The 57494-nt window shown below is 69.8% G+C and carries 52 protein-coding genes, 1 tRNA gene, 1 pseudogene and 1 riboswitch (2 of these 55 running past the window's edge); of the genes and pseudogenes, 31 read left to right on the forward strand and 23 right to left on the reverse strand.

Going from position 1 to position 57494, the window contains the following annotated elements:
• Positions 1-128, reverse strand: partial view of a hypothetical protein gene (locus tag AMS65_RS17175; RefSeq protein WP_053385386.1) — the start only. The gene continues 142 nt to the left of window position 1, outside the view; only the first 128 of its 270 coding nucleotides appear in the window; its start codon is at positions 126-128; its stop codon lies off the left edge, out of view.
• A 94-nt stretch (positions 129-222) separates the two neighbouring features.
• On the reverse strand, positions 223-1452 hold the full coding sequence (locus AMS65_RS17180; RefSeq protein ID WP_053385387.1) for an exonuclease domain-containing protein: 1230 nt from the start codon (positions 1450-1452) through the stop codon (positions 223-225).
• A gap of 237 nt (positions 1453-1689) precedes the next feature.
• On the opposite strand from AMS65_RS17180, the gene AMS65_RS17185 reads away from it, so the two are divergent.
• The 5 genes from AMS65_RS17185 to AMS65_RS17210 all read left to right on the forward strand — a co-directional run bounded on the left by AMS65_RS17185 (position 1690) and on the right by AMS65_RS17210 (position 11519).
• Entirely contained in the window at positions 1690-8220 is a 6531-nt protein-coding gene (locus tag AMS65_RS17185) for a DUF3320 domain-containing protein (protein WP_075201067.1), read from the forward strand.
• Between the two features lie 176 nt (positions 8221-8396).
• On the forward strand, positions 8397-8825 hold the full coding sequence (locus AMS65_RS17190) for a DUF1761 domain-containing protein (RefSeq protein WP_053385388.1): 429 nt from the start codon (positions 8397-8399) through the stop codon (positions 8823-8825).
• A gap of 413 nt (positions 8826-9238) precedes the next feature.
• Entirely contained in the window at positions 9239-10060 is an 822-nt protein-coding gene (locus AMS65_RS20185; RefSeq protein ID WP_206542011.1) for an HTH domain-containing protein, read from the forward strand.
• 33 nt (positions 10061-10093) lie between these two features.
• On the forward strand, positions 10094-10939 hold the full coding sequence (locus tag AMS65_RS17205; RefSeq protein WP_053385390.1) for an SDR family NAD(P)-dependent oxidoreductase: 846 nt from the start codon (positions 10094-10096) through the stop codon (positions 10937-10939).
• A 124-nt stretch (positions 10940-11063) separates the two neighbouring features.
• On the forward strand, positions 11064-11519 hold the full coding sequence (locus AMS65_RS17210; RefSeq protein WP_053385391.1) for a DUF1801 domain-containing protein: 456 nt from the start codon (positions 11064-11066) through the stop codon (positions 11517-11519).
• 130 nt (positions 11520-11649) lie between these two features.
• Here AMS65_RS17210 and AMS65_RS17215 read toward each other — a convergent pair whose 3' ends face one another.
• The 5 genes from AMS65_RS17215 to glsA all read right to left on the reverse strand — a co-directional run bounded on the left by AMS65_RS17215 (position 11650) and on the right by glsA (position 17342).
• Entirely contained in the window at positions 11650-13281 is a 1632-nt protein-coding gene (locus AMS65_RS17215) for an alpha/beta hydrolase (protein ID WP_162231786.1), read from the reverse strand.
• Between the two features lie 115 nt (positions 13282-13396).
• Positions 13397-14068 (reverse strand): M15 family metallopeptidase, encoded by a 672-nt coding sequence (locus AMS65_RS17220; protein WP_053385393.1) that lies wholly within the window; start codon positions 14066-14068, stop codon positions 13397-13399.
• 83 nt (positions 14069-14151) lie between these two features.
• The gene (locus AMS65_RS17225) at positions 14152-14529 is read right to left on the reverse strand and encodes an META domain-containing protein (protein WP_053385394.1); all 378 of its coding nucleotides are present in this window, start codon (positions 14527-14529) and stop codon (positions 14152-14154) included.
• 109 nt (positions 14530-14638) lie between these two features.
• Positions 14639-16282, reverse strand: a complete 1644-nt coding sequence (locus AMS65_RS17230; protein ID WP_053385395.1) for an MFS transporter — start codon at positions 16280-16282, stop codon at positions 14639-14641.
• A complete protein-coding gene (gene glsA, locus AMS65_RS17235) occupies positions 16275-17342 on the reverse strand; it encodes a glutaminase A (protein ID WP_053385396.1) in 1068 nt (355 codons plus the stop codon). Before glsA ends, AMS65_RS17230 begins: the two co-directional genes overlap by 8 nt.
• Positions 17343-17526: 184 nt before the next feature.
• On the opposite strand from glsA, the gene AMS65_RS17240 reads away from it, so the two are divergent.
• From AMS65_RS17240 to AMS65_RS17250, 3 genes are read left to right on the forward strand one after another with little or no spacing between them, the layout of a single operon-like run.
• Complete coding sequence (locus tag AMS65_RS17240) at positions 17527-18234, forward strand: response regulator transcription factor (RefSeq protein ID WP_053385452.1); 708 nt, start codon at positions 17527-17529, stop codon at positions 18232-18234.
• 10 nt (positions 18235-18244) lie between these two features.
• Entirely contained in the window at positions 18245-19387 is a 1143-nt protein-coding gene (locus tag AMS65_RS17245) for a sensor histidine kinase (protein ID WP_449405308.1), read from the forward strand.
• Complete coding sequence (locus tag AMS65_RS17250; RefSeq protein ID WP_083451810.1) at positions 19387-19980, forward strand: VanZ family protein; 594 nt, start codon at positions 19387-19389, stop codon at positions 19978-19980. Before AMS65_RS17245 ends, AMS65_RS17250 begins: the two co-directional genes overlap by 1 nt.
• Positions 19981-20023: 43 nt before the next feature.
• Here the strand turns inward: AMS65_RS17250 and AMS65_RS17255 are convergent, their stop codons facing one another.
• The 3 genes from AMS65_RS17255 to AMS65_RS17265 all read right to left on the reverse strand — a co-directional run bounded on the left by AMS65_RS17255 (position 20024) and on the right by AMS65_RS17265 (position 23467).
• The gene (locus AMS65_RS17255) at positions 20024-20704 is read right to left on the reverse strand and encodes an esterase/lipase family protein (protein WP_053385397.1); all 681 of its coding nucleotides are present in this window, start codon (positions 20702-20704) and stop codon (positions 20024-20026) included.
• A 65-nt stretch (positions 20705-20769) separates the two neighbouring features.
• Entirely contained in the window at positions 20770-22500 is a 1731-nt protein-coding gene (locus AMS65_RS17260) for an NAD-dependent epimerase/dehydratase family protein (RefSeq protein ID WP_053385398.1), read from the reverse strand.
• A gap of 61 nt (positions 22501-22561) precedes the next feature.
• Positions 22562-23467 (reverse strand): SDR family oxidoreductase, encoded by a 906-nt coding sequence (locus AMS65_RS17265; protein WP_053385399.1) that lies wholly within the window; start codon positions 23465-23467, stop codon positions 22562-22564.
• Positions 23468-23673: 206 nt separating this feature from the next.
• Here AMS65_RS17265 and AMS65_RS17270 point away from each other — a divergent pair, with 206 nt between their 5' ends.
• Positions 23674-24732 carry an aromatic acid exporter family protein gene (locus AMS65_RS17270; RefSeq protein WP_053385400.1) on the forward strand — a complete coding sequence of 353 codons (1059 nt, stop codon included), beginning with the start codon at positions 23674-23676 and terminating at the stop codon, positions 24730-24732.
• 133 nt (positions 24733-24865) lie between these two features.
• On the forward strand, positions 24866-25351 hold the full coding sequence (locus tag AMS65_RS17275; protein ID WP_053385401.1) for a YciE/YciF ferroxidase family protein: 486 nt from the start codon (positions 24866-24868) through the stop codon (positions 25349-25351).
• An 88-nt stretch (positions 25352-25439) separates the two neighbouring features.
• On the opposite strand, the gene AMS65_RS17280 is transcribed toward AMS65_RS17275, so the two are convergent.
• Genes AMS65_RS17280 through AMS65_RS17290 form a run of 3 tightly spaced genes read right to left on the reverse strand, consistent with a single transcriptional unit; the run spans position 25440 to position 28551 of the window.
• Positions 25440-26630 carry an FAD-dependent oxidoreductase gene (locus AMS65_RS17280; protein ID WP_053385402.1) on the reverse strand — a complete coding sequence of 397 codons (1191 nt, stop codon included), beginning with the start codon at positions 26628-26630 and terminating at the stop codon, positions 25440-25442.
• Positions 26627-27382, reverse strand: a complete 756-nt coding sequence (locus AMS65_RS17285) for a methyltransferase domain-containing protein (protein WP_241489499.1) — start codon at positions 27380-27382, stop codon at positions 26627-26629. Before AMS65_RS17285 ends, AMS65_RS17280 begins: the two co-directional genes overlap by 4 nt.
• Positions 27383-27384: 2 nt before the next feature.
• Positions 27385-28551: a type III polyketide synthase gene (locus AMS65_RS17290; protein ID WP_053385403.1), complete on the reverse strand. Its 1167-nt coding sequence runs from the start codon at positions 28549-28551 to the stop codon at positions 27385-27387.
• A 359-nt stretch (positions 28552-28910) separates the two neighbouring features.
• On the opposite strand from AMS65_RS17290, the gene AMS65_RS17295 reads away from it, so the two are divergent.
• Both AMS65_RS17295 and AMS65_RS17300 read left to right on the forward strand, forming a co-directional pair.
• A complete protein-coding gene (locus AMS65_RS17295; RefSeq protein ID WP_053385404.1) occupies positions 28911-29327 on the forward strand; it encodes a DUF4383 domain-containing protein in 417 nt (138 codons plus the stop codon).
• A gap of 13 nt (positions 29328-29340) precedes the next feature.
• Positions 29341-29886 (forward strand): hypothetical protein, encoded by a 546-nt coding sequence (locus tag AMS65_RS17300; RefSeq protein WP_053385405.1) that lies wholly within the window; start codon positions 29341-29343, stop codon positions 29884-29886.
• 22 nt (positions 29887-29908) lie between these two features.
• Here AMS65_RS17300 and AMS65_RS17305 read toward each other — a convergent pair whose 3' ends face one another.
• The 5 genes from AMS65_RS17305 to AMS65_RS17320 all read right to left on the reverse strand — a co-directional run bounded on the left by AMS65_RS17305 (position 29909) and on the right by AMS65_RS17320 (position 34523).
• The gene (locus AMS65_RS17305; protein WP_053385406.1) at positions 29909-30271 is read right to left on the reverse strand and encodes an iron chaperone; all 363 of its coding nucleotides are present in this window, start codon (positions 30269-30271) and stop codon (positions 29909-29911) included.
• A 34-nt stretch (positions 30272-30305) separates the two neighbouring features.
• The gene (locus AMS65_RS17310; RefSeq protein WP_053385407.1) at positions 30306-31766 is read right to left on the reverse strand and encodes a CoA transferase; all 1461 of its coding nucleotides are present in this window, start codon (positions 31764-31766) and stop codon (positions 30306-30308) included.
• A gap of 209 nt (positions 31767-31975) precedes the next feature.
• Positions 31976-32116 carry a hypothetical protein gene (locus AMS65_RS19600; RefSeq protein ID WP_157502410.1) on the reverse strand — a complete coding sequence of 47 codons (141 nt, stop codon included), beginning with the start codon at positions 32114-32116 and terminating at the stop codon, positions 31976-31978.
• A 305-nt stretch (positions 32117-32421) separates the two neighbouring features.
• Complete coding sequence (locus tag AMS65_RS17315; RefSeq protein ID WP_075201068.1) at positions 32422-33732, reverse strand: NtaA/DmoA family FMN-dependent monooxygenase; 1311 nt, start codon at positions 33730-33732, stop codon at positions 32422-32424.
• Positions 33733-33767: 35 nt separating this feature from the next.
• Positions 33768-34523 carry a Ykof family thiamine-binding protein gene (locus AMS65_RS17320; protein WP_241489500.1) on the reverse strand — a complete coding sequence of 252 codons (756 nt, stop codon included), beginning with the start codon at positions 34521-34523 and terminating at the stop codon, positions 33768-33770.
• A gap of 52 nt (positions 34524-34575) precedes the next feature.
• Positions 34576-34685, forward strand: a riboswitch (TPP riboswitch).
• A gap of 30 nt (positions 34686-34715) precedes the next feature.
• On the opposite strand from AMS65_RS17320, the gene AMS65_RS17325 reads away from it, so the two are divergent.
• The 3 genes from AMS65_RS17325 to AMS65_RS17335 are packed head-to-tail and all read left to right on the forward strand — an operon-like array spanning position 34716 to position 37437.
• On the forward strand, positions 34716-35834 hold the full coding sequence (locus AMS65_RS17325) for an ABC transporter substrate-binding protein (protein ID WP_083451812.1): 1119 nt from the start codon (positions 34716-34718) through the stop codon (positions 35832-35834).
• On the forward strand, positions 35831-36640 hold the full coding sequence (locus AMS65_RS17330; RefSeq protein WP_241489501.1) for an ABC transporter permease: 810 nt from the start codon (positions 35831-35833) through the stop codon (positions 36638-36640). The genes AMS65_RS17325 and AMS65_RS17330 overlap by 4 nt, the downstream gene beginning before the upstream one ends.
• On the forward strand, positions 36637-37437 hold the full coding sequence (locus tag AMS65_RS17335; RefSeq protein WP_053385408.1) for an ABC transporter ATP-binding protein: 801 nt from the start codon (positions 36637-36639) through the stop codon (positions 37435-37437). Before AMS65_RS17330 ends, AMS65_RS17335 begins: the two co-directional genes overlap by 4 nt.
• 25 nt (positions 37438-37462) lie before the next feature.
• Here AMS65_RS17335 and AMS65_RS17340 read toward each other — a convergent pair whose 3' ends face one another.
• Positions 37463-37951, reverse strand: a complete 489-nt coding sequence (locus AMS65_RS17340) for a YbaK/EbsC family protein (protein WP_053385409.1) — start codon at positions 37949-37951, stop codon at positions 37463-37465.
• Positions 37952-38030: 79 nt separating this feature from the next.
• Positions 38031-39128, reverse strand: coding sequence for a hypothetical protein (locus tag AMS65_RS17345; RefSeq protein WP_053385410.1), 1098 nt, complete (start codon positions 39126-39128; stop codon positions 38031-38033).
• Positions 39129-39383: 255 nt separating this feature from the next.
• Between AMS65_RS17345 and AMS65_RS17350 the strand changes: the two genes are divergently transcribed.
• Positions 39384-39590 carry a hypothetical protein gene (locus AMS65_RS17350; RefSeq protein ID WP_053385411.1) on the forward strand — a complete coding sequence of 69 codons (207 nt, stop codon included), beginning with the start codon at positions 39384-39386 and terminating at the stop codon, positions 39588-39590.
• Between the two features lie 87 nt (positions 39591-39677).
• A complete protein-coding gene (locus tag AMS65_RS17355) occupies positions 39678-40700 on the forward strand; it encodes a YihY/virulence factor BrkB family protein (protein ID WP_053385458.1) in 1023 nt (340 codons plus the stop codon).
• A gap of 12 nt (positions 40701-40712) precedes the next feature.
• Here the strand turns inward: AMS65_RS17355 and AMS65_RS20420 are convergent, their stop codons facing one another.
• Positions 40713-40850, reverse strand: a complete 138-nt coding sequence (locus tag AMS65_RS20420) for a YdeI/OmpD-associated family protein (RefSeq protein ID WP_241489503.1) — start codon at positions 40848-40850, stop codon at positions 40713-40715.
• 137 nt (positions 40851-40987) lie between these two features.
• A pseudogene (locus tag AMS65_RS20425) lies at positions 40988-41161 on the reverse strand (DUF1905 domain-containing protein); the annotation flags it as partial.
• A 110-nt stretch (positions 41162-41271) separates the two neighbouring features.
• Here AMS65_RS20425 and AMS65_RS17365 point away from each other — a divergent pair.
• Both AMS65_RS17365 and AMS65_RS17370 read left to right on the forward strand, forming a co-directional pair.
• Complete coding sequence (locus AMS65_RS17365; protein ID WP_083451813.1) at positions 41272-41973, forward strand: SOS response-associated peptidase family protein; 702 nt, start codon at positions 41272-41274, stop codon at positions 41971-41973.
• A 231-nt stretch (positions 41974-42204) separates the two neighbouring features.
• Positions 42205-43644 carry a dipeptidase gene (locus AMS65_RS17370; protein ID WP_053385413.1) on the forward strand — a complete coding sequence of 480 codons (1440 nt, stop codon included), beginning with the start codon at positions 42205-42207 and terminating at the stop codon, positions 43642-43644.
• A 76-nt stretch (positions 43645-43720) separates the two neighbouring features.
• On the opposite strand, the gene mscL is transcribed toward AMS65_RS17370, so the two are convergent.
• On the reverse strand, positions 43721-44155 hold the full coding sequence (mscL, locus tag AMS65_RS17375; protein ID WP_053385414.1) for a large conductance mechanosensitive channel protein MscL: 435 nt from the start codon (positions 44153-44155) through the stop codon (positions 43721-43723).
• A gap of 233 nt (positions 44156-44388) precedes the next feature.
• On the opposite strand from mscL, the gene guaB1 reads away from it, so the two are divergent.
• The 12 genes from guaB1 to AMS65_RS17435 form a co-directional block, all read left to right on the forward strand.
• Entirely contained in the window at positions 44389-45912 is a 1524-nt protein-coding gene (gene guaB1, locus AMS65_RS17380) for a GMP reductase (RefSeq protein WP_053385415.1), read from the forward strand.
• A gap of 214 nt (positions 45913-46126) precedes the next feature.
• A complete protein-coding gene (gene thrC / locus AMS65_RS17385) occupies positions 46127-47557 on the forward strand; it encodes a threonine synthase (RefSeq protein ID WP_053385416.1) in 1431 nt (476 codons plus the stop codon).
• 119 nt (positions 47558-47676) lie between these two features.
• Positions 47677-48885, forward strand: a complete 1209-nt coding sequence (locus AMS65_RS17390) for an AI-2E family transporter (RefSeq protein ID WP_053385417.1) — start codon at positions 47677-47679, stop codon at positions 48883-48885.
• A gap of 107 nt (positions 48886-48992) precedes the next feature.
• A complete protein-coding gene (locus AMS65_RS17395) occupies positions 48993-49403 on the forward strand; it encodes a phage holin family protein (protein ID WP_053385418.1) in 411 nt (136 codons plus the stop codon).
• Between the two features lie 17 nt (positions 49404-49420).
• Entirely contained in the window at positions 49421-50125 is a 705-nt protein-coding gene (locus AMS65_RS17400; protein ID WP_157502414.1) for an ABC transporter ATP-binding protein, read from the forward strand.
• Positions 50126-50156: 31 nt separating this feature from the next.
• On the forward strand, positions 50157-51764 hold the full coding sequence (locus AMS65_RS17405) for a hypothetical protein (RefSeq protein ID WP_053385419.1): 1608 nt from the start codon (positions 50157-50159) through the stop codon (positions 51762-51764).
• Positions 51765-51918: 154 nt separating this feature from the next.
• A tRNA-Glu gene (locus tag AMS65_RS17410) sits at positions 51919-51991 on the forward strand.
• Between the two features lie 225 nt (positions 51992-52216).
• Positions 52217-53281 carry a 3-isopropylmalate dehydrogenase gene (locus AMS65_RS17415; RefSeq protein ID WP_053385420.1) on the forward strand — a complete coding sequence of 355 codons (1065 nt, stop codon included), beginning with the start codon at positions 52217-52219 and terminating at the stop codon, positions 53279-53281.
• A 49-nt stretch (positions 53282-53330) separates the two neighbouring features.
• Entirely contained in the window at positions 53331-54434 is a 1104-nt protein-coding gene (locus AMS65_RS17420) for a branched-chain amino acid aminotransferase (RefSeq protein WP_053385421.1), read from the forward strand.
• The gene (locus AMS65_RS17425; RefSeq protein WP_053385422.1) at positions 54431-55219 is read left to right on the forward strand and encodes a fumarylacetoacetate hydrolase family protein; all 789 of its coding nucleotides are present in this window, start codon (positions 54431-54433) and stop codon (positions 55217-55219) included. The genes AMS65_RS17420 and AMS65_RS17425 overlap by 4 nt, the downstream gene beginning before the upstream one ends.
• A 122-nt stretch (positions 55220-55341) precedes the next feature.
• Entirely contained in the window at positions 55342-56433 is a 1092-nt protein-coding gene (locus tag AMS65_RS17430) for a carboxylate-amine ligase (protein WP_053385423.1), read from the forward strand.
• Positions 56434-56549: 116 nt separating this feature from the next.
• Positions 56550-57494: the 5' portion of a sigma-54-dependent transcriptional regulator family protein gene (locus AMS65_RS17435; protein ID WP_053385424.1), read on the forward strand. The gene runs 396 nt beyond the window's last position; only the first 945 of its 1341 coding nucleotides appear in the window; it begins with the start codon at positions 56550-56552; its stop codon lies beyond the right edge, outside the window.

The raw sequence follows: 57494 nt of genomic DNA on the forward strand, positions 1-57494 counted from the left end.
AGCTCGGGGAATCGCCACCAGTGCGGATCCTCGGCCACGACGGTGACCGCACACCCGCCGAGTAGGAAGCGCGTCGAGGACTCCTCGGGCAACTGCTCCGGGGAGACGAGTTCGATCAGCTCATCCATACATCCACGGTAAGCGTGACCACCTTGGTACGACTACCCCCTGGACAAAGCGGGCTTCGGACGCAAGGAGGGGAGCAGCGTGATGCCGTTGGGATCAGAGCGCCATTGGCCTATCGATCCGCACATATTCTTCAAAGTACTTTTCGAAAGCGCGCTCGTTGATCACGGGGACTCCGTAGTCTCGTGCCTTGGCGGCCTTTCCGCTGAGCGAGTCAGGGTCAGCAGCAACGACTACACGAGTGGATTTCGTCACGCCTCCTGCGGTGAGGCCGGCCGATATGATCTCGGAGATCCACTGTTCTCTCGGCTTTGCGAGAGTTCCGGTGAAAACCACTCTGTCGCCCGCTTGCAGCAGCGCTGTCTGCGTTTGACCACGAGCCTCTCGGTTGGCGTCCAAAGCCGAAGCGACATCGCTCGCGTCGAGCCCCATATGCGTGGCCGCGGTGCAGAGATCCGTGAGTTCCGCATCCGTGAGAACCCCATCCGACCACGCTTCTGCGGCAAGGCGCCCGAGATGCTCTCGGTGGAGCGCGAGCACGCGGTCACCTGAGAGTCCCGAGTATTGGGCGATGCTCACCAGAGAGCGCCCCTCAGTCGCGGAGATATGGAAATCCAGCAAAGCGTTGCTGAGGGCGTCGAGGTACGAAGCCTCATCTTCCGATCCTCCTGGAATCCAAGCATCGGCGAGCACGTCGGCCATCCACGAATGCGGAGGGGGCTGCTCAGATGACCGCCTGGTTGCCGTGCGCGGCGTCTGAGATTTCCTCGCCGATGGCCAGCCGAAGGATCTCGTCGCCAGGAGATCATCGTGCCAGTCCGGCAGAGACCTTCCAAACGTCATCAGTTGCGCGAGGAGCTGACCCGTTGCTTCTGCATCGGCCAGCGCAGTGTGAGCTTCGGTGAGAGGGATCCCGAGCGCCTCGCAACAGTGCTCAAGCTTGGCCTGGCCGAGCAGACGCCCCGCCCACTTCATCGAACACAGCGCACGCGGGCGGTCGTCGAGGCCGTACCCGCAACGGAGAAGCTCATGGTGGAGAAAACGCATATCGAAAGTTGCATTGTGGGCGACAACCGCGCGTCCTGAGACGAGGCGAAGCAAGTGGTCGCTGATTTCAGAGAACTCCGGGGCATCGATGAGTTCGCCTGCGGTGATGCCGTGTACGTGACTTGCGCCGACATCTCGCTTCGGGTTCACGAGGGTCGTCCAGGCGTCCTCGCGCTGCCCGCTGTCATCAAGGAGGACGATTCCGACCTCGACGACCCGGTCTCCTCGCTCGGGCACGAAACCGGTCGTCTCGAAATCGATTACCGCGAATCCTGACATGTCTTTCTGATCCCTCACTACGAGCAGGTGCTGCGCTTTCTCTCGCTCACTTTACCGAAGGGTTTCCCATATCCAAGCCACAGCATAGAAACCAGTTGACTCGGAATGGCCTGATTGCAGAATGGGCGGATGAGAGCTGGTTACGCGGCCGCTGTGAATGTCCGACCCGTTGGATACACTCGCTCCTATGCGTATGGACCCGCATAGCGGCGTCATTAACGGGAACGGGGTAGTTGCATGGTGGACACTCGCGTATTGGTCGGCCGAGGGCTCGATGCTGCGGCCGAGGGGTTGGGGCCGCTAGTCCAGGAGCGGTTCTCCGAGCTCCTCCCCGGTGTTCACAACTGGACGGCGGTGCTGCAGGAGAAGGACCAGCAGAACGGTCGTGGCTTCGAGAGCTACAACCCAGCGGATGTTCTTCTGCTGTTGCGTGCGATCACGGAGCGATTCGGTACCCTCGGGTACCCGTTCCAGGACCTGATCAACCGTCAGGCTTCCAACTGCGCGAGCGAACTCCGTACCGTGCGGAACCGGTGGGCGCATGGTGAAGCGTTCTCGGCAGCAGAAACGTACCGAGCGCTGGACACGGTAGAGCTCCTGCTCTCAGCAGTCGGCGCGACGGATCAACAGGCGCGAGTCGCTAGCTGGAAGATTGAGGCGCTCGCCGCGATGCAGCCCTTCGCCGAGGCACGTGATTCAGCTGAATCAGTTGAGCCCGGTAGATCATCTGCGTCAACTCCGGGGGCCAGCGCTCCTCCCGGAGCGCCGCAGATCCCGGCCGAGGCCTACGGCGATGCCGTAGGGGATCTGCCAGGCGCAGAGGCAGGAGCGGTCCCGGCAGCAGCATCCGAGCCAAACGCCGGCTTTGAAGTGACCGCCGTGGACGTGCTGAGCTATGCGTTGGCGCACAGTCGGGTCGCTATTGTGAGCGAGATCACCGTCACCTACTCCGGACCAGAGATTCGCGGCGCATCCGTCGAGATCGAAGCGCTCAGCCCCGTCGGCGCCCTGAGCGATCCGAAGGTGCTGCTGATCGATCTCGACGGGGAAGGTGCGACCGTTCTGAAGGATGTCACCTTCGCTCTTGATCCGGCTCGCACGCTTGCCTTGGACACTCAGCACGAGGGTAATCTGCGCCTTACTCTGAGGGACTCGAACGATCGGGTGATCGCAGAGCACCTGCATCCGGTGCGGATTCTCGCTTCGAACCAGTGGATCGCGAGGCCTTTGCAACTCGGGCTTGAGCTCATCGCTTCCTTTGTGCAGCCGAATGCCTCGGAGACTGCGAAACTGGTCGGTGAAGCTGCCGAGTTGCTCGGCGCGGCGACCGGGAGCGCGGCCCTCGACGGGTATCAGTCTGGCAGTCCCGACCGCGTGGACGCTATGGCCAGAGCGGCTTATCAGGCAATGCAAGCGCGAGATGTCAGATACGCGGAGCCGCCGGCGAGCTGGGGACTCACCGGCCAGAAAGTGCGCACGCCCGAAGAAGTGCTCAGCGGACGACTTGGCACCTGCCTCGATACCGCCGTCACGTTAGCCGCGGTGCTCGAAGAGATCGGAATCAATAGCACCCTGTGGTTCGTGCCAGGCCACGTGTTCCTCGGGTACTGGAGACACGAGAGTTCGCTCGATACTCCTGCTGAGATCGATGCCTCGGAGGCGATCAACTACGTCGGTCTGGGGAGCTTGCGGCTGATCGAGACGACTTCGATCCCGCTTGGAGAGGCTTTCGAAGCGGCTACGCGGCGGCCGCTGGTGGAACACCTGCCTCAAGGGACGGCCCATTTCGACGGAGTCACGGACATCCAGCAGGCGAGACGCGCTGGTATCCTCCCGCTTCCGAGCCGGTCTTTCGACGAGGCTGAAGGGCTTGTGGTCAGGGAGTATCGTGTTGCTACAGGCGCTCCCGCGCTCGAGTACGTGCCTCAGGTCGCGCAGACCGGTGAAAGTGAGCTACGGCAGCTTCCGAGCAGGGTCACGCAGTGGAAGAACACGCTTCTCGACCTCAGCCTGCGCAACCGGTTGATCAACTATTCGGATCGAGCGGGGTACTCACTCGGCGTGCCGCAACCGAAGCTCGCTGCATTCGAGGACCTGATCAATTCGGGATCATCTGTGACGCTCACCCCGGCCGATCGTATTTCGGAGATCGATCGTTCGCGCGGTATCCGATCCGGTTTGAACCTGCCGGAGGCGGCGTTGTCCGAGATGCTCAGCGCCCGAAAGCAAGTATTCATCGGCTTGAACGAAGAGGCATATTCGATCAGGCTCCGAGCACTTGCCTACAAGGCGCGAACGATTGTCGAAGAGACTGGCGCCAACAATCTGTATTTGGCGCTTGGAATGCTGCGATGGGAGTCAGGGGACCGCGAGCTGCGTTCCCCGCTGGTCCTGATCCCAGTATCGCTTGTAAGTTCTGCGAGGGGGCAGACCTTCCGCATCAGTCTTGACGAGGCTGGAGAATCGACTCCCAACTACTGTCTGCTCGAGAAACTACGGGTCTCTTTCGGACTCGAGATTCCCGGGCTCGCGAACCCGGTTCGAGACGATTCGGGCATCGACCTGGCTGCGGCATTCGCAGCCACACGGAGAGCTCTTGCCGAGGCAAAACTCCCGTTCGTCGTCGAGGACTCCGTTGAGCTGGCGATCCTGCAGTTCGCGAAGTTCCGTCTGTGGAAGGATCTCGACGAAAACTGGGACACTTTCACCGCCAACCCGCTCATCGAGCACCTGGTGCACTCGCCGACGGCTGCCTTCGCCGACTCGGTCGCGGTTCCCGAACATGTAGATCTCGATGCTGTTGTGTCGGAGCTTCCGACACCCGCCGACTCCTCTCAAGCGGAAGCCGTGATTGAAGCCGCTGGAGGACGAACCTTCGTCCTCGAAGGCCCACCTGGTACCGGCAAATCGCAGACCATCACTAATCTGCTCGCTCACTCGATCGCGCAGGGAAAGCGAGTGCTCTTCGTCGCGGAGAAACGGGCGGCGCTCGACGTCGTGAAGCAGAGATTGGATGCCGTGGGGCTCAGCCAGCTCAGTTTGGACCTGCACGACAAGGGCGCGCGCCCGGCTGCTGTTCGGACACAGCTCTCCGCGGCGCTCGATGCCACGTTCAAAGCTGATGACGCACACCTGCTCGCGCATCGGGAGGCCAACCAGGCGAGCACTGCCTCTCTCCGGAGGTATGCTGAACGACTGCACGAACCAAACGCCTTCGGGCTGTCGTTCTACGGTGCTCGAGACCGTCTGCTTGCATCCGACAATGACACCCCGGCGTTGCCGATCCCTGTGTCCTTCGTGCGCGGAGCGGACCCCGAAGCAGCAGAGAAGATCCGTTCGGTGCTGCGAAAACTGCCCGAATCAGCCGATTTGACCAGGCCCGCGGCGGTCCATTCCTGGGGGTTCGTCACCTGCTCGGGAAGCCAGGGCACCGCCGAGGAGATCCATATCGCCGCGCGTGAATTCGATCGAGCACTCGGCGGTCTCGTCAATGCTGGGATTGATCCAGGGGTGCTCGGTCTCGCCGATGTTCCAGAGCAGATCGAGGCCTGGGCAGATCTCTGCCGAGCGCCGCGCTTTCCGCTGGACGAGGTAGAGGCATTGCGTTTGCAGATCGGCTCGGGAGAGTTCGCGGATCTGCGTCATATCCTTGCTCAGATCGCCCAACAGATGCCCGCTTGGACGCGATCTGTGGGCATTGAATGTCTTACCGGAGACGTGCAGGGGATTCATGCTCGAGCGCTGGCCGCCGATGGGTCGGGCTTCTTCGGCAGAAAGAAGCGGCAACGGGCAGTGCTCCAGGAGTTCGGTCCAGCCCTGCGCGTAGACGCGCGCAGCATGCCGCCGAAAGAGGTCTCGCAGCTCACCTTCGAAGTTACACAAACTGCGCACTTGATCGACGACCTCGTCGTGAGGTTGAAGGCTTTGCCCGTTCAGTTGGTGCACGACGGATGGAGCCCTTTCGCCGGCTCGGGAGTTCAGCCGGTGATCTCGAATCTTGACTGGTTGGGCTGGCTTGTCCCTGCTCTGACGCAGAACGAGACAGCATCGGAACGGCTACGAGCCGAACTGCGCAAGACCTATGCTGAGTTGCCTGTTGATCCGACGCTGGCCGATGCGCTGGCCGCCTACGCTGCAACGTGGCGCGCACTCGACGCCCTGCTGGGATCGGCTCCGACTGGCGTGAATGGTGCTCTCGCCGTGTGGAGCAAGGAGAACGGCCTGGTCGAAACCTGGACCAGCACCCGTGAGCGACGACATCTTGACGTCGACGCACCGGTCTCTCTGCAGCGTTGGATCGATTTCCTGCAGCAGCTCGAGCCCCTTCGTCAGCTGGGCCTGCCGGAAGCTTACGATGCATTGAAATCTGGCAAGATTCCCGCTGAGACCGCCACTCTTGCATTCGACAAGGGTCTGGCGTCGGCGACGCTGACTGAACGTGAGGAATCCCAAGGTCTCGCGATCTTTGACGCAGCTTCGCACAACCGAACCATCACGAGGTTCACCGAGAGCACCACCGCCATACGGAGCGAACTTCCCCGATGGATTCCCCAACAGGTTGTAGGCCAACGACGAGTCGATCCCCACTACGAGGGCGGAGCGATGGGGGAACTCAAGCGTCAACTCGGCCGCAAGCGTGGAGGGATGAGCGTGCGCGCCCTCTTCGAACGCTTCGAATCGATTATCTTGCAGATTACTCCCTGCGTGCTCATGAGTCCTGAATCGGTGGCTCGATTCTTCCCTGCCAGATCGGACATGTTCGATATCGTCGTTTTTGACGAGGCATCGCAGATCCGGGTTGCCGATGCTGTGGGTGCAATGGGGAGAGGTCGCTCCGTGGTCGTCGTCGGCGATAGCAAACAGATGCCGCCGACCAGTTTCGCGGAAGCCCAGCTCAACGATGATTCGGAGCAGCTCGGGGATGGTGAAGCCGTCTTCGATGAGGAATCGATCCTGACCGAGTGCGTTCAAGCGCGAGTGCCCCAGAAATGGCTGTCTTGGCACTACCGCAGCCAGGACGAGACGCTCATCTCCTTCAGCAACCACACCTACTACGACAGCCGACTGTCTTCATTTCCCGCTCCGCTGGGGGCCACTCACTCGGCAGACCACGGGATCTCTCTTGTGCGCGTGGACGGGCACTTCAACCGCAGCGGGAAAGGCAAACTGCTTCGGACGAACCAGATCGAGGCTCAAGCGATTGTCGGAGAGGTCGTGCGTCGCTTCGAGCAGAGCACTGACGGAGCCCCTTCTCTGGGCATTGTCACCTTTAACGCGCAGCAGCGAGCGCTTATCGAAACCATGCTCAGAGAGCACCCCGATGAACGGCTTGCGGCGGCGCTCGATGAGCGTGACGGTCTGTTCGTCAAAAACCTCGAGAATGTGCAAGGCGATGAGCGAGACACCATTCTCTTCTCGGTGGCCTTCAGTGCCAACGACCGGGGAGTGGTACCGTTGAACTTCGGGCCGCTGACTCGAGCGGGAGGTGAACGGCGACTGAACGTGGCTATCACGCGAGCCCGGAGACAGGTCGTGCTGTATGCGAGTTTCGACCCCGGAGATCTGCGCACCGAGAACACCGTCTCCATCGGAATCAAGCATCTGAAAGCCTATATGGAGCTTGCCTCGCAGGGAGTGAAAGCTTCGAGTCTCGGATCCGCGGTCCAGTCGGTAGCAGACCGCAACCGAGATGAGATCGCTGCTGAATTGCGTATGCGCGGCTTCGCAGTACAGACCGATCTCGGCTTGTCGGATTTCCGAGTGGACATCAGCGTTGCCGCAGCTGACGACCCAGAGAACCCGTTGTTGGCGGTGCTGCTCGACGGAGAGTCGTGGAGGTCCCGTCGCACCGTCGCCGATCGTGATGGCTTGCCTGTCGAGGTGCTCGAGAGCCTGATGCGCTGGCCTGCCGTTGAGCGAGTGTGGCTGCCGGAGTGGTTGCAGAATCGCGAAGCGACGCTTGACAGGTTGGCCGAGGCCGTAGCGAGGGCCGCCGAACCCCGCACTTCATCTGCTCCTGACCGGGTGGGATCACTCGGTCCGGCGCGGTCGAAATCGCAGCCGGATGAACCTGGGGTAGCTGAGATCGGCAGTATCGCGAGCGACCCTCAGCGGGCCGACGCATCGCACCAATCCGCTGAAGCCATTAGATCTACGCGTCCGCAGACCGCTTCGGTAGAAGCACCAGCAGCGAAGGTGACGCATGAGCGCCTTGGGTCCTTTGTCCCGTGGAGCAGCGCATATGCGGGAACGCTCGATGTGCTGGATCAGCTCCCCAGAGCGGATGCTGTTGTGGATGTCCAAGAGGTGATTCGCGCTATTGTCGAGGCAGAAGGCCCCATTCATCGGCAGCGATTGGCCAAACTCGTCGGAGAAGCGTTCGGGCTTTCTCGTGTGGCGAGCGGTCGAATCTCGAGCATTCTGGCCTGTGTGCCCGACAATCTCGTGCGCAGTGAAGACGGTGATTTCATCTGGCCGGAACAGACGGACCCCGTCAGCTACATGACCGCTCGCCAAACCAGCGGTGAGGATCGGCGGGACGTCGAAGCGGTGCCGATCGAGGAGCTCGCCAACGCCATCGCGATTGTTGCGGAACTCTCTGGCGGAGCGACTCACGAAGCTGTTCAACGTGAGGCGCTCGCTTTCTTCGGAGGTAAACGAGTAACCGCCGGCATATCGAAGCGCTTGGAAACTGCGTTGCGCTTCGCCGATGAAACGAAGCGTGTACAGCACCGTGACGGACTGTGGAGAGTCGGAAGCCGCAGCTGAGCGTGAAGAGGACGTCAACCCGCGGGACTGTTCCCGAGCGGTGGGAAGCATGAATCGAATGAACGAGTGCGAACTTACGAGTTGCGAGTTGCAGTGATCTCACCCGCGCAGGAGCCCGGCTACCATGAGAATCACCAGCCTCAACGCCGAGGCGGGCACGCCGAAAGGAGTCAGTCATGATCCCCGAGATCAACTACTGGGCGGTGATCGTCGCGACCATCTCCACGATGGTGGTCGGCTCGATCTGGTACACCCCGAAAGTATTCGGCGACACCTGGGCGCGGCTCGCGAAGGTCGACCTGAGCGGTGACGCGAAGTCGGCGGTCGGACCTATCATCGTCACGGTGATCGTCAGCTTCATCACCGCGTGGGTATTCGCCGGTGCGACCTGGATCGCCTTCGAGTTCTACGGCGGCGCCTTCCTCGTCTCCGCCCTGCTGACCGGCGTGGTGCTCTGGGCCGGATTCACCGCCGCCCGCTTCATCACGCATGACGCGTTCGAGCGGCGCCCCTCCAGCCTCACCGTCATGAACATCGCCCACGAGCTCGTGACCGTGCTCGTGATGGCGCTGATCCTCGGCCTCTGGCCGCCCGTGGGCGTCTGAACATGGCGCCGACACCTCAGAGCAACACCGTCATCCCCGGCTCCGTCGTGCTCATCACCGGGGCTGCTCGCTGGTCACGTGAAGGTGAGGCCATAGGTGCCGAGCTGGTGTAGCTCGTTGTTTTGCTCAGCAAGAGTTGGAGAAAAGTCAGTGCTCTTAGGTTTGACGTCCCGGCAGGAGATAGTTGAGATCCGGGTAGAGGATTGCATCTTAGAGTCTGTCAAGGACCGGATCGACAGTGTCCTCGCGGTGAAACCGTTGCACCGCGTCGTCTCGCTATCGGTGACTTCGACGCAGGAGTACAGCACTGCGGCACTGGTGTTGATACTGCTCGAGTTTCTCGACGACGCGGGTGAAGATCACCTCAGCTCATCAACACCGCGGACGGCCCATGTAACCCCGAGGAGTGGAGGATGACGCTGCACGACGCAATCCTGGCGCTACTCCGGGAGACCGGCCGAGCGATGACCGCAACCGAGATCGCCCGTTCGCTCAACGAAGGCGGAACCTACCGTAAGCGCGACGGTACTCCGATCGCTTCTTCGCAGATCAGTGTGCGAGTCAAGAACTATCCTCATCTCTTCGAAAAGGAGGGCGCGCAGATCTGGGGCAAGCGCATCGGGTCATCGCGCGACAACACTCTGGGGTCAGGTGCCGCGCCGAACACACCTCCTCCCGCAACACGAGCGCCGCTTCCGCCCGCGGAATCTGAGGTCTTACCGCTGACCCTGTCAGCAATCGACTGGAGCAGCATCGATTCGCTGGAAGGAGCAGGTTTCCTCGGATTCGAATCTATAGATGCATTGATGAGATCGAGCGAGGCCATCCCAAATGTGTGTGGTGTTTACATACTGGTTCGCGCCGCGACCAGCGGGCCTGCGTTCGTTGAGACCGGAACCGGTGGCCATTTCAAGGGCAGAGATCCGAATGTGCCGACTTCTGTGCTTCAGGAGAACTGGGTTCAAGGTGCCGGCGTGGTCTACATCGGCAAGGCCGGTGACCCGGGAACTGCGGCGACACTGCGTACGCGATTGCGACAGTACCTGAGGTTCGGTCTTGGGGAGAGCGTCGGCCACTGGGGCGGCCGATACGTTTGGCAACTTGCAGACGCCAAGGAGCTGCTGGTGGGTTGGCTCCCATTACCTGCGGGCAATCCGAGCGAGGTCGAGTCGCATCTGATTGGTCAGTTCCGGAACCACTTCGAGAAGCGGCCCTTTGCCAACCTCGCCAAGTGAGAGAGACGATTCCGTGGGCGCTAGTGTGAAACGATGAGCTTGAAGCACACCAGCAACACCGTCATTCCCGGCTCCGTCGTGCTCATCACCGGGGCCGCCCGCGGCATGGGCGAGCTGTACGCGCGCCGCGCGGTGAAGGAGGGCGCGGCCGCGATCGCGCTGTGGGACGTCGACGAGGATCGCGCCACGGCGCTCGCCGCCGAACTCGACGGCCCGCGCACCCGCGTGCGATCCTTCGCCGTCGACATCTCGGATCGCGAGGCGGTGCGGGAAGCCGCGCAGCACACGGTCGACGAACTCGGCGCCCCCGACGTGCTCGTGAACAACGCCGGCATCGTGCGCGGCGCCCTGTTCTGGGAGCACGATCCCGAACGCGACATCGAACTCACCCTGCGCGTCAACACGCTCGCACCCATGTGGCTCACCCGCGAGGTGCTGCCGGCCATGCTGGCCGACCGTTCGCGCCCCAAGAGGATCCTCAACATCGCCTCGGCCGCCGGCACCCTCGCCAACCCGCGCATGAGCGTCTACGCCGCCTCGAAGTGGGCGATGATCGGCTGGAGCGACTCGCTGCGCCTCGAGCTCGCCCGCGACGGTCACGACCACATCGCCGTCACCACCTTCTGCCCGAGCTACATCTCCACCGGCATGTTCGAGGGCGCCCGCGGCCCGCTGCTCACCCCGATCATGACACCCACCCGCGCGGCCCGCGCCGCCTGGGAGGGCATGATCGCGGGCAGACCGATCGTCACGAAACCGTGGACGGTCAAGCTCGCAATGGCGCTGCGCGGGATCCTGCCCACACGCGCCTGGGACGTGATCGCGGATCGAGTGTTCCACGTGTACTCATCGATGGATCGCTTCACCGGGCGGGGGTAGCGGAGCGATCCGGCTCCTCGGCGAAGCGATCAGGAATCGAGAAGCCTTGCTGCCGGGCCCGACGATACCGTGAGATGCACCAACCCCGAGACACCGACATTCCCACGACAGAGGAGCCCTGAGCATGACGAAGGACACGACCGCAGGAGGATTCTCCGCAGAGGAGCGCGCCGCGATGAAAGCGCGCGCCGCTGAACTGAAAGCCGAGGCGAAGCGCGCGAAGGGCGCCGAGAAAGCCGCTGCCGAAGAGGCCGAACTGCTCGCGAAGATCGCGCAGATGCCCGACGGGGATCGGGAACTCGCCGAGCGCGTGCACGACATCGTGAAGTCCGTCGCGCCAAGCCTGTCGCCGAAGCTGTACTACGGGCAGCCCGGATACGCCCGGGGCGGCAAGCCGGTGGTGTTCTTCCGCAGCGGGCAGATGGACAAGGAGCGCTACTCCACGTTCGGGGTGAGCGCACTGGCCGCACTCGACGATTCGAGCGGGTTCTGGCCGACGTCCTACGCACTGATCGACCCGAGCGAAGAGGCCTGGGAGCAGCTCGCCGAGATCGTGCGGCGCGCGGCGGAGGAGGGCTGAGTCGAGGGTCGACGGCTGTTGGTTGAGCGAGCGGAGCGAGTCGAAACCTCCGTACTGCCAGGTTTCGACTCGCTGCGCTCGCTCAACCGGCGGGTACTCGCTGCGCTTGCTCAACAGGCAGGCAGACGGGCTACTCGTAGGCCGGGTCGATCGGGTCGGCGTAGGCCTCGAGGATCGCCTGCACCCGCGCGAGCGCCGCAGCGTCGAGTCCGCCGTCGTCGGTCACGCTGCGCCATCCGGTGAGCACGAGGTCCCCGTAGTTGTGGCCGTGGCGTGCCGGCACCGACTCGCCCATGAACATGTCCACGACGAGCTGCACCGCGGTGATGCCGGGCATCCAGCGCATCGCGGGGCTCACGTCCTCGCCGCGCTGTCCCCCCGCAAGCCAATCGGGTGACGCCCAGATCAGCTCGGGCCCCAACCAGGTCACCGGATCCGTAGCGTGCTGCAGATAGAGCACCCGGGGATCCTGCCACGGCGCGTCGATGAGGCGCTCGTCGCCCTCCCGCGACATCCACCGCACCTCGCGCCCGCCGTCGAGCACCGGCCGCCAGGCCGGCGATCCCGCGTCGCGCGCCGCCTGCAGCTCGCGCCACAGCTCGGATCCGTTCGGGCTGCCCACGAGCAGCGCGCCGTCGGTGCGAGCTCGCAGATCCGCGACGCTTGAGAAAGCGGCCTGCGTGCCGTGAGCGCCGAGGCTCAGACCGTACACGACGAGCTTCGGCCGCTCATCCTCGGGCAGCGCCGACCACCGCTCGTGCACCGCCTCGAAGAGAGCGGACGCCGACTCCACCGGGGCATCAGGATCGAACACGAACGACACCCAGCTCGGCGTGTAGGCGTACTGCATCGACGCGATGGCCGTGCCGCCGCCGTGCAGGTACTCGAAGGCGTCCACGGTCTGCGGCTCCAGCCAGCCGGAGCCCGTCGTCGTCGCGACGACCAACCACTCGCGCTCGAATGCGCCCGTGCGCTCCAGCTCCGCGACGACGAGCTCGGCCCGCGACGCCGCATCGTCAGCCGAGGCGAGACCCGCGTAGACACGGATGGGATCGAGCGCCGGAGCGCCCGTCGCGTCCTCGATCTCGGCGGCGGTCGGCCCGCCGCCCACGAACAGGGAGCCGTGACGACCGAGATCCTGCCAGCTGATGCCGGATCCCTCGCCCGCTGAGCGGAACGCGGAGTCCGGTTCCTGCGCGTCCTCCGCAGGAGCGGTATTCCTCTCCGCGTATATGCGGTCGACCGCGGCCATCCCGACCGCGCCGACGCCGACCGTTGCCACGAGCACCGCCGCGACCGTGGCGAGGACGGCGATGGGTGCGGCGATCCTCGCCCTGAAGAGACGGAAGAGGCTGCGGCACCCCTTGCCGATCACGAGCAGCAGCGCCGCCGTCACCGCGAAGCCCAGCAGGAACCGCCACGGGTCCACCGCGTCGAGCGGCGGCATCTCGACAGCCGCGCGCACTCCGTTCTGCCAGCCCACCACCGCGAAGCCCAGCGGCACCGCGGCGACCGCCAGCGCGATGCCGACGCACCACCACACGATCCGCACCGCCCGCGCGCTCGGCGTCAGCTTGAACGCGCGCGCCACGAGCGCCGCGACCAGCATCCCGATCAGATAGCCGAGAGCGAAGGAGATTCCGCTGATCGCTCCTTGGAAGAGCGCGGGCCGGGGGAGCAGCGAGGGCGTCAACGACAGCACCGTGCAGACGACGCCGAAGACCACCCCGCCGGGCGCGAGACGCCACCAGTGTCTGTTCACAGGACTACGATACGGGTTCTTCGGCCTCGTGGGCGCCGGATATCGGGCACCCGGCTGCGGCACCGGGCACCCGGCTGCGGCGCCGGGTTCGGCCGGGTCGCACCGCAACCGCGGCTCACTGCCGCATCCGCGGATCCTCCGTCGGGTCCGTGTACATGGGTGGGCAGCCGGTCGCGGGGGCCTCCGGGCGCAGCTCGAAGTGCCAGGACTCGTTGCCGTAGATCTGGCAGAGGCCGTACGCGGCGCCGTGGATCGAGAGCCAGTCGGTCGCTTCCATGCCGCCGATATCGACCGCATCGCCGGACACGTGAGCGGAGGTCTGCGGGGTGGCCACCCACCGCGCGGCCTCCTCCTCGGAGCCGTAGTCGGCGATCGCGTCGCGCAGCAGCCGGGTCTGGTACTCGGGGGAGCGCCAGCCGCTGTTGACGACGAACTCGATCTCCGACTCCCCGGCATCAGCGGCAGCGGCGCGCAACGCATCCAGCAGTTCCGGACGCAGACCGGAGATGCCGGGGTAGTCGTCGAACACGCTCGCGCCGTCGGGGAGTGCGCCGTCGGCCTCCGACACGGCTCCGCGGGACGCGCCCGTAGCTTCGCCGGGAGCCTCGGCACCCGGTGACGGGAGGACGGGATCCTGCTCCGGCACCTCGATGACGGCCCGCGCCGACGACGACTCCGACTGCGCGAGTACGATCCCGACGGCGACGGTGGTGACCGCGACCAGGCCGAACGCGGCGAGTGCCAACGCCCGGCGGCGCTTCTCGAGAGTTGTGGTGTTGTGAGGCATACCGCCAGTCAACGCGGTGCGGTGTTGCAGGCGCGTAGCCCGTTTCGCATACGCCGACGATACGCGGACCCCCGCCCGCCGCCCTACTGCTTCGGCAGCGATCCGATCACGGCGCCGCCCTCGTCGCTGATCTGCAGCGCGCCGTCGACCACCGTGCCGGTGTCGAGCCCGCTCAGCCAGGTGTCCACGCCCTCGCAGGCCATGAGCGTGCTCGCGGTATCGCCGAAGTCGATCGTGTCGCCGTCGAAGGTGGCCGTGCCGGCCAGCCGGTTGCAGCCGTCGGTGCCGGAGAACGCACCGCCCTCCTCGATGACGAGCGAGGGAGCGGAGTCCGAATCGGCATCGCCCCAGGTGCCGACGAAGGAGCCGGAGCTGCTGCCGGCGCAGCCGGCGGTCGCGAGGGTGAGGACGAACGCCGCTCCGAGGAGAGGCGCGGTGAGGAGAGAGCGTGAACGATGCATGACGGTGGTCCTTTCGAGAACTGGATCAGGGATGCGAGGACGGAGACACAGAGACGGAGAAACGAGGATCACGGGAGGAACGCGGGTGCGCGGCGCGGGATCGGCGCGCTCACTCGGCCGATCCGACCGCGTCGGCGGGGATATCCTCAGGCCGGTACTTCGGCAGCCGCGAGGCGGGCAGCGCCGCGAGCGCGCTGATGCCGGCGAGCAGCAGGAAGCCGAGCTTGAGCGTGCGCAGGCGCTGCTCCTCGTTGAGGGCGACAGCGGCCTCCACCTGCGCAGCGTCGGCGGTGGTACCCGCGAGCACCGTGCGCAGTTCGTCGTTGCTGATGAAGTTCGTGTTGTCGAGATCGACCTGCTCCACGAGCTCCGGCGGCAGCTCGGGATGCTCAGCCACGGCGCTGCCGATCCCGAGCCCCAGCGTGGTGACCAGCACTGCCCCCATCACCGCGGTGCCCACGGCCGAGGCGAGGTTCTGGGTCGTGCCGCGGATCGATCCCACGTCGCCCGCCAGCCGCTTCGGCGCCGAGGTGACCAGCACGTTGAACACGAGCGTCACGAGAGCGCCCTGCCCGATGCCGAACACGATGAGTCCGAGGATCGTGGGCAGCGTCTCCCAGTTGTTGTTGACCACGAAGGCCAGCCAGACGAGGGCCGCGGTGGTCAATCCGAAGGCGAAGAGCGCGATGGTGCGCGGCGGGAACCGCTTGTAGAAGCGCACGATCAGCGTCGCCGTCACGAACACCGTGAGGTTGAACGGCATCATCGCGAGAGAGGTGTCGAACGGAGTGCGGCCCTGCACGATCTGGATGTAGGTGGGCACCGTGAAGTTCACGGCCGCCTCCATCGCCACGATGATGAACATCGCGTAGACGGCTGCGCGCTCTGTCGGTTCCTTCAGCACGCTCAGGTCGACGAGGGGTACCTTGCCCTGCGCCATGCGACGGTTCGTCCACATGAAGAACGACTGCCCGAGGATCAGGCCGAGCACCACGAACACCGGGGCGGGGGAGAGCCCGAGGATCTCGAAGGGAGCCCCCGGTTCGGCGAAGAGGATTCCCCAGCCGTTGAGGTTGTTGAAGCCGAGCGTCAGCAGCACGATGCCGGCACCGATGAGCGCCGACGCCACCAGGTCGATCTTGATGCCCGGGTTGCCGCGGTCCGATCGCAGCCGGAAGCTGAAGATGAACACGATCACCGCGAGGCCGAGCGTGATCCCGAACACCGGTCGCCACCCCACGAGGGTGCCGAGCGTGCCGCCGATGAGGAACGCGCTGACCCCGGAGAAGGCGCGTGCCGAGCCGAGCGATCCGACCGCGGTGGCCTGCTGATCGCCCCGGTAGTTCTCGGCGATCAGTGCCACGAGCGCCGGCACGATGATCGCCGCCGAGGCTCCCGCCAGCACCTGCCCGGCGATGGCCCAGCCGATGGTGGGCGAGAGGATCATCATCAGCGAAGACCCGGCGAACACCACGACCACGATGCGGAAGATGAGCACCCAGCCCACCCGCTGCCCCAGCTTCGCCCCCGTCATCACGAGGGCCGCGACGGCGATGCCGTACACGACGATGGTGGTGCTGGCCACGGTCGGCGGCACACCGAAGTCCTCGACCATGCCGCCGAGGGAGATCGGCAGGGCCGCGACGTTGAACGACATCAGCACCTGTGCGAGGAAGAGCCCCACCATCGGGGCCCAGGATCGCCGCTGCGCGGGATCCTGCGCGGTGCGAGCGGGGACGGATTGCTCAGACATGCGATTCCTCCGGTTCGGATGCTTCGGATGCTTCGGATGGCTCGGGTGCTTCAGACGGTTCGGACGCGCCCCCGCGAACGGAGGCGAACAGATTCAGGCCGAGCGAGCGCGAGAGGTACGCGCACGCCCGCTGGCCGCGCACGCTGTTGCCGGCGGCGTCGAGACGGGGCGAGTAGGCGCCGACGGCCCCCTTGCCCGGCGAGACGGCCACGATCCCGCCCGAGACCCCCGATTTTGCGGGCAGCCCGATCTCGAAGAGCCACTCACCCGAGCGTTCGTACATGCCGCACGACGCGAGCACCGTGAGGGTGTCGCGGCAGACCTCGGCCGAGACCACTTGCTCGCCGGTCACCGGGTTGACGCCGCCGTCGGCGAGCGTCGCTCCCATCACGGCCAGGTCGTGCGCCGTCACCGAGAGCGCGCACTGCCGGGTGTAGACGTCGACGGTCTCTATCGGGTCAGGGTCCAGACGCCCGTAGCTCTGCAGCAGCTTGCCGATCGCGCGGTTGCGATGGTTCGTCTCGGCCTCCGAGCGGTAGACGGTCTCGTCGAGCGTCAGCTCGCGGCCGGCGAAGCGCGACAGCCCCCGCTGCACCCGTGCCCAGCGCTGCTCGGCCGAGGCCGCGGGCAGCAGCGCGGTGGTGGCGATCGCCCCCGCGTTCACCATCGGGTTCATCGGGCTGCCGCCGTTCAGCTCCATCGCGATCAGCGAGTTGAAGGCGAGGCCGGTGTTGTTCACGCCCACCCGCTCGTGCACGGCCTCGTGTCCCAGCTCCTCGCAGACCAGCGCGAACACGAAGGCCTTCGAGATCGACTGGATCGAGAAGGCGACGTCGACGTCGCCCGCCTCGTGCAGCGAGCCTCCGACGCTCACCACGGACAGCCCGAAGCGGACCGGGTCGGCCGCGGCGAGCACCGGGATGTAGTCGGCCACCTCGCCGTCGTCCAGGCCCGCATACCGCTCGTGCGCGTGCGCCACCAGCTCGTCGACGCGGGATCGCGGGGGCAGCGCCCCGGTCGACGCCCGCTGCGCGATGTCCAGCGCGTCATGCTCGAACATGCGACCCCCTCCGGTCGAGCTCCCCGATATTCCTCAAGGTACTCGGGTGCGGCCCCGGGCGGGAAGAGGCAACTTCGTGTTTCGGAACAGATCGAGACCTTCGTCCAGACGGCCGCCCGGTCCGTGCGGAGTGGAGAGCCGTTGCATATGCCCGCGATATGCCGCGACTCGTAGCATGGTGGTCATGCGCGTATTGGTGGTGGAGGACGAGCCCTATATGGCGGAGGCCATCCGTGATGGGCTGCGCCTCGAGGCGATCGCCGCCGACATCGCGGGCGACGGCGACACCGCGCTCGAACTGCTGAGCATCAACGACTACGACATCGCGGTGCTCGACCGCGACGTCCCGGGGCCGTCGGGCGATGAGGTCGCGGCGCACATCGTCGCCTCGGGCAGCGGCATGCCGATCCTCATGCTCACCGCGGCCGACCGTCTCGACGACAAGGCCTCCGGCTTCGAGCTCGGCGCCGACGACTACCTCACCAAGCCGTTCGCGCTCCAGGAACTCGTGCTGCGGCTGCGCGCCCTCGATCGCCGCCGCGCGCACAGTCGCCCGCCCGTGCGCGAGATCGCCGGGCTGCGGCTCGACCCCTTCCGTCGTGAGGTCTACCGCGACGGCCGCTACGTCGCGCTCACCCGCAAGCAGTTCGCCGTGCTCGAGGTGCTCGTGGCCGCCGAGGGCGGCGTGATCAGCGCCGAGGAGCTGCTCGAGAAGGCCTGGGACGAGAACGCCGATCCCTTCACCAACGCCGTGCGCATCACGGTCTCGGCCCTGCGCAAGCGGCTCGGCGAGCCCTGGGCGATCGCGACGGTGCCGGGCGTCGGCTACCGCATCGATGTCGGATCGGATGACGGCTCGGGTGTCGCGGACCGGACGGACGACGGTGGATAGGCGGCCCGGGCTGAGCGTGCGCCTGAAACTCGCGCTCAGCTACGCCGGGTTCCTGATGCTGGCGGGCGGTCTGCTGCTCGCGGTGGTGTGGGCGTTTCTGCTGCGCTACGTGCCGGCGGACGCCGCTGTCGGCCCGGGACCGTTCTTCCCCGGCCGCTACGACCTGATTCGCGCCTTCGTGCCTGCGGCGAGCTGGGCGCTGGCCTTCCTGCTGGCCTTCGGCCTGCTGGGCGGGTGGATTCTCGCGGGCCGCATGCTGGCACCGCTGCGCAGGATCACCGACGCCACGCGCACGACGGCTGACGGATCGCTGTCGCACCGCATCCGCTTGGAGGGGCGGCGCGACGAGTTCCGCGAACTCGCCGACAGCTTCGACGCCATGCTGACGCAGCTGGAGGCCCATCTCGCCGAGCAGCAGCGCTTCGCTGCCAACGCCTCCCACGAACTGCGCACCCCGCTCGCCGTCACGCAGACGCTGCTCGACGTGGCGGAGCGGGATCCGGATCACGACCAGCGAGAGCTGCTGATGCGTCTGCGCGCGGTCAACACGCGGGCGATCGAGCTCACGGAGGCGCTGCTGCTGCTCAGCCGGGCCGACCGGCGATCCTTCGCGCGGGATCGCGTCGACCTGTCGCTCCTCGCGGAGGAGGCCGCCGAGACGCTGCTGCCCCTCGCCGAGAAGAACGGCGTCTCCGTCGACCTCTCGGGAGACATCGCACCCGCTCTCGGCTCGGACGCCCTGCTGCTCCAGATGACCGTGAACCTGCTGCACAACGCCATCGTGCACAACCTGTCGGATGGCGGATCGGTGCGTGTGCGCACCTCCGCCGACCAGCGCACCGCGACGCTGACCGTCGAGAACACCGGCGAGATCGTCAGCCCGCAGCTGCTCTCGACCCTGACCGAGCCGTTCCAGCGCGGCACGCAGCGCATCCGCGGCGACCACGCCGGCGTCGGTCTGGGGCTCGCGATCGTGCAGAGCATCGTGCGCGCGCACGACGGTGCGCTGACGCTCGAGGCTCGCCAGGAGGGCGGGATCCGCGTCACGGTGCGGATCCCGAGGTCTGTCCCGTCCGGAGCCGGTGGGATTCCGGCGCCGATTCCATCCGACCCGGCACGGGAGCCGGTCGGCGACTCCGAGAGGGAGAACTGATGCCTGTCGCGCAGCACGAGACGGCGACGGCCGCGGAGCACCGATCCGCAAAGCGCGCCCGGGCATGGCTCGTCGCGCTGTTCTCGGTCTATCTCGTATTGCTCGCCTGGATCGTGCTGTGGAAGCTCGAGCTGCCGCACGTCGGCGTCGCGGGAGTGCGGCAGGTCAAACCGCTCCCGTTCGTGGCCGATGCCGATTTCGGGGCGAACGAACCGCTCGAGATCGCGGTGAACATCGTGCTGTTCATCCCGTTCGGCCTCTACCTCGGCCTCATCGCGCCGTCGTGGTCGTGGCGCAGGGCCGTGTGGGTGCTGGCGGGGGCGAGCCTCGCGCTCGAGACCGTCCAGTACCTCCTGGCCATCGGCGTCTCGGACACGACCGACGTCATCGTCAACACGGCCGGGGGCCTCGCGGGCCTCTGGCTGCTCTCCCGCACGCGCCGTCGATTCGGGGCGGAGGCGCCTGACGTCATGATCCGGGTCTGCGCGGTGGGCACCGGGCTCGCACTGGTCACGAGTACGCTCTTCTTCCTGTCGCCTCTGCACTACTCGCAGCCGGACGTCGTGGTCGTCGGCCTGGAGAGCGCACCGTAGCGTCGTAGCCCCGGCCCCGCTCGCGGCCCGCGTCGACACGGGATCACGACTCCGGCGCCTCGTCGCAGACCGCTCGGATCTCCGCGACCGTGGACGGATGGGCGAGAATGCGGAAGTGCCCGCCCGTCTCCACGCGCACGTTCCTGGCGCCCATGAGTTCGCTGCCCTCGGGGATGTGGGGATCGAAGCGCGCGAAGACCGAGACGATCCGCGCGTTGGCCCGGGCGTCGCCGGCCAATCGCTGCAGCGTGACATCGCGAGGCGAGAACGACCGCAGAACGGGGCTGAGCAGATATCGCGCATATCGAGAACCGCCGAACGGGGCCGCGACGGCGATCATCGAACGGATGCGCTGCGAGCCGGCCCCGAACGCCATGATGTGCTTCCCGATCAGGCCGCCCTTGCTGTGCGCGACGACGGTCACCCGTTCGAGATCCCGCGCCGTCAGGTACTCCTCGACGAGCCGGGCGCCTGCGGTCACCGGGACGCGGTTGTTGCGCAGCGGATCGACCACGTGCACGGGGTGGCCGCGCCCGTGCAGGTCGAGGATCAGCGGGAGCAGGAACCGCCACGACTCGTACACGCCGGGGATGATCAGCACCGGCGCACCGTCACCGCTCAGGAATGCGCGAGGATCGGGGCGCGTCGCGAACGCGCGCAGCTGCCGCCACCCGGCGTAGGTGTAGTCGGCCACCCACCAGGCGGCCTTCCGCAGCGTGCTCATCGTCCCGCTATGGTCTCATGCTCGGCGGGGCTGCGATCGAGGGCGCCCCGGGAACGCTCCGGCGCTCAATCGTCCCGCGGCTGAGGAGCGGATGCCGTGCGACCCTCGTCGAAAGCGCGGTCCTCGCGGAAGGCCCGCCGCCGGACGTACTCGTGCACCTCGTCCAGCACACCCGCCTGGGCGCGGGCACGGTGGGCGAGATCCTCGAAGACCCGCGGATCCAGCCCCAGCTCGCCCGCGTGCTCCTGCAGCGTCTGCCACACGCCGAGCTTGCCCATCACGGCGCTGCGCATCAGCTCCGTCTCCAGCACCAGGGTCAGCGGCGAGCGGGAGAACAGCCGGCCGTTGCTCTTGAGACGTCCGGCGTGCTCGCCGGCCCAGGAGACCGCCTGCCGGTAGGGTCGCTGCCGCAGTCCGAGGTCGTGGATGAGCTGCCGCAGGAAGGCGCGCTCGAGTCGGATCTCCTCCGCCAGCTCGGAGAGCCGAGCGTAGACCGGGGTGTCGATCGTCTCCTCCGCCATGCGCTCGATCCGCCCCGCTCCGGCGGTGGCGCCGGTCAGGTGGTCCGAGAGGTAGAGGCCCAGCAGATCCCGTGAGATCCCGTCGGCGGAGACCGGATCCTCCGAGCCCGGAGCGCCGGCATCGCCCGCGGGGGCGCTCTCTCGCGCAGTCTCGGGATCCGCGCCATCCTGCGGCGGATCGCCGGCGTCGGCCCCGCTATCGGCCGGACCCCGGGCCGCGGGGAGCCGGCCGTCATCGGGATTTCTGGGTCGCAGCGGCACGGATGCCGTTCCACGCCCCTCGGCCATGCCGCGCAGCAGCTCGCGCAGGGCCTGCGCCGCGGTGACGCGGGGCCGCCACTCGAGTTCGCTCGCGGCCCTCGAGTTGTCCATCATCGGCACGGCCGTCGCCATGTCGAGCCACCCCTCATCGGCGGCGACGAGCCCGGCCCGGTGGCCGCCGAACAGGAACGCGCGCACCAGGCGCGGGGGCAGCTCGACGACGCGGCCGTGGTCGATGATGTCGGCGAGATCCTGCGGGGTGAGCACGTCATCGGCGCAGATGTTGAAGGCTCCGGGCGCGCGCTTCACGACCGCGGCGGCGTAGGCCCGGCCGAGATCATCTGCGTGCACGGCCTGCATGCCGCGCAGCCCCTTCGGCACGGGCAGCACCGGCGGCTTCGCCGAGCCGAACACCTGCAGCGGTACCCGGCCGGCGAGGAAGTAGCGCTGAATCTCCGAGCCGGCATCGGCCTGGAAGATGAGCGCCGATCGCAGTCGTGTCACGAGAACACCGGGGTGGGCGACGGAGAACTCGTCGAGCACTCGCTCCTGGGCGGCCTTGTCGACGCTGTAGTGCGAGGTGGGGATGCCGTGCGTCGACCACGTCTCGTCGCGCCGCATCTGCACGGGATCGGGGGAGTAGGCTCCCACCGACGACGCCGCGACCAGGTGCCGCACCCCCGCTGCGGCAGCCGCGCGCGCCACCCGCTCAGTGCCCTCGACGTTCACCCGGCGCAGGAGTTCGCGCTGGGAGTTCGGCTGGATCAGCCAGGCCAGGTGGATCACGGCACCGGCTCCCGTGAACGCGTCCCTGAGCCGGGCGCCGGCGTCCTCCGCCGACGATGCCGCGGCGATGTCGATCGACGCCCACTCGCAGCCGGAGTAGGGGGCGACCTCGGTGTCGGGCATCCGCCTGGCGATGCCCAGCACGGAGCTCACCTCGGGGGCGTCCGCGAGCGCTCTGAGCACCGCGGTGCCCGCGTTGCCGGTGGCTCCCACGACTACGACGCGCATGACTGCTCCTCCCTGTGCAGACTGTGATCGGCGCACCCGGCGGCGCGCGTGCTGGTCCCGCTCATGGCGAGGGGGTCCCGCCGTTGACGTTGAGGGTCTCGCCGATCACGTAGCTCGACTCGGGGGACGTGAGGAACACGAACGCGGGCGCGAGTTCCGTGGGCTGGCCGGCCCGGCCGATGGGAGTGTTCTTGCCGAAGTCCGGCAGGGCGTCCTTGGGCTGCCCGTCCGACACCTGCAGCGGGGTCCAGATCGGGCCGGGCGCCACCGCGTTGACGCGGATGCCGCGCGGCGCGAGCAGCTGCCCCAGCCCCTTCGTGAAGTTGTTGATCGCCGCCTTGGTCGACGCGTAGTCGAGCAGGTGGGAGGAGGGCTTGTAGGCCTGGATCGAGGTCGTGTTCACGATGGTCGACCCGGCGGGCAGGTGCGGCAGCGCGGCGCGGGAGATGCGATAGATCGCGTGGATGTTCGTGTCGAACGTCGCGGTCCACTGCTCGTCGGGCAGATCGGCGATGTCCTCCACCGCGATCTGCCTGCCCGCGTTGTTGACGAGAGCGTCGAGGCCGCCGAGCGCCCCGACCGCCTGCTCGACGAGCTCCTCGCAGAAGTCGCGATCGGAGATGTCGCCGGGCAGGAGCACGGCTCGCCGGCCCGCGTCCTCGATGAACGACTTGATCTTCTGCGCGTCCTCCTCCTCGGCGGGAAGATACGACAGAGCGACGTCGGCGCCCTCGCGAGCGAAGGCGATCGCCACGGCAGCGCCGATTCCCGAATCGGCGCCGGTGATCAGGGCCTTGCGCCCCTGCAGGCGACCGGTCCCGCGGTAGGAGTGCTGGCCGCGGTCGGTCCGCGGCACGAGCTCCTGGTCGAGCCCCGGCTCGGGCTGGTGCTGCACGGGCGGGGAGATGACGGGGAATCGCGTCACCGGGTTCTGGAACGTCAGCTGATCGGTCGAGTTCTCTGACACTGGGTGCCTCCTTCACTGCTCCTGGTGCAGATCCACCCTCGTGCACGAGGCGGATCCTGTCGACGGGGTTGCGCTCGTCGCCCGTACCCGTCCTTCGCGCCGCGATTCCGGGTGGCAAGGGCCTGGATTCGCGGCGACGCATGGCGTAGCCTCGCCCCCGATGCGCGAGCGAGAGGAGTGCCCATGACGAGGTCGGCGGAGGAACGATGCTGCTGAGGACCGGGCCGCTCGGGAAGATGACGAAGCGCTGGGGGAAGCAGCTGGGCCGTCTCTCGCGGCTCGTGCTCGCGGCCAAGACGGCCCTGGCTGCGGCGCTCGCCTGGTACCTCGCGCCGTTGGTCCCGTTCGCGGAGTCCGAGTACTCGTACTACGCCCCGCTCGGCGTGCTCGTGAGCATGTACACCACGGTGCTCGACTCGATGCGCTCCGGCCTGCAGGCGCTGGTGGGGCTGGCGGTCGGGATCGCGCTGGGGCTCGGTGCGCTGAGCCTCGTGGCTGCCGGCGCCCCATCGATCGCAGCCGTCGCCCTCGTCGTCGGCGTTGGCGTAGCGCTGGGTGGTCTGCACGCCTTCGGCGCAGGGCGGGACTGGATTCCCATTGCCGGTCTGCTCGTGCTCCTGCTGAGCGGGCGAGAGGACGGCGAGTTCTCCCTCTCCTACCTGGCGACGATGGGATTCGGCGTGATCGTCGGAGTGCTCGTGCAGTGGATCGCCGTGCCGCCGCTCTACTTCGGCGAGGCTCGGGCACGCCTCGCCGATCTGCGGGGCGCGCTCGCCGCCTGCCTCGAGGAGGCCGAGGCGCTCGCGCGTGGTGAACAACAGGACACGAACCGATTGGAGCACTCGGCCGACCACCTCGTCGCGACGCTCGAGAAGGTCACGGAGGAGATCCGGGAGGCCCGGCGCAGTGAACGGGCGAACCCTCGGGCCCGCCGCCGGTATGGAGAGCGCGAGGACTTCGACGAGCAGCTCGGTGTTCTCGACCGCGCGGTGTTCTTCACCCGCGTGCTCTCGAATCTCGTGCGGCCGGAGGAGGGAGATGGAGCGTTGCGGGGAGCGCTCGGCGACGCGATCGCGCGGTGCCGCTCGGCCGTGTCCGCGGCACCGAGCGGTGATGAGCGGGAACAGGCCCTGGATGAGGCGCGAGATGCGCTCGATCGGTATTTCCTCCTGCTCGGCACGGATCTGCGTCGAGAGCCCGCGCTGCGGGCGGACGAAGCCGCGACCGGCGCGTGTCTGAGACGGATCATCGATGCTCTCGCGTGAGGTTCTCCTCCCGGGGAGCGCGAGGCGGCAGAAGGAGCGCATACCGGGGCGCGAGATCGGGCGCAAGCCCCCTGCGGGGCGGGACGATCCGTTCCTACAATCGCCGTAGCCGTCAGGCGAAAGGAGAAACACCGTGTCTCAGACCACGCTCGAAACGCCCACCGATCTGCTCCGTTTTCAACTGCGCACCACGATGACCATGGAAGAGGACTCGCTCGCAGCCCTTGGCGAACTCGCCGAAGCGGCACCCTCGAAGGACATCCAGAAGCTCTTCCACCACCACGCCGACGAGACGCGAGAGCAGATCGAGAACCTGCGCAAGGTGTTCGGGCTGCTCGAGTTCCCGGAGTCGACCGCCGGATCACCCGCCACGAAGGGGATCTCTAAGCAGGCGGAGTCCCTCATCGCGCGTTCCGCTCCCGAGCTGCGGGACCAGGTCGCCCTGTCGTGCGCCCTCGGCAACGAGCACTACGAGATCTCCGTCTACCAGACCCTCATCACCGCGACCGAGTCCCAGGGCGCAGTCGACGCCGTCGCACTGCTCACGGACAACCTGGATCAGGAGACGCACACGAGCGAGGAACTGCTCAGCCGTCTGCAGCAGCTCGTGGCACCGTAGGACTCGCCGAACGCCGAACGCCGAACCTCCGACTTTCGCGTCGGGCCGCACCCCAGCCGCCCTGAGCCGCCCCCAGCGCGGGGACGGCTCAGCCGCGCTGCGCGTCCCGGTCGAAGCCCATCGCGTAGGCACGGGCGGCGAGCCGCGCGGGCGGCCCTGAAGCGGCGACTCCGATCGCAGCGCTCAGCGCGGCGTGCGCGCGCGTCGAGCGAGCGCGGCCCAGTGCCGTGTTGAGGCCGGCGAGACGGGCCGCCGTGCGCGCCGAGGCCCGCCGACGGCGCTCCCAGCGTTCGAGCTCCCGCTCGGGCTCCGGGTCGCCTTCGCGCCGCAGCAACCACCGTGCGAGGAGCGGAGCAAGGGTCGCCGCGTCGAGCAGGCCGAGGTTCATGCCCTGTCCGCCGATGGGGCTCACCTCATGCGCCGCGTCGCCGATCGCGAAGACGCGGCCGGCGCGCATGCGCTCCAGCAGCGAGCGACGGATCCCGAACGCCGTCGCCGACTCCACCCGCGCCGCGAGCCCCGCATCGCCGGCCCGTTCGGCCACCGCCAGACGGAGGCGCTCGCCGCGATGCCCCCGCGAGTCCGACGTGCGCGGCGGACCGGCGCGTCCGCCGTCCCAGGCGACGAGCCTCCGACCGCCGCCCGGCAGCGGGAAGGATTCCAGCACGCCGTCCGCGTGGAGCGTGATGATCGCCGTATCGCCCGGCTGCTCCGGGGCCTCGGCCAGATCAGTCATGAGATAGCGGTCGACGTAGCTGCGGGTTCGCCCGCCCAGCCGGGGACGCACGAGGTCCCTGCCCGAGGCGCCCGCCGCCACCACGACCGCACGTGCGCGCAGCTCGAGCTCCGTCGGCCCGACGCGGATGTGCAGGATCACACTGCCGGGCCGCTCGCTGATCTCCAGCACCTCGGCGCCGAGCAGGGGGTCGGGCGCCCCCGCGCTCACGGCCGCCTCCGTCACGGCCTGCGGCACGGCCGCGACGAACGGGAAGCGCCCGCCGAGCCGGTCGAAGCGCACCTCGCCGATCGTGCGCCCGCCCGAGCGCGCGATCCCGCGCGGGATGCGGGCCGCCTCGGCGAGGATGCGCTCGGCGGCACCCGACGGTTCGAGTGCCGCGAGCGCGGGCGGATGCAGGCCGATGGCGCGAGTACCCGGCTCCGGAGCACTGCGGCGCTCGAGGATCGCGGCGTCGACCCCCAGGCGCGCGAGCTCGGCGGCGACGCAGAGCCCCGCCGGTCCCGCGCCGACCACGGCCACCTCGACCGCCCCGGTGCTCACGCGTGCGCCCCGTCGCCGGGTCGCGCGTCGAAGTGCTCGCCGGAGGTCGTGGCCCCGTGCACCGCGAGCAGCCGGAAGGCGGTCGGCTGCTCCGCCACCCAGCCGCGGGGCAGCCGTGCCGCCAACTCGTCGCGCGTGTAGCTGCGGCGGATGCTGCGCAGTCCGTCGACCCGCAGGAAGGTGCCCGGGGCGAGCGGCGCCGCCCCCACCGCGAAGGCCGCGTAGGCGAGCCGGCTGCGGGCGATGTCCGAGTGCACGCACACCCTCGACGCGAGCGCCTCGGAATCCGAGAGCACCCCCTCGAGCGAGGCCGCGTCGAGATGGTGGAGCAGATGGTTCGAGACGACGGCGTCGAATCGCTCGCCCTCGGCCACGAGTTCGTCGCTGCGGGCCTGCCGGAAAGAGACGCCGTCGACGCGCTCGCCGCCGCTCGCCACCTCGCAGGCGCGGGGATCCGGATCGATGCCGATGCCCTCGACGGCGAGACCGTCCCGTCGGGCCAGCCGCACCAGGCGCCGCAGCACGTCGCCGCCGCCGCACCCCACGTCGAGGATGCGGACCGGGCCCCCGCTGCGCGCGAGCGCGGGGCGCAGGTGGGTGCGGTAGACCCGCCCCCAGCGCGAGACGGCTCCGTTCACCGCCCAGAACCGCTGCAGCGTGCGACGCAGGCGCACCGGATCGCAGTCGGGATCGTCCATCAGCTCCGTGAGCTGCTCGTCCCGTGCCGAGAGCCCCGCGCTCGCTCCCGCCACCGCTAACGCCCGGCAGCGCCGACCAGAGCGTTCGCCGCGCTCTCAGTCACCACCGTTCCGGCCGGGGATCGCTCGCCCGCGCGGAGTGCCAGGCGCGCCGTCTCCACGGTGAGCCCCGGGCCGAAGCAGAGGCCCGCTACGCGGGCGCCGTCGCCGAGGGACTCGTCCGCCAGGATGCGCTGCAGGATGAAGAGGATCGTCGCGCTCGACATGTTGCCGAAGTCGCGCAGCACGGCGCGCGAGTGCGCCATCGCCTCGTCGGACAGCTCGACGCCGCCCTGCACGCGGTCGAGCACGCTGCGTCCGCCGGGGTGCACCGCCCACGCCTCCACGTCGGCGCGGGGATCCGCGCCGTCCAGCATCGCCTCGACCACTCCGGCGATCTCGCGTCCGATGATGCGCGGCACCTCTGCGGTGAGGCGCATCTCGAAGCCGCGATCACCGATCGTCCAGTCCATGTCGCCCTCGCCATCGGCGGTGATGGCGGTCGAGAAGTCGATGACGTCCAGAGCCGCTCGGCCGTCGCGCGGCTCGGCCGAGGAAACGACCGCGGCACCCGCCCCGTCGCCGAACACGGCGGACGCCACGATCTGCTCGGGATCGCTGGAGGAGCGGATGTGCAGGGAGCAGAGCTCGGCGCAGACGACCAGCACGACCGCGCCCGGCCGTGCTTCGCTGATCGCGGTCGCCGTTCGCAGCGCCGGGAATGCCGCGGCGCAGCCCATGAATCCGATGTGGGTGCGCTCGGCCGTCGTGGGGATGCCGAGCTGCTTCACCAGCAGGAAGTCCGGGCCCGGGGCGAAGAATCCCGTGCACGAGGCCGTGACCACGTGGGTGACCTCCGTCGCATCGAAGCCGGATCGCTCGAGCGCGTCGCGGGCCGCGGCCGCGTACAGGGGCGGCGCCTCCCTGCGGTAGATGAGGTTGCGCTCCCCGGTGCTGGGCGCGGTGAGCCGCGCCCCGTCCTCCGAGAAGAGGGTGTTGCTGGAACCGATCTCGCCGATCACCGAGTACCGGTTCTCGATGGCCGACTGGTTGAACGCCGCGCCGATGAGGCGGGCGGTGAGCCGGCTGACACCGGGTTGCGCCGCGAAGAAATCGCGGGTCTTCGGCTGCGCGAGCCGCGCGCTGGGCACGGCCGTGCCGATGGAGAGGATCTTCGTTGACATGTCCCCATGTAACCCGATACCCGTGCCCGAACGGGAGGGGCTTGACACGATTGTGATGGGCCGGGCGTCGGGATCCGCCGCTCACCTGGCGCCGAGCGGCGGCGAACCTAGAGGTCCCGCCAATAGGCCTTCGTGTCCGCCGATTGAGCGAGCCGTAGGCGAGTCGAAATCAAGGGTTTCGACTCACTTCGTTCGCTCAACCGGCTGCCCATCGGTGAACCTAGTACAAGTTCGCGCTCGCCGCAAGCGCCTTCCCCCATCCCGCGACGATGCGCAGGATGGTCCCAAGGCGCGGCCACCGGGGCCTGCCGTCGGCGGCACCGCCGTCGCGACTGAACGATCGATCGAAGGAGCACATCGTGAAGAACTCGGCCAACCGAATCGTCGGATTGATCTTCGGCGCCGTCTATCTGCTGGTGGGCATCCTGGGCTTCGCCGTGACCGGGGGAGTGGGATTCCTGGCCACCGAGGGTGGGCTGCTGCTCGGCGTCTTCGAGGTGAATCCGCTGCACAACATCGTGCACCTGCTGATCGGCGCCCTGCTGGTCGTCGGCGGCATCGCGGGCGTGGGTGCGGCGAAGGGGATCAACGGAACGGTGGGCGTGGTGTATCTGCTGGTGGGTGTGATCGGCTTCTTCATCGCCGACACCGCGGCCAACATCCTCGCGCTCAACACCGCCGACCACGTCCTGCACCTGGGCAGCGCTCTCATCCTGCTGGGTGTGAGCCTCGGAGCCGACCGCGACCGCGTGGTGACGGCCCGCCCGGCCGTGTGACGGCGGCCGCGCGATGGCGACCTCGGCCTCGAGCTGGTGCGGATTCGCGGCCCTCGGCTCCGGACTGATCCTCTGCGCGCTGGCGGCCGGTGCCGAACCGCCGGTCGCGGTGCCGCTCGTGGCGGTCGCCGTCGTCGAACTGCTCTGGGGCGGACTCGCCCTGCGGGCCGGCAGGCTGCCGGCCCCGCGCGCGATGATCGTGGTGGGGGCGTGCGTCGTCGCGGTGGCGTTGGTCCTGCTGTTCACGGGCCTCGCGGGGATCGTCCCGGTGCTCGCGCTCCTCGCGCTGCACTGGAGCGCCGCGGTGCTCGCCGTGCTGGCCCTCCGTCGCGGCGGGAAGCGCCGCCGCGACGCGGGCGAGGTGCCCGAGGGCGATGAGCGCGGGTCCGTCGAGAGGCCTGCCCGCAGGCGGACCTCCCGGCCGGCGGCACTCGTGCTGATCCTCACGGCGCAGGCGATGCTGGTGGCCGCGATCACCACCCCGGCGCTGGCGCACACCATGCCGGGGGAGTCCGCGCTGCCCCACGGCAGCATGCACGGCGGCTCCCACGCGCACTAGGCCGTGCCGGGGAGGTGCTCGCCTATTGCCTGTCGCCGTCGATCTCGCGCACGTGAACGAGCACCAGATCCGTGATCAGCTCATCGGGGAGCGGCCGATCCAGAGTGAACTGAATCGCGTGCTGGGTGGCCTTGTACATCGTCAAGCGATCCTGCAACTCCTCGATCGCCCACGATGAGGGGAAGAAGCTCATGTGGTGCTTCGCGGCGGTGAAGTACACCAGCGCCCGTCCCCGGTAGGTGAGCGTCGGCATCCCGTAGCTCATCTTCTCCTCGGCCGCCGGGACGAGGCGCTTGACGAGCGCGCGGATCCGCTCGAGCACTGCGCGACGCTCGGAATCCACGCCGTCGAGGTACTCGTCGATGGTCTTCGGCTTCGCCTGCATGACGCCATGCTAGTTCAGGCTCCGGCGCTGCGCGTCACTCCCAGCGCGGCTCATCGGCGCCCCAGGCGTGCAGGGGCGAGGCGTACTGCGAGGGCGCGCCGGGAAACGCCAGCACCGGCGGCGCGCAGGTCACGACGGAGGGTGCCGCGCCGGTGCCCGGTGCCGTCTCGAGCGGCACGGATACCGTCGGCGGTTCGTGCGGATCGCTCGAATCGATGCGCTGCGGCGCGGGTCCGGCCGCCAGCAGTGCATCGGCGATGCGCGCGAGGCTCAGACTGATCGCGAAGGAGCCGCCGGTGGTGCGCTGCGTGCGCAGTGCTGCGGCGACGGACGCAGCGAGGAAGTGCCCGGCCGAGTGATCCAGCGCCTGCACGGGAAGAGCCCCGGGGGTCTCACCGCCATCGCGGCTCTCCCGCATCGCGATCCCCGACGCGGCCTGCACGAGACTGTCGAATCCCCGCCGCCGTCCCCACGGTCCCTCCGTGCCCCAGGCCGAGAGCTGCGCGACGACCAGCCCGGGGTACCGCTCGTGCAGCACCTCCGCATCCAGGCCGAAGTGCGCCAGAGCGGCTGGGCGGTACCCGTGCACGACCACGTCGGCGGCCTCGAGGAGGCGTTCGAACTCGCGCCGGTGCGTGCGATCGCCGAGATCGAGCAGCGTCGACCGTTTGCCCTGGCCCGTGTCCAGATGCTGCCAGGGCGACTCCGGAAGCCGCGGAGAGTCGACGCGGAGCACGTCGGCCCCGGCGAGCGCGAGGTCGCGTGCGGCGACGGGTCCCGCGATGACCCGGGTGAGGTCGAGCACCCGGATCCCCGCCAACGGGAGGCCCGGGTCGCCGCGCCATGGACGAGGATCGGCCTGGCCGTGCCTTCGGAAGCCGATGAGGGGAGCGTCTGCGAGGGCCCGCGCCTGCGGGTGCTCTCGCCACTCCTCGGCGTCGCGAACGGCCACGGCCAGCGCATCGACTCCGGCGGCCCGCTCCTCGAGTTCGAGGCGGTTCCACCGCGCCAGGGACGCCTCGATCTCGGTGCGCGGCGCCGAGACCGCCACCCCGATGAGGCGGGCCAGGCGCTCCGCGTGGTGCGGATAGTTGCCGTGCGTGCGCACCCAGCCGTCGGCGACGCGCCAGAATCCCGACAGCCCCGCCCAGATCGCCGGGGCCTCGCCGTCGAGCCGGAACAGTCGCTCGCTGCCGAACGAGGCCTCGATCCGCGGCGCCTCGACCCGGATGGCGCCGTCCGGCACGGCCCTCCCGCCTCGCGTCTCGCCGATCAGGGCGATGGCCAGCGACGAGAGCGCGACGCCGTCGTGGGCCAGCTCGCCCACGCGGAGCGCCGAGCGCCAGCTCGGCAGTCCGGCGGGAGCCGCGATCCTCGAGATGTCGGCGGCGCTCAGCGCCAGGTCCGCCGCGGCGCGGCGACCGACCGCGTGCAGGGGAGAGCCGCCGGCGTCCGGGTGCGGGCGTTCGCCGCGGGGCGTCTCGTGGAGTGCCATGGGATCCTCCTGCTGATCGAACCGCGCGGGTGCCCGTTCATCGCGGGTGCTCGCTGCGGTGCCGGATCGCGGCGATGACCGCCGCCGGGTCCTTCTCAGCATGCCTCAGTCGCCCCGACTCCGCATAGAGGTCGGCGCAGAGAGCGATCAGGGGTGATGCCTGCCCGCCCGTCGCGCGGCGTCGAGGACGAGACGGCCGCGGGTATCGGTCACGGTTCGGGCCGCCGCGTGTCGTACCAGCTCCGGGTGGGCCGGCGCCCGCGGCCGTCTTGTTTCGCGACGGAGAGCGTGCCGGCGCAGATGGCGAAGATCACGATCATCGCGACGACGACGCCTGCTGTTTCGAACATGATCCGTCCCTCCAGTCGGTCCAGTTGATCCTGAGCCAATCCAATCAGGAGAAGGCGAGATGGAAGTAGTGCCAATTCGGAAGAACTGGCTTCATGGTGAGCGCTGCTGGATCCGGTCTCCCGACCTGGGCGCTTCTCGACATCGTCGGAGGCCTGTCGCTCTGGGCGCAGCTCTCCGGACCGGGAGACCGGGTCTCCGCGAGCAGTGTCAACCGACGGTGGTGCAGCGACGCAACCGGTCCACTTGCGTGAATTGGCCCGTGTCGTGTGCCGCGCGGGCGGCGCGCCTCGCGACTTCCGGCAGCTCACCCCCGCAGGTGCTCCCGCAGCGTCGTCCCGGTGTACTCCGTGCGGAACACGCCCCGCCGCTGCAGCTCGGGCACCACTCCGGCGACGAAGTCCTCGAACGAGGAGTGGTAGAGCGCGGGGAACACGATGAACCCGTCGGCGGCCTCGGCGCGGAACAGGTGCTCGAGGTGCTCGGCCACGGTCGCGGGCGAGCCCACCACCTGCGGGTGCAGCTGGTTGAGCGCCTGCTCGATCGCCAGGTCGGCGACGGTGTAGCCGCGCCGCTCGCTCACCGAGGCCAGCATGTCCTCGAAGCCGACGCTGCCCGTCGCTCCGCGTTGCGCCGCGAGCACGTCGACCGCACGATCCCCGGGGCGCAGCTCGTCCGCATGCAGCAGCCGCGCCAGCTTGGTCAGCGCCGCCGGCAGATCGATCTGCTCCCGCAGCGTGCGCAGCTTCGCCTGCGCGTCGGTATCGGTCCAGCCCACCACCGGCTGCACGCCCTGCAGCACGCGGATGGAGTCGGGGTCCCTGCCGTGATCGACCCTGGCGCGGTCGCGCAGTTCCCGCCGCAGTTCGCGCATCCCCTCCTCGGTGTCGCCGATCGCGAACACGACCTCGGCCCACCGCGCAGCGAAGGCTCGCCCGCGCGGCGACGATCCCGCCTGCATGAGCACCGGGTGCCCCTGCGGGCTGCGGGGCAGGGTGAGCGGACCGCGCGACAGCTCGCCGGGCACGCGGTGCACGAGCCCGGGATCGGCGAACACCCCCGATTCCCGGTCGTGCACGAGCGCACCGGGCTCCCACGACTGCCACAGATCGATCACCGTGCGCACGACCGCGTCGGCGTGATCGTAACGATCCTCAGGTGCCGCGATGCCATCGCGCCCCATGTTGCGCGCCTCGGCATCGGTGGTGGAGGTGACGATGTTCCACGCCGCGCGGCCGCCCGAGAGATGATCGACCGAGAGCAGCTGCCGGGCGATCGCATACGGCGGCACGAAACTCGTCGACACGGTGGCCCCGAGTCCGATGCGGCTCGTCGCTCCCGCGGCCAGCGAGACCGTGGTGACCGGGTCGAGGTAGATGCTGCCCTTGCCCGCCGTGCGCAGCGTCGTGGCGTAGTCGCCCTGCGCGTCCTCGGGCACCGCGAGGGCGTCGGCGAAGAACACCATGTCGAAGAGCCCGCGCTCGAGCGTACGCGCCAGATCCGCGTGGAAGCGGCCGCTCAGCCAGTCGGCGCGTCCCAGCGGATTGAGCCAGTTCTCGGCGTACTGGCTCGTCGGCGGATTCACCATGCCCACGAGGTGCATCTGCCGCGCCGTCATCGAGGGGCCCGTTCGTCGTTCGCGAAGCGCATCGCTCAGTTCCGGGTCGGCGACGGGCTGATGCTCGACGAGCTGGTGCTCGACGAGCTGGTGCTCGACGGGCTGTTGATCGACGGGCTGTTGATCGACACCGTGAGGTGCGTCACCACGTGCTGCACCGCCGCGCCGACGCCGATCCACGCGTTCGCCGCGGTCTGCAGCACGGCGGCGAGATCGCCGTCGAGCCGTGTCGCGTAGTGGTCGGATCCCGAGTACACGCCCGCGGCCTTCGCCTCTTCGATCGCCGCGTAGATGGGCGCCATGTGGTCGACGGCGGGGCTGTTCTCGGAGCCGGGACCGCCGTCGAGCAGCGGGTACAGCGACCAGTGGGCACGGGCCCGCACGCCGCTCGGGTCGAGCGATACGGGATCCGCTCCGAGCGCCGCGACACCCGCGGGCAGCGCGCACTGCAGCTCGCCCGGGCAGCCGCGCGAGAGCAGGATCGACGCCGAGAGGTGCGCCCCGCCGCGGGCCGCCGCCGTGACGACGTCGCGGATGAAGGCGAGCACACGCTGTTCGGTGCCGGTGACGAACGTGGAGATGTCGCCCGTCTCGACGGTCAGGCCGGTGGCGTCGGCCTCGGCGAGCGCGCCCAGGATGATCGCGACGTAGTCGGAGTCGTACACCGAGAGGGTGAACCGGGCGCCCACGCCGTACTGCTGCGGGGTCATCGGCGCGGGATCCGCTCCCGGTGTCGGGGCTGAAGCGGGCGCGGGATCGGCTGGGAACGCATCGTTCGGCTGCGGAGTCACGACCACCACCATAGGGGATCGCTTCGCGCTCGATGACCGAATGTTGCTAGCATGTGGGGCACACGGGAGTCCGGTAGGCCGGGCTGAGAGGAAGGTCATCAACCTTCGACCGTCGAACCTGATCTGGATCATGCCAGCGCAGGGAGACACTCTACGAACCCGTGCCCATCCACACAGAAGGGGCACGCTTCAATGCGCCACCACATCATCACCCATGCCCGTGCCGCCCTGCGGGGCGGCACGGGCTCCGCCCGCTCCGCAGGCACTGCCGGCTCGGCTCTGCGACGGTCCGCCGTGGCCGGGGCCGCGATCCTCGCGGCCGGTCTCGCGCTCACCGCCTGCGCGGGAGCAGCGCCCGCCGAGGACACCGCGGCCGGCGACGAGCCCACCTCCGTCGCCTTCGCACTCGACTGGGCGCCCAACACCAACCACATCGGCGTGTACGTCGCCGACGAGCTCGGCTACTTCGACGAGGCCGGGCTCGACGTCGAGATCCTGCCGTACGGCTCGACCTCGGCCGTGCAGCTCGTCTCGGCCGGTGAAGCCGACTTCGGCATCGGCGGCCAGTCGGGCGTGCAGATGGCGCGTACCGCCGGGCTCGACCTGGTCTCGGTGTACCGGGTCACGCAGACCGACACCGGACGGCTGGTGATGCTGGGCGACCGCGAGGATCTCACCCGCCCGGCCGACCTCGACGGCCTCGTCTTCGGCGGGTTCGGGTCACCGCTGTACTCGGCGCTCGCGGCCTCGACGATCCGCGGAGACGGCGGCGAGGGCGAGTTCGAGGAGGTGGTGCTCGACACGGGCGCCTACGAGGCGCTCTCGCAGGGGCGCATCGACTTCACGCTGTCGGTGTCGACCTGGGAGGATCTCCAGACGCAGATCGACGGCCACCCCTACCGGGCGTTCCGCTACCAGGACTTCGGAGTGCCCGAGCAGCAGTCCACCGGCATCGTCTCGAGCGAGAAGTACCTCGACGCGCACCCCGAGGAGGCCGCGGCCTTCGTGCAGGCGGTCGCCCGCGGGTACGCCTACGCCGCCGAGCATCCCGAGGAGGCCGCCGACCTCCTCATCGCCGCGAACCCCGACACGCTCGGCACCGCCGAGGAACTCGTGCGCCGAAGCGCAGAGCTGATGGCGGGCGACGGCTATCTCGTCTCGAATGAGCGCGGCATCGGCGCTGCGAACCCCGCGGCGTGGGAGGAGTTCGGGGCGTTCCTGTTCGAGGGCGGATTCCTCACCGACTCGGAGGGGCAGCCGCTCACCGAGGAGCCCGACTGGACCGAGTACTACACCGACGAGTACCTGTGACGTACGTGCGGGGAACCGAGGCGGGGGGATCGGCCGCATCGCGCATCGCGGGCGCCGCGGTGCCCCCGATCCTCGCGTTCCTCGTGCTGCTCGCCATCTGGCAGGCGGTGGCGGGTGCGGGCCTGGTGCCCGCAGACATGCTGCCCGCCCCCACTCGCATCGTCTCCGCGGGCCTCGCCGAGCAGTCCGCGCTGCTGCGCCACACCGTGCCCACGCTGCTCGCCACGCTGATCGGGTTCTCGCTCTCCGTGACGGTCGCGTTCGTCACCGCGACTCTGCTCGACTTCTGGGCACCGCTCAGGCGGGCGCTGCTGCCGCTGCTCATCGTCAGCCAGACGCTGCCGCTCATCGCGCTCGCCCCGCTCGTGGTGCTGTGGTTCGGATTCGGGCTGCTGCCCAAGATTCTGCTCGTCGCCTTCGTCACCTTCTTCCCGATGGTGGTCGGCTTCCTGCGGGGCTTCTCGTCGGCGGATCCCGAGGCCGAGCACCTGCTGCGCTCGATGGGCGCGGGACGCCCCACGGTGTTCCGCATGATCCGGCTGCCGGCCGCGACGCCGTCCTTCTTCTCGTCGCTGCGCATCTCGATCACCTACGCGGTGGTGGGTGCGATCTTCGCCGAGTACGCGGGTGCCGTCGCCGGGCTGGGCGTGTACATGCAGTCGGCCAAGAACGTGTTCCGCACCGACCTCGTGCTCTCCGCGGTGCTCATGAGCACGCTGCTCACGCTCGCCCTCTACGCTGCGGTCGTACTGATCGAGCGGTGGTGCGTGCCGTGGCTGCGCATCGAGCAGGGGGCCGAGCGATGAGCGGCACGGCCGCCTCGACGACTGGCGCAGGCGGGACGCTGGAGGTGCGCGGGCTCGGCAAGAGCTTCGGCGCTCGGCGGGTGCTCGAACGGGTCTCGTTCGGGATCGGCCCGGGCGAGATCGTAGCGCTGGTCGGGGCGAGCGGCAGCGGCAAGTCGACGCTGCTCTCGATCCTCACCGGGGCGCTGCAGCCCGACGCGGGCGAGATCCGGTTCGACGGGACCCCCGTTCCGGCGCGCAATCGCCCCTTCGCCTACATGCCGCAGCGAGATGTGCTGCTGCCGTGGCGCCGCATCGCCGACAACGCGGGCATCGGACTCGAGGTCGCCGGGGTGCCGCGGCGCGAAGCGCGCGAGCGGGTGGCACGGCTGCTGCACCCGTTCGGGCTCGCGGGCACCGAGCAGCTGTTTCCCCGCCAGCTCTCGGGCGGCATGCGACAGCGGGTGTCGTTCCTGCGTGCGGTGGTGCAGGACCGGCCGGTGCTGCTGCTCGACGAGCCGTTCGGAGCGCTCGACGCCATCACGAGGGACGAACTGCAGCGCTGGCTGCTCGGCGTCTGGCAGGCCGACGGCTGGAGCATCCTGCTCATCACCCACGATATCCGCGAGGCCGTGCGCCTGGCCGACCGGGTGCTCGTCCTGCCCGCGACACCGGGTCCGCTGGCGGGCGAGGTGGAAGTGAGTCGAGAGATCCCCCGCGTGCGCGGCTTCCTCACCGATCCTCGAGTGCCGCTGCTGGAGGAGTGGTTGCACGGTCTGCTCGCGGCGGCGTCGACACCGGGTCTGCGCGACCCCTGATCCCCTGAAGCGGGCGGCCGCGTGCCTACGCCTCGGCGCGCCACCCCACGGTGACGTCGACCCAGCCCTCCGCTCCGCTCAGCGCTTCGAGCGCCTCGACGGGTACCAGCACGGCCGAGTTGGCGGTGCCGGCAGCGGGGAAGACCGTCTCGAAGCGGCGCAGCGACTCGTCGAGGAAGACGCGGGTGCCATCGGGGTTGGCGAAGGGGCACACCCCTCCGATGGGATGCCCGGTCAGGGCGGGCACGTCGTCGCCCTGCAGCATGCGGGGCTTTCCGCCGAAGCGGCGCTTGAACATGCCGCCGTTCACCTTCGCGTCGCCGGCCGCCACCACGAGCACGGCCCGCTCGGGTGCGTCGGGGTCGTGGAAGCCGAGGGTCTTCGCGATCCGCTCCGGCTCCGTGCCCACCTTCTGAGCGGCCAGCTCGACCGTGGCGCTCGACTCGGCGAATTCGAGGATCTCGCCCGACCATCCGCGTCCGGAGAGGTGCTCGCGTACCCGTGCGGTTCCCATTCGATGTCCCTTCATGACAGAGGTGATGCGGCCGGATCCCACACTACCGGCCTGCAGAGCGGGCATCACGTGCCTCGTGTCAGGGCAGCACCGTGAAGTCCGCGCGAGCGTGCACGACGCCGTTGACCTGCAGCGCCACCCCGTACTCACCCGGGTAGTAGCGACGCGTGGTGATCGGGCGGAACGAGTGCGCGGCCTCGACCGTCGTGCGCTCCCCTGGACCGAGGCTGCGCTGCGCGATCTTGAACACCTTCGAGCGCTCGTCGCCGCGAGCGCCGGGGAAGTGCAGCACGTAGTCGATCATGAGCGCGGCCGGAGCATCGCCCGGGTTCACGATCGTGGCGCCGAAGCGGACGGTGCCGCCGGCCTCGACCCGGCTCGGCGAGACGTCGACGGGCGACACGGTCACGCGTGCCGGCGGGAAGCCGAGCAGGGCGAGCGCCTCGGGGTCGCCGCGCTTCACGAGGGTGCGCAGAGCGTGCCGCGCGGTGCGGGGCACGTGCTCGCCCCCGGCTCGCTGCCACCCGCGCACCGTCTCGAGGCTGAATGCGGTGTGGGCGCGGCTGTGATCGTTGAGGTGGTTCGCGACCGAGCGGCGCACCGAGTCCGACGGGTCATCGTAGAGGGCGTCGAGGATCGGCCGACTCGGCTCGGGGTCGGCGACGAGCGCCGGGATCCGTTCGCCCCACGGGAGCAGGGGACGGCTGCCCTCCGAGGCGAGACGGCGCACGTTCCAGTCGGCGTCCCGGGTCCACTCCGTCATGCTGCCGAGTGCCCGATCCAGATCGTGCAGCAGCATCGGGCGGATCGCGAACTCGGAGGTGAACCGCGGTGTGAGCTCGCGCAGCACGGACATCGCGTCGTCGAACGCGACCCGCGAGTCCTCGTGCACGGCGCGCCGGGCGACCGACAGCCCCACCGGCCAGAGCAGCCAGCCCTCGAAGCCGGGACGCTGCAGCGCCGAGCGCACCACGCCGGTGAGCGCTCCGCGGCCGCCGGGGATGTCCTCGAGGATGCCCTGGGCGAGCGCCCGCGCCCGCCCGCTCAGCGTCAGCGCATCCAGCCGGGAGGCCGCGCTGCGGGTCGCCGGTAGCGGGTTACCGGGAGCCGCGTCGCCGAGCGCTTCGAGCAGTGTCGCGGCGGCCTCCCGCCCCAGCAGCTCGTCCGTCATCGACATGCGGCCCTCCATTCCGCAATCAGCATACGGCTCCCACTCTTCGCGCGTCAGTAGTTGTCACCAAACCTGACGTGAGGTGACAACTACTGACGCGCGAAGACGGGGCGGGAGGGGGCGGGACGGGGCGGGTCGGGTCGGGCCGGATGCGGCGCCCGGACGCCCGGGCGGTTGATCCCGGTCCGATCCGGCACTAGATTGCTGGGTACCACCCGCTGGAAGAACGAGTACCGACAGGCCGAACGACAGGGGGAGATCATGACACGAGACCGCATCGAGCCGAGCGCCGAGGCCTCGGAAGCCGACGTCCTGGATCAGCTGGCCCCAGCGGATCCGAACGAGGAGGAAGCGATCCCGCAGCCGCTCGCCGCGGCGAAGCAGCCCGTGAGCGAGGCCGACTGGGCCGAGCAGCAGAAACCGGTGCCGCTGGACGATGAGCGGGACGCGGAGGGGACCGACGCCTGATCGTGCGCGGCGCCCGCTCCATAGCCGATCCGGGAGACGAGCGAAAGGCCTCGTGGGCGTGCACGGCGCCTGACTAGGGTGGTGAGCATGGCGAGCGAGGAGACGAAGAGTGCGGCCGGGCTGCTGCGGCGGCTCATCGGGCGCGCGCTGCAGCTGCGCATCGTGCGCGCGTACCTGCGCTACTCCGAGCACCGGGGTCCGATGCTCGCCGACAGCATCACCTATCGCGCGCTGTTCAGCGTCTTCGCCGCGGTGCTGCTCGGGTTCTCGCTCGCAGCGCTGTGGCTCGCGGGCAATCCCGACGCCATGCGGGCGCTCACCGAGGCGCTGAGCGCCGCCGTACCGGGGCTCACCGACGTCGTCGACCCGTCGAAGATCGAGGCGCCGGCCGGGTTCACGATCGTGGGCGCGATCTCCTTGCTGGGCCTCGTCGGTGCAGCGATCAGCGCGATCGGCAGCCTGCGCACCGCGCTGCGGGTGCTCGCCGATGAGCTGCACGACGACGGCTTCTTCCTCTGGGTGCTGCTGCGCAACCTGCTGGTGGGGGCCGCGTTCGGCGGGCTGCTGGTGCTCGCGGCGGTGCTGAGCGTGGCCGGGTCGTTCGGGATCGCGACCGTCGCCTCGTGGCTCGGACTCGGCTCGGGCAGCGACGTCGCGAACGCGCTCACGCGGGGGTTCGGGATCGTCGTGGTGCTCGTGATCGACACGCTGGCGGTTGCGCTCGTCTTCCGGCTGCTCTCAGGGGTGGCGGCGCCCGCGCGCGCCCTGTGGGCGGGCGCGGTGATCGGCGGGATCGGGCTCACGGTGCTGCAGGAGCTCTCGGGACTCTTCGTGCGGGGCGCGACCTCGAACCCGCTGCTGGCCACCTTCGCGGCGCTCATCGCGCTGCTGCTGTGGTTCAACCTCTCCGCGCAGGTGATCCTGCTGGCGAGCAGCTACATCATCACGGCCACGGCTGAGGCGAAGGATCGCGTGCGGGAGCGCTACGGCGCCGAGACACTCGCGCAGCACCGTCGGCGCCGCGCCGAGGACGTGCTGCACGCCGCCACTCGGGAGCTGCGGGCCGCGGAGGAGGCCGAGGTCGCGGAGCGCGACACGTCGCGCACCTGACGCCGCGCGGGATCAGCCGAGCGTCTGCCGCACCCGATCCACGACCGCGGCGATCCGGCGCTCGCGGGTCTCGGCGCGCTTCGCCTCGACCACGGAGCGCACGTTCTCCTTGCGGTGCGAGGGCGCCAGCGCGTCGAAGGCGGAGCGCACGCGCGGGTCGGCGTCGACGCCGCGGCGAGATCCTCGGGCACCTCGACGGTGCGCTCGGCGGAGTCGAGCTCGATCAGCGCGGTCACGCTGTCGCCGATCTCGACGCCCAGCTCGGCGCGGGCGGCCTTCGACAGCCCGATGAGGTTCTTGCCGCTCATGCGCGCGAGGCGCAGCCGGGCCGCACGATCGCCGATCGTCACGCGCACCGGCGCGCGCCGGCCGCCGCCCAGCGCCTCGACCTGCGCGTCGCTGAGTTCGATCGCGGTGGCGGGTCCCTGGGGTTCGAGCACCGTGCTGACTTCGAGAGACATGCGCTCATGCTAGTCGCGCGGCCTCCCGACCGCACCACCGGCTCGGGCCGCGCGCTCCCGAGAACACCGACCGCGGCGCGACCGCATGCTCGGCCGTCTATGGTGGGAGGGTGTGCTCGACGTACGGTTTCGGGGGAGGCCCGCACGGCCTCGGCCTCACCTTCGACCTGCCTCCGATGCACGAGCCGGACAGCCGCAGGCTGCTCGCCGAATGGGCTCGCGAGCAGCGGAGCCGCGCGCGCATCACGGGCCGCAGGGCGCGCAACCTCAACCCGATCATCCACGCCGGTTACGGCGATCCCGTCGTCGAGCTCGCCTGGTGGTGGCTGCACGTCGGTGCCGAGCCGGCCCCCTTCAGCGCGTTCAACTCGCGCGACGACACGCTGCTGCGCAAGTGGCGCGAGCCCTTCCAGCGCCGCGCGATCCTGCCCGCTCACTGGTACGTGGAGCAGGGGAGCACCTTCGCGCTCCCCGGCGACGAACTGTTCGGGATCGCGGCCATCGTGACGCCGGTGCCGGGAGCGGCGCCGGTGGAACAGCCGGGCGGCTTGCTCATGAGCTACTCGATGGTCACGCGCGACGCCGTCGCTCGGGCCGCGGAGGCGCACCCGCGCATGCCGATGCTGCTGCCGCGCGACTTCCACGACGCCTGGCTCGATCCCGAGCGACCGGGAGATGCCGCGCTGCTCGCGGCCGCCGTCGAGGCCTCCCGCGGAATCTGCGCCGAGACGCTCCCGATCGGCGGGCGGCCGGATCCCGATCCCGCGCTCGCCCCCGAGGCCGAGCCCGCCGCCGCGCCCACTCTCTTCTAGCCGTACCCGCCGAAGAACTGGCCTGTGTGCCCGAGCCGCTCGAGAGGACCGGGACCGAGGAACGACCGGAGCGGATCCGCGGCGGGCGAGGGCGGGGAGGCCGCGGGCGGGCGAGGGATCCGGCCGGTCTGCGGGAGACGCGGGATCCGTCCGGCGGCGGTAGGCTGAGCGCGGAATCGGGCCGGAACGGGCCCGCAGATGGGACAGACACACTCACCGAGAGGATCACACATGGCCGAGCAGGCTGAGCAGAACGAGCAGCGGACGGCGCGCGAGGCGGCGCTGCGGGAAGAGGTGGCGGCGCAGTTCGAGCGCACCATGGACGACCTGGCGACGCTCGTGCGCATCCCCTCGGTGTCGTGGCCCGCGTTCGACGCGAGCCACGTCGCCGCGAGCGCCGAGGCCATCGCCGAGCTGCTGCGCGAGACCGGAGTCTTCGACGTGGTCGACATCCGCCGCGCACCGGTCGCGGGCGCCGAGGGCGACGCCGATCCCGAGCTCGGCCATCCCGCCGTCGTGGCCCGCCGCGAGCCCCGCAACGGCCGCCCCACGGTGCTGCTCTACGCCCACCACGACGTGCAGCCGCCCGGCAAGGACTCCGACTGGGAGACGCCGCCCTTCGAGCCGACGCTGCGCGGCGGCCGGCTCTACGGGCGGGGCGCCGCCGACGACAAGGCGGGGGTCATGGCGCACCTCGGTGCGATCCGGGCGCTCGCCGCGACCGCGCGGGCCGAGGGGCGGGAGCTCGATCTCGGCATCGCGCTCTTCATCGAGGGCGAGGAGGAGTGGGCCTCGCAGTCGTTCGGCAACTTCCTGCGCGAGAACCGGGACCTGCTCGCAGCCGACGCGATCATCGTCGCCGACTCGGGCAACTGGGACGAGCAGACTCCCGCGCTCACGGTCGCGCTGCGCGGCGCCGTGGCCTTCAATCTGCGCGTCGACACCCTCGCCCACGCCTCGCACTCGGGCATGTTCGGCGGCGCGGTGCCCGACGCCATGCTCGCGACCGTGCGGCTGCTCGACACCCTCTGGGACGCGGACGGCGCGGTAGCGGTCGAGGGGCTGCGCTCCGCCGAGCTGCCGTCGCCCGAGTACGACGAGGCTCGTCTGCGGCAGGAGGCCGGTCTGCTCGACGGCGTCAGCCCGATCGGGCGCGGCGAGATCCTCTCCCGCATCTGGGCGCAGCCCGCCATCTCGATCACCGGCATCGACGCCCCGGACGTCGCGAACGCCTCGAACACCCTGATCCCGAGCGCGCGCGTGCGGGTGAGCGCCCGGATCGCACCGGGGCAGGATCCCGCCGAGGCGTTCACGGCGATCAAGACGCACCTGCTGGCTCGAGCGCCGTTCGGCGCGCGGCTGACGTTCGAGGACGAGGGCCTGGGGCAGGCGTTCCTGGTCGACACGAGCGGGTGGGCGGTCGCGGAGGTGCGCTCCGCGATGGCCGACGCGTGGGAGCGGGAGCCCGTGGACATGGGCGTGGGCGGGTCGATCCCGTTCATCGCCGAGCTCGTCGAGGAGTTCCCCGAGGCTCAGATCCTCGTCACCGGCGTCGAGGATCCCGACGGCCGCGCGCACAGCCCCAACGAGTCGCTGCACGTCGAATCGTTCCGCAAGTCGGTGCTCACCGAGGCGCTCTTCCTGGCTCGCCTCGACGCCCGCTCGCAGTAGGTCGAACTCATGACGGGGCGAGGGATCAGCGGCGGCCGATCCCTCTCCCCGTCGCTGCTCTCGGAGGCAGGCCCCCTCAGTGCTTGTGCTGCGAGCCGTCGGTGCCGGTGTCGCCGCTCGCGGCTGCGCCGGCCGCCTGCGCCTGCAGCAGGTCGCGGATCTCGGTCAGCAGCTCCTGCTCGGTCGGAACGGCGGGCTCGTCGCTGTCGGGGGCGGGCTTGCGCAGGCGGTTCATGGGCATCACGAACACGAAGTAGACGACCGCCGCGACGATCACGAAGTTGATGAGTGCGCCGATCACCGCGCCGAGCGCGAGCGTGCCGCCGCCAGGCAGCCCGATCTGCAGCGCCCCGTCGAGCGAGTCGGCTCGGAAGACCATGCCGATGATCGGGTTGATGAGCGACTCCACGACGCGCTCCACCACCGAGTTGAAGGCGGCGCCGATGACCACGGCGACCGCCAGGTCGACCACGTTGCCGCGCAGCAGGAACTCCTTGAAACCTTTGAACATCTTGACTCCTCTCGAAGACTGGACGCACCCAGGGTAGTTCGCATCGACCCGAGAACGGCGGCACCGCGCAGAGATTCTCGGACCCCGGCCCAGGTTCCTGGGCGGGATCGGCGGGATCGGTGCCGGGATCGGTGCCGGGTCCGGCGCCTTCTCGGGTGTCTCCTCCGGCGGGCAGGGCGCTCCGATCCCGAACGCACGGGGAGCGCCGATCGGGATGCTCTAGCGTGGGAGCCATGGAGTTTATCGGCGCGATGCCCACGGTTGATCTCACCTACTCGGACGTGTTCCTGGTACCGCGGCACTCGGACGTGGGCAGCCGGCTCGGGGTCGACCTGGCGCCCACCGATGACACTCCCGCGACGCTGCCGCTCGTCGCCGCCAACATGAACTCGGTCACGGGTCCGCGCCTCGCGGCGGTGCTCGCGCGGCGCGGCGGCCTCGCCGTGCTGCCGCAGGACCTGTCGCGGGACGACGCAGCCGGTGCGATCCGCTGGGTGAAGGATCAGCCGAGCGCCTTCGACACCCCTCTCGTGCTGCCCGCCGACGCGACCGCCGACGATGCGCTGCGGCTGATCCCGCGCGCCGAGGGACAGACCGTGGTGGTCGTGGCCGGGGATGCGCCCGCGGCCGGAGAACGGGTCTCCGCGGCCTCGGTCCGCGGGGTGCTCTCGGCGAGCCGGCTCGCCTCGGTGCCCGCCGACGCGCGGCTGGGGGACCTGGTGCACGACGAGGTCCCCGTGCTCGACGCCGCCGAGCTGGAGGATCCGCGCGCGGCCTTCGACGCGGTCGCGGCAGCGATCGGCACGGGTTCGATCGGCACGGGTTCGACCGGCACAGGTGCGGACGGACACGGCGCCGAGGCCGTCTGCGTGGTGTCCGGCGGGCAACTCGTCGGCACGCTCTCGCAGCGCTCGGCCCTGCGCCGGTCCATCTACCGGCCTGCGCTCGACGGCGACGGCCGGCTCGCCGTGGCGGCCGCGGTCGGCATCAACGGCGACGCCGCCGAGAAGGCGCGCGCCCTCGCGGCCGCGGGCGTCGACGTGCTGGTGGTCGACACGGCGCACGGCCACCAGGAGGGCATGCTGCGCACGCTGCGCACCGTCTCCGGGCTGGATCTGGGCCTTCCCATCGTGGCCGGCAACATCGTCACCGCGGACGGTGCCGGTGATCTCGTCGCCGCGGGCGCCACGATCCTCAAGGTGGGAGTGGGGCCGGGAGCCATGTGCACCACGCGCATGATGACCGCGGTCGGCCGCCCGCAGTTCTCCGCCGTGCTCGAGACCGCGCAGGCCGCGCGGGAGCTCGGCGCCCACGTCTGGGCCGACGGCGGCGTGCGCTATCCGCGCGACGTCGCGCTCGCGCTCGCCGCGGGAGCCGCCTCGGTGATGATCGGCTCCTGGTTCGCGGGCACCGCCGAGTCTCCCGGCGAGTTGCGCACCGACGCGGACGGCAGGCAGTACAAGGAGTCGTGGGGCATGGCCTCGACGAAGGCGGTGCAGGGCCGCTTCGGCGCGCTCGACGCCTACGAGCGGGCGCGCAAGGAGCTGTTCGCCGAGGGCATCTCGTCGTCGAAGATCTACCTCGATCCGCAGCGCCCCGGCATCGAGGACCTGATCGACATGATCACCTCGGGGGTGCGCTCGTCGTTCACCTACGCCGGCGCCCAGAACCTGCGCGACTTCCACCTGCGCGCCCACGTGGGCCTGCAGTCGGCCGCCGGCTACGAGGAGGGCAAGGCGCTGCCGGTCTCGTGGTGACCCCGGCCGGATGGCGGCCGCTCGCCTCCGGCGGAGCCCGCCTGCCGAAGATATGGGATCTGCCGAAGATATGCCGGATCGAGCTGCGAGCGGCATATCTTCGGCAGATCCCGGATGCACTGCAGCGCACGAACCCGGCAGATGGGCTGATGGCCAGGCGACGGCTGGGTGCGGCGAATAGAATGGTCGGGTTGGCCTCGACAAAGGAGCATCGGTGAAGTACATCTCGACCCGCGGCGGCATGGAGCCTGCACCGTACAGCGCGATCCTGCTGGAGGGGCTCGCCACCGACGGCGGACTCGTGGTGCCCGAGACGGTGCCGCAGGTCTCGTCGGAGCAGGTCGAGGCCTGGCGATCCCTCGCCTACCCCGAGCTCGCGACCGAGATCCTGGGCCTGTACGCCACCGACATCCCGCGCGACGACCTCGCCGCCATGTGCCGCGCCGCCTACAGCGCCGAGAACTTCGTGGCCGACGAGGTCGTGCCGCTCACGCAGCTGGAGGACGGGATCGCGCTTGTCGGCCTGTCTGAGGGACCGACGCTCGCCTTCAAGGACATGGCGATGCAGTTCCTCGGGCAGTCGCTCGAGTACGTGCTGGCGCGCAGCGACCGCGCGCTCAACATCATCGGCGCCACCTCGGGCGACACCGGCTCGGCGGCCGAGTACGCGCTGCGCGGCAAGGACGGCATCGCGGTGTTCATGCTCTCGCCCCAGGGCCGCATGAGCGACTTCCAGCGCGCGCAGATGTACTCGCTCGCCGACGACAACATCCACAACATCGCGGTCGCGGGCGTCTTCGACGACTGCCAGAACCTCGTCAAGGCGCTCTCGGGCGACCTCGGGTTCAAGCGCGCCAACCACCTCGGCACCGTCAACTCGATCAACCTGGGCCGCATCAGCGCTCAGATGGTCTACTACTTCTGGGCGTGGCTGCGCGCCACCGACGGCGTGCCCGCGGCCGAGCGCGCCGGCTTCGAGGTCTCGTTCACGGTGCCCTCGGGCAACTTCGGCAACATCCTCTCGGGCCACCTCGCCCGCGCGATGGGCCTGCCGATCCGCCGCCTCGTGCTCGCGGCCAACGAGAACAACGTGCTCGACGAGTTCTTCCGCACCGGCGTCTACGCGCCGCGCGCCGCCGCCGAGACCTACGCGACCTCGAGCCCGTCGATGGATATCTCGAAGGCCTCGAACCTCGAGCGCTTCGTGTTCGACCTGCTGGGCCGGGATCCCGAGCGGCTCGCCGCCGCCTGGCGCGAGCTCGACGAGACGGGCCGGATCGACCTCACCGCCGAACTGCCCCGCTTCGAGGCCGAGTTCGGCCTGCAGAGCGGCACGAGCACGCACGCGGATCGCGTCGCGACGATCCGCTCGGTGTTCGAGACGAGCGGGGTGCTGATCGACCCGCACACCGCCGACGGTGTGAAGGTGGCGCGCGAGCGCGTGGAGCCCGGCGTGCCGATGCTGGTGCTCGAGACCGCGAAGCCGGCGAAGTTCCCCGAGATCGTGTTCGAGGCGACGGGGGAGCGCATCGGCATCCCCGAGCACCTCGCGGGCCTGATCGAGCTGCCGCAGCACGTTACCGAGATGGCCGACGACGAGGCGGAGCTGCGCGCGTTCATCGCGGACCGCGCGGTGCAGCGCTAGGGCGCGGGCACCGGGCGCCCCTCGGCTGAACGGGCATCCTTCGCTGCGAACCGCCGCGGGATCCACCCGAAAGTCGGTGCAAGCTCCTAGTCTGGGGGGAGGACGAACGGAGGACCGAGATGTTCGGATGGTGGGGGAGACGCGAGATCGAGGATCGCGTCGCACGGCTCGAGCGGAGCGCGGGCGTGGGCGCCGGCCCTGATGGAGGCCCGACAGGCGGTGTCGCGGCCGAATCCAGCAGCCCCAGGCGGGTCTGGGGCGACAGCTTCGGCCTGCTCGCGACGCGATCCCTGCAGATCATCATCGTGCTCGTGCTCACGACGGGCGCGATCATCGGCATGCGGCAGCTCACCACCGTCGTGATCCCGATCCTGCTCGCACTCATCTTCGCGAGCACCTTCCTGCCGGTGATGACCTGGCTGCGGGATCGGCGGGTGCCCTCGGCGCTCGCGACCGTGATCGTGCTGCTCGCCATCGTGCTGCTGCTGACCGGGATCGGCTGGCTCATCGTGTGGGCGGTGCGCGACCAGTGGGACGAGCTCTCGGCGCAGGCGCAGGACGGTTTCGCGCAGGTGATCGACTGGGTGCGCGGCTTGCCCTTCATGCCGCCCGATGCGCAGCTGCGCGAGTGGGGCGACCAGATCGTCGACTTCCTCACGAGCGCGCAGTTCGGCTCGGGGGCGCTCGCCGGGGTGGGCGTGATCACGAGCTTCGTGACGGGTCTCGTCCTCATGATCGTGGTGCTGTTCTTCTTCCTGAAGGACGGGCCGAAGATCTGGCGCTTCATGCTGCGCCCCTTCGAGGGGCGGGCCCTCGCCCGCGCAGAGCGCGTCGGCGAGAAGACGGTGTCGACGCTCGGCTCCTACGTGCGGGGCACCGCCTCGGTCGCCGCGGTCGACGCCATCGGCATCTACATCGGCCTGCTCATCCTGCAGGTGCCGCTCGCGATCCCGCTCGCGGTGCTCGTCTTCGTGCTCTCGTTCATCCCGCTCGTCGGCGCCACCCTCGCGGGGATCCTCGCCGCGCTCGTGGCGCTCGTCGCCAACGGACCGCTCAGCGCGGTGCTCGTCGTCGGTGTGGTGGTGCTGGTCAACCAGCTGGAGGGCAACTTCCTGCAACCGGTGCTCATGGGGCGTGCGCTCAAGCTGCACCCGCTCGTCATCCTGCTGGCGTTGACCATCGGTACGGTGCTGAGCGGCATCCTGGGCGCGGTGCTCGCGGTGCCGATCGCCGCGGTCGCCTGGGGGATCATCCAGGTGTGGGACGGCCCGGGGCTGCCCGCGCGACTGTTCCGCCCGAAGCCGGGAGAGATCGTGGCGAAGAGCTGACGTGCGGCGCGGAAGGCGCCGCACCGACAGCGACTCCGCTGCGCTACGCTGAGAGCACCAGAGCGGGGGCGCGGCCGCCCACGTGAACCCGGTGAGAGGAGCGAATCGTGCGACTGCTGTTCCAGATCATCTCCCAGGTGGTGCTCGCGGCGATCGCGCTCGTCATCGTCCACTTCGCGCTGCCGGGCTTCGAACTGCACCTCGGGGGCTTTCTCACCGCCCTCGGCGTCTTCACCGTCGCCCACGCGGTGCTCGGTCCCTTCGTGCTGAATCTCGCGCAGCGCTACGCGGCCCCGCTCGCCGGCGGTGTCGGGCTCGTCGCGACGCTGCTCGCGCTGTGGGTCGCCTCGCTGTTCCAGGGCGGCATCGAGATCCACGGCGTCGAGACGTGGGTGCTCGCGCCCATCATCGTGTGGGTGATCACGGCGCTCGGAGGCTGGATCTTCATGGCCTTCGTCATCGACAAGTGGCTGAAGCGCCGCGCGGCGCAGAAGGTCATGCGTCAGGCGAAGCCCTGACGGCGGATCGCGCGGGCGTGCTGGGCGAACCGGTGCCGGGCGACCCGGTGTCGGGCGACCCGGTGCTGCTGGCCGAGCGCGTCGCGGTGCGGCTCGACGGAGCCGTGCTGCTGCCGGAGACCTCCATCGAACTCGCGGCGGGGGTGTGCACGGTGGTGCGCGGACCGAACGGAGCCGGTAAGACGACGTTGCTCCGGGTGCTCGCGGGGCGGTTGAGGCCGAGCGCGGGATCGGCGCGGCTCAGGGCCTCCGGCGATGCTCCGCTGGACGAGCGCCGGCGGGAGGTGCGGGAGCACATCGCGGCGCTCATCGAGCCCCCGACGCTCTATCCGGACCTCACGATCAGGGATCAGCTCGCGCTGATCGAGGCGGCGTGGGCGGGCGGGCGCCGCGCCGACGGCGGAGACGGCGGCCCCGCCTGGGCCGGTCTGGGCGGGGAAGCGCTCGCGGTCTTCGGGATCGAGGCCCTCGCCGATCGCTTCCCCCACGAGCTGTCGAGCGGCCAGCGGCAGCTCGTGTCGCTGTCCGTCACCTTCGCGCGCCCCTGCTCGGTTCTGCTGCTCGACGAGCCCGAGCAGCGCTTGGACCCGGATCGCCGGACCCTCGTCGCGGAGGCCATCGTCGCCGCGCGGGAGCAGGGTGTCGCGGTCGCCTGTGCCTCGCACGACGCGGTACTGGTCGAGCGCGTCGCCGATGCGCAGGTCGTGGTGGGTGCGGCGTGAGCCCGGCGGGAGCCGCGCGGCGGAGCATTCGATGAGTCGGGGCGGGCGCGCCGAGACACGTGCGATCCGCGCCGTGCTGCGACGCCGGAGCGACCGGATCGGACTCTCCGAGGTGTCGTACCGCATCTATCTCGCCGTGATGCTCGTCATCATCGTGGGGGCTCCCGCCGTGCGGGGCATCGTGCTCTGGTTGAGTGGCGCCCTGCCCGCGGGCGGGGAGACGTCGCCGGGAGCGCTCGCGGCGGCGCTCACCGCTCTGACCGCGCTGCTCGTGCTCGCCGGCGCGCACGGGGGACCGGCGCACGCCGCTCTGCCGCAGCTCGACCTGCTGCACACGACCCCGATCCCGCGCGCCCGACTGCTCGCGGCGCCGGTGCGGCGCGGGTTCGCGGCCGGCGCTGCGAGCGGTGCGCTGCTCGCCGGGCTCGTGGCCGCGGCGCGGGGGCTCCGCGGAGAACTCGATCCGGGGCTCGGCGCCGCCCTGCTGCTGGCGGGAGCCGGGATCGGGGCGATCGCCGCCGGAGCCGTGCTCGTGGGGCAGGCCGGACGGCGAGTGCGCGCCGCGGTCGCCGCCGCGCTCGCCCTGCTGGCCCTGACGCAGTGGCGGTTCGGGATCCCGCCCGATCCCTGGTCGGCTGCCGCACGACTGCTCGCTTCGAGCACCGACGGGGCGACGCAGACGGGGCTGGGAGCCGCGACGGTCTTCGGACTCGCGGTGATGCCGGTGCTCGGGGCGGCGCTGGCGGTGGTGCTCGCTCCGCTCCTCGTGAACCGGATGCGGTGGGAGTCGCTGCGGGAGCAGGCCGCGGGCGCAGACGTGGTGCAGGTGCTCGCACTCTCCGGGGACCCGGGTGCCGCGCTGGCGCGGCTCGGGGCGCCCGTGCGCACCGGGCGGCGATGGCTGCTGCGGCCGATCCGGAACCTCACCGCCGCGATCGTGCAGCGCGATCTCCTGGGCATCGCCCGAACTCCGGCGCGTAGCCTCGTGGCTCTCGCCGGAGTCGGTGCCGCGGGGGCGCTGTGGGGGATCGTGATCGGCGCGGGCCCGGCCTCTGCCGGACCCGTTCCCGCCGGACTGCTCGGCGCGGGATCGCTGCTGCTGGCGCATCTCGCGGCCGTACCGTGGTTCCGTGGACTCGCAGCGGCCGCCGCCGGTTCGGGATCCGCGCCGCTGCTCCCCGGCTCGCCCGCCGGGATCGCCGCCCGCCACCTGATCGTGCCCGGCGCGCTCGCCACGGCGGCGTATCTCGGCGGGGCGATCTGGAGCGGTGCCGTGCGGGGGAGCGACGTGGACCCCTCGGCGCTCCCGGGGTGGGTGATCCCGGCCTCGGGCGTGCTCGTCGTCGCGACCGCGCTGCTGCTCCGTGCGCTCGCGGCGTTCAAGGGGCCGCTGCCGATGAAGCTGCTGGCTCCGGTGCCGACCCCCGCGGGAGACCTGGCCGGCATCAACGTGTTGCTGTGGAGTCTCGACGGCCCGATCAGCGCCGTGCTCGCCGGAGCACTGCTCGGGGTGCTCTGGGCGCCCGTGGCCGCCACGGGCGGGTGGCCGATCGCCGCCTCGATCGTGTCGTTGCTGCTGCTCGCCGTCCTATCGGCCTGGGCGCTCGTGCGGATGGCTCCGGCTGCGCAGGGGAGGTGATCTGGCGTCACGTGGGCCGGGGCCGCTCGTGGCACGGAATCAGGCGGGACACACCCGGGATGCGCGTGCCGATTTTGCGTGAGGCGCGGAGGTGTGCCAAGATATATGAGTTGCCACGGCAGCGGGGTGAGAATCCCGAGGCCTGGAAGCGTCCGGCCCCATCGTATAGCGGCCTAGTACGCCGCCCTCTCACGGCGGTAACGCGGGTTCGAATCCCGCTGGGGTCACCGGAAACAGAAGCCTCACCTTCGGGTGGGGCTTCTGTCCTTTCCGGGGTGCGCGGGAACCCGGCCTTTACTCGTCAGGAGTTGCTGCCTCGCCGCAGGTTTGGCGACATCTACTGACGCGCGGAAGCGGGCCGGCAGGCATCGCGTGAGCGCGGGCAGGATCGGGCTGCGGCCTCGCGCGGGTAAGCTGGAGGCGTTGTGTCCCAGCACGAAGAGGAGCGCTCAGTGACCCGCACCATCAAGCTCGCCGTCATCCCGGGTGACGGCATCGGACCCGAGGTGATCGAGCAGGCGAATCGTGTGCTCGACGCGGTGCTCGCGGGCGGTGACGTAGCGCTCGAGCGCACGGAGTTCAAGCTCGGGGCCGAACGCTATCTCGAGACCGGCGACACGCTGCCCGCCGAGGAGCAGGCCGAGCTCGCGGTTCACGACGCCATTCTCTTCGGCGCGGTCGGCGGCGTGCCGGGCGACCCGCGTCTCAAGAACGCGAACATCGAGCGCGGGCTGCTGCTCAAGCTGCGCTTCGACTTCGAGCACTACGCGAACGTGCGGCCCTGCACGCTGTTCCCGGGGGTCGAGTCGACCCTCAAGAACCCGGGCGAGGTCGACTTCGTGGTGGTGCGCGAGGGCACCGAGGGTCCCTACGCCGGCAACGGCGGCCGCCTGCGCCCCGACACCCCGAACGAGGTGGCGACCGAGGTCTCGGTCAACACGGCCCTCGGCATCGAGCGCGTCGTCCGCTACGCCTTCGAGACCGCGCAGAAGCGGCCGCGCAAGAAGCTCACCTGGGTGCACAAGACGAACGTGCTCGTGCACGCGGGCGCGACCTGGCAGCGGATCGTGCAGGCCGTCGCGGCCGAGTACCCCGACATCGCGGTCGACTACATGCACGTCGACGCCGCGACGATCCACATGGTGCAGGGGCCGGATCGCTTCGACGTCATCGTCACTGATAATCTGTTCGGAGACATCCTCACGGACCTGGCCGGCGCCATCGGCGGCGGCATCGGGCTCGCGGCCAGCGGCAACATCAATCCCGACGGCTCGTTCCCGAGCATGTTCGAGCCCGTTCACGGATCTGCGCCCGACATCGCGGGGCAGCAGAAGGCGGACCCGACCGCGGCGATCCTCTCCGCAGGCCTCATGCTCGACCACCTCGGCCTCGCGACCGAGGGCGACCGCGTACGCGACGCCGTGCGCGCCGACCTCTCCTCGCGCGGCGACGCCGCGCGGGCCACCGCGCAGGTCGGCGACGCCGTGATCGCGCAGTTGCCGCCGCGCGGGGCGTGAGCGCCCGGCACTCCACCTCGAGAAACCTCCGACGCAAGAGAGCGAACCCATGACTGACCTGGCCTTCACCCGCACCGAAGCCGACCGCTTGCCCGCTGCAGAGCGCGAGGCGATCCTGCGCGATCCCGGCTTCGGCAACCACTTCACCGATCACATGATCTCGATCGTGTGGACCAAGGACGCCGGATGGCACGACGCCGCGGTCGTTCCGTACGGCCCGATCCCCATGGATCCGGCGTCGTCGGTGCTGCACTACGGTCAGGAGATCTTCGAGGGGCTCAAGGCGTACCGCCGCCCCGACGGCTCGATCGTCACCTTCCGCCCCGAGGCCAACGCCCGCCGCCTCAACGAGTCGGCCCACCGGCTCGCCCTGCCCCGGCTTCCGGAGGAGCTCTTCGTGCAGGCCATCCGCGAGCTCGTGAGCATCGACGCCGACTGGGTGCCCGGCGGGCAGGATCAGAGCCTCTATCTGCGGCCGTTCATGATCGCTGACGAGAACTTCCTCGGCGTGCGCGCCGCCGAGCGCGCCCGCTTCCTCGTCATCGCGAGCCCGGCGGGCCCGTACTTCAGCGGCGGCGTGAAGCCGGTGTCGATCTGGCTGTCGCAGGACCTCGCCCGCGCGGGCCGGGGCGGCACGGGCGCCGCGAAGTGCGGAGGCAACTACGCGGCGTCGCTGCTGCCGCAGCGCGTCGCGGCCGAGAACGACTGCCAGCAGGTGCTGTTCACCGACTCCGCGACCGTCGACACGATCGACGAGCTCGGCGGTATGAACCTGTTCCTGGTGCGCGCCGACGGCACGCTGCTCACCCCCGAGCTCAACGGCAACATCCTCGACGGCGTCACCCGTCGCAGCCTGATCCAGCTGGCGAAGGATCGCGGCCACGCGGTGGAGGAGCGGGATCTCACCGTCACCGAGTGGCGCGAGGGCGCTGCCGACGGCACCATCACCGAGGCGTTCGCCTGCGGCACCGCCGCCGTGATCACCCCGATCCGCCAGTTGAAGGGCGAGGGTCTCGATATCGACTTCGGCGACGGCGCACCGGGCGAGCTGACGATGTCGCTGCGCGAGGAGCTGACCGGCATCCAGAGCGGCATCCGCGAGGACCGCCACGGCTGGCTCGAGGTGCTCGTCGAGGCGGAGGCCGCAGCGTGAAGGTCGCGCGCTTCCAGTTCGACGGCGAGATCTCATTCGGCGTCCTGGATCAGTCGGAGAACGGGCAGGAGATCGAGCTGGTCGAGCTCACCGGCGACCCCATGGTCGCCGGCTTCGACACGACCGGGCGCCGCATCCGACTCGAGGACGCACGGCTGCTCGCACCGGTGATCCCTCGTTCGAAGGTGGTCTGCATCGGCAAGAACTACGCCGATCACGTCGAAGAGATGAAGAACGTGACCGGCGGCGAGGCCCCTGAGGAGCCGCTGCTCTTCCTGAAGCCCAACACTTCGGTGATCGGCCCGGGCGAGCCCATCCTGCGGCCCGCGATCTCGAATCGTGTGGAGCACGAGGGCGAGCTCGCAATGGTGATCGGCGCCGTCACGAAGGACGTGTCCGAGGAGGACGCGCTGAAGCACGTCTTCGGCTTCACCTGCGCCAACGACGTCACGGCCCGCGATCTGCAGATCAAGGACGGGCAGTGGACCAGGGGCAAGGGCTTCGACACCTTCTGCCCGCTGGGGCCTGTGATCGAGACGGACCCGGATCTCAGCGACGCTCGTGTCGTCACGCGCGTCAACGGAGAGGTGCGCCAGGAGGGCCGCACCTCCCAGCTGATCCACTCCCTCGCGCGCATCGTGGCGTTCGCCTCGCAGGCGTTCACGCTGCTGCCGGGCGACGTGATTCTCACCGGCACCCCCGCAGGAGTCGGGCTGCTCGAATCCGGCGACACCGTCGAGGTGGAGATCGAGGGGATCGGGATCCTGCGCAACCCCGTGCTGTGATTCCCGCCATCGCGGCAGAGCAGAGCAGCATCGCGAGACACGGCGCAGTTCGTCGTAACAGTGTGTGGCGCGCACAGGGACTGTGCCACACTGGAAACCCCGCGAGAAGGGCAGGTGGTGGGATGGCCTCAGACTCCACCCGTGCGCCGAGGTTCGGTGTCGAAGAGGAATTCATGCTGCTCGACGCCGGGACGGGGCTTCCCCGCGACGGTGCCGAGGAGTTGATCGCCGCGCTACCGGGCCTGCGCGCCGAGCACGAGTTCTTCCACAGCCAGCTCGAGACGGCCACACCGGTCTGCGAGACGGCCGACGAGGCGCTCGAATCGCTCGGAGAGTTCCGGGCTGGAGCCGCGGCTGCGGCCGACGGCCTCGGGCTGGTGCTCGCGGGCACGGGGCTGCCGCCCATCGGCGGAGAGGAGCCGGGGCGGGTGGTCCCGAAGCCCCGTTATCTCGAGATCGCCGATGCAGTGCGCGGATCGGTCGCCCGCTACTACTCGACCGGCGCCCACGTGCACATCGAGGTGCCATCGCGCGACATCGGAGTGCAGGCGATCGCCCGCTTCGCCCGCTGGTCGCCCGTGCTCGCGGCGCTCGCGGCGAACTCGCCCGTGTACCTCGGCGAACGGACCGGGTATGCGAGCTGGCGCTATCTGCTCACGCAGCAGTGGCCCACCTCCGGCTATCCGCCGGCGTTCGCCGACAGCGGCGAGTACGAGCGGGTGGTGAACGGCCTGGTGCGCGCCGGAGCGCTCGTGGACACGGCGATCGTGAACTGGGCGATCCGGCTTTCGGAGCGCTTCCCCACGATCGAGCTGCGCACGGCCGACACCCAGCTGCGCTCCGAGGACGCGGTCGCTCTCGCGCTGATCTTCCGCGCCCTCACGGCGCGTGCGCTGCGCGAGCACGAACTCGGCGAGACCGTGAAGCACCCGCAGCCCGACCTCTTGCGGGGCGCGCACTGGCGGGCCGCGCGCGACGGTGTCGCGGGCGAGCTCTTCGACCCCTTCGACGGGGAACCGCGGCCGGCGTTCCAGCTCGTCGACGCCATGATCGAGCACGCCTCCGACGAGCTCGCCGCCGCCGGCGACGGGGATCTCGTCGAGCGCTTCATCGAGCGCAGGCGCGCCGACCGCGGACCCGCGCAGTTGCAGCTCGATGCCTGGGACGCCGACGGCATCGGCGGTCTCCTGGACCTCTACCGCGCGGGATCGTAGCGGGCTGCCGTGTCCCGCCGCTCGGCTCGGCTCCTCCGCGAGAAGCGGTCGTGGCCGACGCGGTTCTCGGCTACTCTCGGAAGCAGCGGGGACGCGGCTGCGAAGGAGGAGCCAGAGTGGCGAGCGAATGGCGTGCACTGCGCAGCGGTGAGTCGGCCCGCGAGCGCCGCGGGCGTCTCGCGCAGGCGCACGAGGCCTTCGTCGCCGGTGCGGTGTCGACCGACGACCCCGCCTCGCTCGAGCGATTCGCCGCGCAGGCGGAGTTGCGCCCGGTGGTCGTGGAGTCGTGGCTGCGGTCGCAGCGGCGCACGATCGACCCGTTCCGCGCGCCGGAGCAACCCGCGCTGACCGACGAGGAGCTGGCCGAGCTGCGCCGCATCCACCCCATCGCACGGGTGCTCCCCGTGGTGCAGCGGCTGCTCTTCGAGGAGGCCGGCGACTCCGGGCTCATCGTGGCGGTGGGGGACGCCGCCGGCCGGCTGCTGTGGCTCGACGGGGATCCGGGGTTGCGCTCGAAGGCCGAGGACATGGGGTTCCGGGCAGGGATGGACTGGTCGGAGGCCGCGGTGGGCACGAGCGCGCCCGGCAGCGCACTGGCGCTCGACCACGCGATCCAGGTGCTCGGCGCCGAGCACTACAACCGCGCCGTGCACCAGTGGAGCTGCACCGCAGCCCCCGTGCACGACCCGGCGAGCGGCGCCATCATCGGCGTCATCGATGTCACCGGGGGCGACACCGCGGCGTCGCCCCACATCCTCCCGCTCGTCGAAGCGACGCTCGCCGCGGTCGAGGCCGAGCTGAAGCTCGAATCGCTGCGCGCGCTCATCGATGCGGAGCGGCCGGGGAAGACGGCGGCGAGCCCCCGGCGCGCGGCACCACGACTGGTCGTGCTCGGGCGCGATCCGGCGCTCCTCGAGCACGACGGAGGATCCGCCGTCGTGTCCGGCAGGCACGCCGAGATCCTGCTCTCGCTGGCGGCCGCTCCGCAGGGCCTCGGCGCGGCGGCGCTCGCCGAGCAGGTGTACGGCACGGCGGGCTCGGAGCACACTCTCCGGCCCGAA

The organism is Leucobacter celer subsp. astrifaciens (assembly GCF_001273835.1).
Taxonomy (GTDB): domain Bacteria; phylum Actinomycetota; class Actinomycetes; order Actinomycetales; family Microbacteriaceae; genus Leucobacter; species Leucobacter celer.

Bases quoted from the DNA above. Each gene is read 5' to 3' on its own strand.
- AMS65_RS17180 (WP_053385387.1), bottom strand. From the start codon at position 1,452: ATGTCAGGATTCGCGGTAATCGATTTCGAGACGACCGGTTTCGTGCCC.
- AMS65_RS17185 (WP_075201067.1), top strand. From the start codon at position 1,690: ATGGTGGACACTCGCGTATTGGTCGGCCGAGGGCTCGATGCTGCGGCC.
- AMS65_RS17190 (WP_053385388.1), top strand. From the start codon at position 8,397: ATGATCCCCGAGATCAACTACTGGGCGGTGATCGTCGCGACCATCTCC.
- AMS65_RS20185 (WP_206542011.1), top strand. From the start codon at position 9,239: ATGACGCTGCACGACGCAATCCTGGCGCTACTCCGGGAGACCGGCCGA.
- AMS65_RS17205 (WP_053385390.1), top strand. From the start codon at position 10,094: ATGAGCTTGAAGCACACCAGCAACACCGTCATTCCCGGCTCCGTCGTG.
- AMS65_RS17210 (WP_053385391.1), top strand. From the start codon at position 11,064: ATGACGAAGGACACGACCGCAGGAGGATTCTCCGCAGAGGAGCGCGCC.
- AMS65_RS17220 (WP_053385393.1), bottom strand. From the start codon at position 14,068: ATGCCTCACAACACCACAACTCTCGAGAAGCGCCGCCGGGCGTTGGCA.
- AMS65_RS17225 (WP_053385394.1), bottom strand. From the start codon at position 14,529: ATGCATCGTTCACGCTCTCTCCTCACCGCGCCTCTCCTCGGAGCGGCG.
- AMS65_RS17230 (WP_053385395.1), bottom strand. From the start codon at position 16,282: ATGTCTGAGCAATCCGTCCCCGCTCGCACCGCGCAGGATCCCGCGCAG.
- glsA (WP_053385396.1), bottom strand. From the start codon at position 17,342: ATGTTCGAGCATGACGCGCTGGACATCGCGCAGCGGGCGTCGACCGGG.
- AMS65_RS17240 (WP_053385452.1), top strand. From the start codon at position 17,527: ATGCGCGTATTGGTGGTGGAGGACGAGCCCTATATGGCGGAGGCCATC.
- AMS65_RS17250 (WP_083451810.1), top strand. From the start codon at position 19,387: ATGCCTGTCGCGCAGCACGAGACGGCGACGGCCGCGGAGCACCGATCC.
- AMS65_RS17255 (WP_053385397.1), bottom strand. From the start codon at position 20,704: ATGAGCACGCTGCGGAAGGCCGCCTGGTGGGTGGCCGACTACACCTAC.
- AMS65_RS17260 (WP_053385398.1), bottom strand. From the start codon at position 22,500: ATGCGCGTCGTAGTCGTGGGAGCCACCGGCAACGCGGGCACCGCGGTG.
- AMS65_RS17270 (WP_053385400.1), top strand. From the start codon at position 23,674: ATGCTGCTGAGGACCGGGCCGCTCGGGAAGATGACGAAGCGCTGGGGG.
- AMS65_RS17290 (WP_053385403.1), bottom strand. From the start codon at position 28,551: ATGTCAACGAAGATCCTCTCCATCGGCACGGCCGTGCCCAGCGCGCGG.
- AMS65_RS17300 (WP_053385405.1), top strand. From the start codon at position 29,341: ATGGCGACCTCGGCCTCGAGCTGGTGCGGATTCGCGGCCCTCGGCTCC.
- AMS65_RS17305 (WP_053385406.1), bottom strand. From the start codon at position 30,271: ATGCAGGCGAAGCCGAAGACCATCGACGAGTACCTCGACGGCGTGGAT.
- AMS65_RS17310 (WP_053385407.1), bottom strand. From the start codon at position 31,766: ATGGCACTCCACGAGACGCCCCGCGGCGAACGCCCGCACCCGGACGCC.
- AMS65_RS19600 (WP_157502410.1), bottom strand. From the start codon at position 32,116: ATGTTCGAAACAGCAGGCGTCGTCGTCGCGATGATCGTGATCTTCGCC.
- AMS65_RS17315 (WP_075201068.1), bottom strand. From the start codon at position 33,732: ATGACGGCGCGGCAGATGCACCTCGTGGGCATGGTGAATCCGCCGACG.
- AMS65_RS17325 (WP_083451812.1), top strand. From the start codon at position 34,716: ATGCGCCACCACATCATCACCCATGCCCGTGCCGCCCTGCGGGGCGGC.
- AMS65_RS17335 (WP_053385408.1), top strand. From the start codon at position 36,637: ATGAGCGGCACGGCCGCCTCGACGACTGGCGCAGGCGGGACGCTGGAG.
- AMS65_RS17340 (WP_053385409.1), bottom strand. From the start codon at position 37,951: ATGGGAACCGCACGGGTACGCGAGCACCTCTCCGGACGCGGATGGTCG.
- AMS65_RS17345 (WP_053385410.1), bottom strand. From the start codon at position 39,128: ATGTCGATGACGGACGAGCTGCTGGGGCGGGAGGCCGCCGCGACACTG.
- AMS65_RS17350 (WP_053385411.1), top strand. From the start codon at position 39,384: ATGACACGAGACCGCATCGAGCCGAGCGCCGAGGCCTCGGAAGCCGAC.
- AMS65_RS17355 (WP_053385458.1), top strand. From the start codon at position 39,678: ATGGCGAGCGAGGAGACGAAGAGTGCGGCCGGGCTGCTGCGGCGGCTC.
- AMS65_RS17370 (WP_053385413.1), top strand. From the start codon at position 42,205: ATGGCCGAGCAGGCTGAGCAGAACGAGCAGCGGACGGCGCGCGAGGCG.
- mscL (WP_053385414.1), bottom strand. From the start codon at position 44,155: ATGTTCAAAGGTTTCAAGGAGTTCCTGCTGCGCGGCAACGTGGTCGAC.
- guaB1 (WP_053385415.1), top strand. From the start codon at position 44,389: ATGGAGTTTATCGGCGCGATGCCCACGGTTGATCTCACCTACTCGGAC.
- AMS65_RS17390 (WP_053385417.1), top strand. From the start codon at position 47,677: ATGTTCGGATGGTGGGGGAGACGCGAGATCGAGGATCGCGTCGCACGG.
- AMS65_RS17405 (WP_053385419.1), top strand. From the start codon at position 50,157: ATGAGTCGGGGCGGGCGCGCCGAGACACGTGCGATCCGCGCCGTGCTG.
- AMS65_RS17420 (WP_053385421.1), top strand. From the start codon at position 53,331: ATGACTGACCTGGCCTTCACCCGCACCGAAGCCGACCGCTTGCCCGCT.
- AMS65_RS17430 (WP_053385423.1), top strand. From the start codon at position 55,342: ATGGCCTCAGACTCCACCCGTGCGCCGAGGTTCGGTGTCGAAGAGGAA.